Annotated in this window: 56 protein-coding genes and 2 pseudogenes (2 of these 58 only partly in view); 37 read left to right on the top strand and 21 right to left on the bottom strand. The window is 48.6% G+C overall.

Annotated features, from left to right (window positions below):
• On the top strand, nucleotides 1-583 hold the final stretch of the coding sequence (locus FJD32_RS02155; RefSeq protein WP_088586560.1) for a sodium-dependent transporter. 782 nt of this gene lie to the left of the window's left edge; the window shows 583 of its 1,365 coding nt (coding positions 783-1,365); its start codon lies beyond the left edge, outside the window; the stop codon is at nucleotides 581-583.
• Nucleotides 584-670: 87 nt separating this feature from the next.
• On the opposite strand, the gene FJD32_RS02150 is transcribed toward FJD32_RS02155, so the two are convergent.
• Nucleotides 671-1,546, bottom strand: a complete 876-nt coding sequence (locus tag FJD32_RS02150; RefSeq protein WP_069454093.1) for a Tim44-like domain-containing protein — start codon at nucleotides 1,544-1,546, stop codon at nucleotides 671-673.
• A 184-nt stretch (nucleotides 1,547-1,730) separates the two neighbouring features.
• Between FJD32_RS02150 and FJD32_RS02145 the strand changes: the two genes are divergently transcribed.
• Nucleotides 1,731-2,762 carry an IS630 family transposase gene (locus FJD32_RS02145; RefSeq protein WP_069453395.1) on the top strand — a complete coding sequence of 344 codons (1,032 nt, stop codon included), beginning with the start codon at nucleotides 1,731-1,733 and terminating at the stop codon, nucleotides 2,760-2,762.
• 269 nt (nucleotides 2,763-3,031) lie between these two features.
• Here FJD32_RS02145 and FJD32_RS02140 read toward each other — a convergent pair whose 3' ends face one another.
• The 3 genes from FJD32_RS02140 to FJD32_RS02130 all read right to left on the bottom strand — a co-directional run bounded on the left by FJD32_RS02140 (nucleotide 3,032) and on the right by FJD32_RS02130 (nucleotide 7,226).
• A complete protein-coding gene (locus FJD32_RS02140; protein WP_001206290.1) occupies nucleotides 3,032-4,240 on the bottom strand; it encodes an IS4-like element IS10A family transposase in 1,209 nt (402 codons plus the stop codon).
• 973 nt (nucleotides 4,241-5,213) lie between these two features.
• On the bottom strand, nucleotides 5,214-6,422 hold the full coding sequence (locus FJD32_RS02135; protein WP_088585542.1) for an IS4-like element IS10A family transposase: 1,209 nt from the start codon (nucleotides 6,420-6,422) through the stop codon (nucleotides 5,214-5,216).
• A gap of 528 nt (nucleotides 6,423-6,950) precedes the next feature.
• Nucleotides 6,951-7,226, bottom strand: coding sequence for a hypothetical protein (locus FJD32_RS02130; protein ID WP_226871845.1), 276 nt, complete (start codon nucleotides 7,224-7,226; stop codon nucleotides 6,951-6,953).
• 142 nt (nucleotides 7,227-7,368) lie between these two features.
• Between FJD32_RS02130 and FJD32_RS02125 the strand changes: the two genes are divergently transcribed.
• The gene (locus FJD32_RS02125; protein WP_088586559.1) at nucleotides 7,369-7,551 is read left to right on the top strand and encodes a hypothetical protein; all 183 of its coding nucleotides are present in this window, start codon (nucleotides 7,369-7,371) and stop codon (nucleotides 7,549-7,551) included.
• 1 nt (nucleotide 7,552) lies between these two features.
• Here the strand turns inward: FJD32_RS02125 and FJD32_RS02120 are convergent, their stop codons facing one another.
• The 7 genes from FJD32_RS02120 to ilvC all read right to left on the bottom strand — a co-directional run bounded on the left by FJD32_RS02120 (nucleotide 7,553) and on the right by ilvC (nucleotide 16,707).
• Nucleotides 7,553-7,813 (bottom strand): hypothetical protein, encoded by a 261-nt coding sequence (locus FJD32_RS02120; RefSeq protein ID WP_088587011.1) that lies wholly within the window; start codon nucleotides 7,811-7,813, stop codon nucleotides 7,553-7,555.
• Between the two features lie 34 nt (nucleotides 7,814-7,847).
• Entirely contained in the window at nucleotides 7,848-8,981 is a 1,134-nt protein-coding gene (locus FJD32_RS02115) for an alanine--glyoxylate aminotransferase family protein (RefSeq protein ID WP_088586558.1), read from the bottom strand.
• A 137-nt stretch (nucleotides 8,982-9,118) separates the two neighbouring features.
• Nucleotides 9,119-10,777 carry a threonine ammonia-lyase, biosynthetic gene (gene ilvA / locus FJD32_RS02110; RefSeq protein WP_140906532.1) on the bottom strand — a complete coding sequence of 553 codons (1,659 nt, stop codon included), beginning with the start codon at nucleotides 10,775-10,777 and terminating at the stop codon, nucleotides 9,119-9,121.
• Nucleotide 10,778: 1 nt separating this feature from the next.
• Entirely contained in the window at nucleotides 10,779-12,638 is a 1,860-nt protein-coding gene (gene ilvD / locus FJD32_RS02105; protein WP_055647567.1) for a dihydroxy-acid dehydratase, read from the bottom strand.
• 80 nt (nucleotides 12,639-12,718) lie between these two features.
• Entirely contained in the window at nucleotides 12,719-12,979 is a 261-nt protein-coding gene (gene ilvM, locus FJD32_RS02100; RefSeq protein WP_037423344.1) for an acetolactate synthase 2 small subunit, read from the bottom strand.
• Nucleotides 12,976-14,649, bottom strand: a complete 1,674-nt coding sequence (gene ilvG, locus FJD32_RS02095) for an acetolactate synthase 2 catalytic subunit (RefSeq protein WP_055647568.1) — start codon at nucleotides 14,647-14,649, stop codon at nucleotides 12,976-12,978. The genes ilvM and ilvG overlap by 4 nt, the downstream gene beginning before the upstream one ends.
• Before the next feature lie 579 nt (nucleotides 14,650-15,228).
• Nucleotides 15,229-16,707 (bottom strand): ketol-acid reductoisomerase, encoded by a 1,479-nt coding sequence (gene ilvC / locus FJD32_RS02090; RefSeq protein WP_047533967.1) that lies wholly within the window; start codon nucleotides 16,705-16,707, stop codon nucleotides 15,229-15,231.
• A 196-nt stretch (nucleotides 16,708-16,903) separates the two neighbouring features.
• On the opposite strand from ilvC, the gene ilvY reads away from it, so the two are divergent.
• A complete protein-coding gene (ilvY, locus tag FJD32_RS02085; RefSeq protein WP_069454085.1) occupies nucleotides 16,904-17,776 on the top strand; it encodes an HTH-type transcriptional activator IlvY in 873 nt (290 codons plus the stop codon).
• A 56-nt stretch (nucleotides 17,777-17,832) separates the two neighbouring features.
• On the opposite strand, the gene FJD32_RS02080 is transcribed toward ilvY, so the two are convergent.
• Nucleotides 17,833-19,149 carry a hemolysin family protein gene (locus FJD32_RS02080; protein ID WP_088586553.1) on the bottom strand — a complete coding sequence of 439 codons (1,317 nt, stop codon included), beginning with the start codon at nucleotides 19,147-19,149 and terminating at the stop codon, nucleotides 17,833-17,835.
• A gap of 167 nt (nucleotides 19,150-19,316) precedes the next feature.
• Between FJD32_RS02080 and FJD32_RS02075 the strand changes: the two genes are divergently transcribed.
• On the top strand, nucleotides 19,317-20,156 hold the full coding sequence (locus tag FJD32_RS02075) for a transporter substrate-binding domain-containing protein (protein WP_069454083.1): 840 nt from the start codon (nucleotides 19,317-19,319) through the stop codon (nucleotides 20,154-20,156).
• Here FJD32_RS02075 and FJD32_RS02070 read toward each other — a convergent pair.
• Together FJD32_RS02070 and FJD32_RS02065 are read right to left on the bottom strand one after the other, a co-directional pair.
• The gene (locus FJD32_RS02070; RefSeq protein WP_037423422.1) at nucleotides 20,119-20,532 is read right to left on the bottom strand and encodes a YkgJ family cysteine cluster protein; all 414 of its coding nucleotides are present in this window, start codon (nucleotides 20,530-20,532) and stop codon (nucleotides 20,119-20,121) included. The two genes, FJD32_RS02075 and FJD32_RS02070, sit on opposite strands and share 38 nt — an antisense overlap.
• A gap of 103 nt (nucleotides 20,533-20,635) precedes the next feature.
• Nucleotides 20,636-21,034 (bottom strand): annotated as a pseudogene (locus FJD32_RS02065) (GGDEF domain-containing protein); the annotation flags it as partial.
• A gap of 86 nt (nucleotides 21,035-21,120) precedes the next feature.
• On the opposite strand from FJD32_RS02065, the gene FJD32_RS02060 reads away from it, so the two are divergent.
• The 3 genes from FJD32_RS02060 to FJD32_RS02050 all read left to right on the top strand — a co-directional run bounded on the left by FJD32_RS02060 (nucleotide 21,121) and on the right by FJD32_RS02050 (nucleotide 23,416).
• The gene (locus tag FJD32_RS02060; protein ID WP_088585668.1) at nucleotides 21,121-21,405 is read left to right on the top strand and encodes a hypothetical protein; all 285 of its coding nucleotides are present in this window, start codon (nucleotides 21,121-21,123) and stop codon (nucleotides 21,403-21,405) included.
• 2 nt (nucleotides 21,406-21,407) lie between these two features.
• Nucleotides 21,408-21,764 (top strand): IS66 family insertion sequence element accessory protein TnpB, encoded by a 357-nt coding sequence (gene tnpB, locus FJD32_RS02055; RefSeq protein WP_057786146.1) that lies wholly within the window; start codon nucleotides 21,408-21,410, stop codon nucleotides 21,762-21,764.
• Between the two features lie 92 nt (nucleotides 21,765-21,856).
• Nucleotides 21,857-23,416 (top strand): IS66 family transposase, encoded by a 1,560-nt coding sequence (locus tag FJD32_RS02050; RefSeq protein ID WP_088585667.1) that lies wholly within the window; start codon nucleotides 21,857-21,859, stop codon nucleotides 23,414-23,416.
• A gap of 41 nt (nucleotides 23,417-23,457) precedes the next feature.
• Here FJD32_RS02050 and FJD32_RS02045 read toward each other — a convergent pair.
• Nucleotides 23,458-24,903: pseudogene (locus FJD32_RS02045) on the bottom strand (GGDEF domain-containing protein); the annotation flags it as partial.
• A gap of 13 nt (nucleotides 24,904-24,916) precedes the next feature.
• Entirely contained in the window at nucleotides 24,917-25,975 is a 1,059-nt protein-coding gene (locus FJD32_RS02040; protein ID WP_069454082.1) for an ABC transporter substrate-binding protein, read from the bottom strand.
• A gap of 355 nt (nucleotides 25,976-26,330) precedes the next feature.
• On the opposite strand from FJD32_RS02040, the gene recG reads away from it, so the two are divergent.
• The 23 genes from recG to FJD32_RS01925 all read left to right on the top strand — a co-directional run bounded on the left by recG (nucleotide 26,331) and on the right by FJD32_RS01925 (nucleotide 48,871).
• Nucleotides 26,331-28,406 carry an ATP-dependent DNA helicase RecG gene (gene recG / locus FJD32_RS02035; protein WP_069454081.1) on the top strand — a complete coding sequence of 692 codons (2,076 nt, stop codon included), beginning with the start codon at nucleotides 26,331-26,333 and terminating at the stop codon, nucleotides 28,404-28,406.
• Between the two features lie 175 nt (nucleotides 28,407-28,581).
• Nucleotides 28,582-29,475 (top strand): DUF3014 domain-containing protein, encoded by an 894-nt coding sequence (locus FJD32_RS02030; RefSeq protein WP_088586551.1) that lies wholly within the window; start codon nucleotides 28,582-28,584, stop codon nucleotides 29,473-29,475.
• A gap of 366 nt (nucleotides 29,476-29,841) precedes the next feature.
• Complete coding sequence (locus FJD32_RS02025) at nucleotides 29,842-30,582, top strand: beta-ketoacyl synthase chain length factor (RefSeq protein ID WP_088586550.1); 741 nt, start codon at nucleotides 29,842-29,844, stop codon at nucleotides 30,580-30,582.
• Complete coding sequence (locus tag FJD32_RS02020; protein ID WP_037427684.1) at nucleotides 30,575-31,432, top strand: lysophospholipid acyltransferase family protein; 858 nt, start codon at nucleotides 30,575-30,577, stop codon at nucleotides 31,430-31,432. Before FJD32_RS02025 ends, FJD32_RS02020 begins: the two co-directional genes overlap by 8 nt.
• On the top strand, nucleotides 31,410-31,664 hold the full coding sequence (locus tag FJD32_RS02015) for a phosphopantetheine-binding protein (protein WP_011074022.1): 255 nt from the start codon (nucleotides 31,410-31,412) through the stop codon (nucleotides 31,662-31,664). Before FJD32_RS02020 ends, FJD32_RS02015 begins: the two co-directional genes overlap by 23 nt.
• 9 nt (nucleotides 31,665-31,673) lie before the next feature.
• Nucleotides 31,674-31,922, top strand: coding sequence for an acyl carrier protein (locus tag FJD32_RS02010; protein WP_011074023.1), 249 nt, complete (start codon nucleotides 31,674-31,676; stop codon nucleotides 31,920-31,922).
• Nucleotides 31,922-32,470 carry a hypothetical protein gene (locus tag FJD32_RS02005; RefSeq protein ID WP_088586549.1) on the top strand — a complete coding sequence of 183 codons (549 nt, stop codon included), beginning with the start codon at nucleotides 31,922-31,924 and terminating at the stop codon, nucleotides 32,468-32,470. Before FJD32_RS02010 ends, FJD32_RS02005 begins: the two co-directional genes overlap by 1 nt.
• Nucleotides 32,467-33,831, top strand: a complete 1,365-nt coding sequence (locus tag FJD32_RS02000) for an AMP-binding protein (RefSeq protein WP_140906530.1) — start codon at nucleotides 32,467-32,469, stop codon at nucleotides 33,829-33,831. The genes FJD32_RS02005 and FJD32_RS02000 overlap by 4 nt, the downstream gene beginning before the upstream one ends.
• Nucleotides 33,824-34,198, top strand: a complete 375-nt coding sequence (locus tag FJD32_RS01995) for a thioester dehydrase (protein WP_088586548.1) — start codon at nucleotides 33,824-33,826, stop codon at nucleotides 34,196-34,198. The genes FJD32_RS02000 and FJD32_RS01995 overlap by 8 nt, the downstream gene beginning before the upstream one ends.
• A gap of 20 nt (nucleotides 34,199-34,218) precedes the next feature.
• Nucleotides 34,219-36,027, top strand: coding sequence for a glycosyltransferase family 2 protein (locus FJD32_RS01990; RefSeq protein ID WP_181159777.1), 1,809 nt, complete (start codon nucleotides 34,219-34,221; stop codon nucleotides 36,025-36,027).
• Nucleotides 36,024-37,589 carry an aromatic amino acid ammonia-lyase gene (locus tag FJD32_RS01985; protein WP_088586547.1) on the top strand — a complete coding sequence of 522 codons (1,566 nt, stop codon included), beginning with the start codon at nucleotides 36,024-36,026 and terminating at the stop codon, nucleotides 37,587-37,589. The genes FJD32_RS01990 and FJD32_RS01985 overlap by 4 nt, the downstream gene beginning before the upstream one ends.
• Complete coding sequence (locus FJD32_RS01980) at nucleotides 37,586-38,020, top strand: acyl-CoA thioesterase (RefSeq protein ID WP_088586546.1); 435 nt, start codon at nucleotides 37,586-37,588, stop codon at nucleotides 38,018-38,020. Before FJD32_RS01985 ends, FJD32_RS01980 begins: the two co-directional genes overlap by 4 nt.
• Complete coding sequence (locus FJD32_RS01975) at nucleotides 38,017-38,838, top strand: outer membrane lipoprotein carrier protein LolA (RefSeq protein ID WP_088586545.1); 822 nt, start codon at nucleotides 38,017-38,019, stop codon at nucleotides 38,836-38,838. The genes FJD32_RS01980 and FJD32_RS01975 overlap by 4 nt, the downstream gene beginning before the upstream one ends.
• Nucleotides 38,838-41,342: an MMPL family transporter gene (locus FJD32_RS01970; RefSeq protein ID WP_088586544.1), complete on the top strand. Its 2,505-nt coding sequence runs from the start codon at nucleotides 38,838-38,840 to the stop codon at nucleotides 41,340-41,342. The genes FJD32_RS01975 and FJD32_RS01970 overlap by 1 nt, the downstream gene beginning before the upstream one ends.
• Entirely contained in the window at nucleotides 41,343-42,668 is a 1,326-nt protein-coding gene (locus FJD32_RS01965) for an NAD(P)/FAD-dependent oxidoreductase (protein ID WP_088586543.1), read from the top strand.
• Between the two features lie 4 nt (nucleotides 42,669-42,672).
• On the top strand, nucleotides 42,673-43,434 hold the full coding sequence (locus FJD32_RS01960; protein ID WP_088586542.1) for a DUF3261 domain-containing protein: 762 nt from the start codon (nucleotides 42,673-42,675) through the stop codon (nucleotides 43,432-43,434).
• A 103-nt stretch (nucleotides 43,435-43,537) separates the two neighbouring features.
• Nucleotides 43,538-44,755 carry a beta-ketoacyl-[acyl-carrier-protein] synthase family protein gene (locus tag FJD32_RS01955; RefSeq protein ID WP_140906529.1) on the top strand — a complete coding sequence of 406 codons (1,218 nt, stop codon included), beginning with the start codon at nucleotides 43,538-43,540 and terminating at the stop codon, nucleotides 44,753-44,755.
• Between the two features lie 5 nt (nucleotides 44,756-44,760).
• Nucleotides 44,761-45,303, top strand: a complete 543-nt coding sequence (locus tag FJD32_RS01950) for a hotdog family protein (protein WP_099457321.1) — start codon at nucleotides 44,761-44,763, stop codon at nucleotides 45,301-45,303.
• Between the two features lie 100 nt (nucleotides 45,304-45,403).
• Nucleotides 45,404-46,129 (top strand): 3-ketoacyl-ACP reductase FabG2, encoded by a 726-nt coding sequence (locus FJD32_RS01945; RefSeq protein ID WP_037424987.1) that lies wholly within the window; start codon nucleotides 45,404-45,406, stop codon nucleotides 46,127-46,129.
• Complete coding sequence (locus FJD32_RS01940; protein WP_140906528.1) at nucleotides 46,130-47,392, top strand: beta-ketoacyl-ACP synthase; 1,263 nt, start codon at nucleotides 46,130-46,132, stop codon at nucleotides 47,390-47,392.
• Between the two features lie 10 nt (nucleotides 47,393-47,402).
• Nucleotides 47,403-48,146 (top strand): hypothetical protein, encoded by a 744-nt coding sequence (locus tag FJD32_RS01935; RefSeq protein ID WP_140906527.1) that lies wholly within the window; start codon nucleotides 47,403-47,405, stop codon nucleotides 48,144-48,146.
• Between the two features lie 174 nt (nucleotides 48,147-48,320).
• Nucleotides 48,321-48,563 (top strand): type II toxin-antitoxin system Phd/YefM family antitoxin, encoded by a 243-nt coding sequence (locus FJD32_RS01930; RefSeq protein WP_023266112.1) that lies wholly within the window; start codon nucleotides 48,321-48,323, stop codon nucleotides 48,561-48,563.
• An 8-nt stretch (nucleotides 48,564-48,571) separates the two neighbouring features.
• Entirely contained in the window at nucleotides 48,572-48,871 is a 300-nt protein-coding gene (locus FJD32_RS01925) for a type II toxin-antitoxin system RelE/ParE family toxin (protein ID WP_140906526.1), read from the top strand.
• An 11-nt stretch (nucleotides 48,872-48,882) separates the two neighbouring features.
• Here the strand turns inward: FJD32_RS01925 and FJD32_RS01920 are convergent, their stop codons facing one another.
• Nucleotides 48,883-49,113: a hypothetical protein gene (locus FJD32_RS01920; RefSeq protein ID WP_140906525.1), complete on the bottom strand. Its 231-nt coding sequence runs from the start codon at nucleotides 49,111-49,113 to the stop codon at nucleotides 48,883-48,885.
• A 449-nt stretch (nucleotides 49,114-49,562) separates the two neighbouring features.
• On the opposite strand from FJD32_RS01920, the gene FJD32_RS01915 reads away from it, so the two are divergent.
• Entirely contained in the window at nucleotides 49,563-49,904 is a 342-nt protein-coding gene (locus FJD32_RS01915; protein ID WP_140906524.1) for a hypothetical protein, read from the top strand.
• A 93-nt stretch (nucleotides 49,905-49,997) separates the two neighbouring features.
• Here FJD32_RS01915 and ltrA read toward each other — a convergent pair whose 3' ends face one another.
• A complete protein-coding gene (gene ltrA, locus FJD32_RS01910) occupies nucleotides 49,998-51,347 on the bottom strand; it encodes a group II intron reverse transcriptase/maturase (protein WP_037429356.1) in 1,350 nt (449 codons plus the stop codon).
• Between the two features lie 594 nt (nucleotides 51,348-51,941).
• Between ltrA and FJD32_RS01905 the strand changes: the two genes are divergently transcribed.
• A complete protein-coding gene (locus FJD32_RS01905) occupies nucleotides 51,942-53,057 on the top strand; it encodes a hypothetical protein (RefSeq protein WP_140916755.1) in 1,116 nt (371 codons plus the stop codon).
• 504 nt (nucleotides 53,058-53,561) lie between these two features.
• Entirely contained in the window at nucleotides 53,562-54,038 is a 477-nt protein-coding gene (locus tag FJD32_RS01900) for a GNAT family N-acetyltransferase (RefSeq protein ID WP_140907488.1), read from the top strand.
• A gap of 57 nt (nucleotides 54,039-54,095) precedes the next feature.
• On the opposite strand, the gene FJD32_RS01895 is transcribed toward FJD32_RS01900, so the two are convergent.
• Nucleotides 54,096-55,283 carry a benzoate/H(+) symporter BenE family transporter gene (locus FJD32_RS01895; RefSeq protein WP_055646894.1) on the bottom strand — a complete coding sequence of 396 codons (1,188 nt, stop codon included), beginning with the start codon at nucleotides 55,281-55,283 and terminating at the stop codon, nucleotides 54,096-54,098.
• 129 nt (nucleotides 55,284-55,412) lie between these two features.
• Between FJD32_RS01895 and FJD32_RS01890 the strand changes: the two genes are divergently transcribed.
• The 3 genes from FJD32_RS01890 to FJD32_RS01880 all read left to right on the top strand — a co-directional run bounded on the left by FJD32_RS01890 (nucleotide 55,413) and on the right by FJD32_RS01880 (nucleotide 56,608).
• Entirely contained in the window at nucleotides 55,413-55,988 is a 576-nt protein-coding gene (locus FJD32_RS01890; protein WP_037423247.1) for an XRE family transcriptional regulator, read from the top strand.
• Between the two features lie 95 nt (nucleotides 55,989-56,083).
• A complete protein-coding gene (locus FJD32_RS01885) occupies nucleotides 56,084-56,407 on the top strand; it encodes a rhodanese-like domain-containing protein (RefSeq protein WP_055646866.1) in 324 nt (107 codons plus the stop codon).
• A gap of 36 nt (nucleotides 56,408-56,443) precedes the next feature.
• Nucleotides 56,444-56,608 carry a hypothetical protein gene (locus FJD32_RS01880; protein ID WP_224021461.1) on the top strand — a complete coding sequence of 55 codons (165 nt, stop codon included), beginning with the start codon at nucleotides 56,444-56,446 and terminating at the stop codon, nucleotides 56,606-56,608.
• Nucleotides 56,609-56,669: 61 nt separating this feature from the next.
• Here FJD32_RS01880 and azoR read toward each other — a convergent pair whose 3' ends face one another.
• Together azoR and FJD32_RS01870 are read right to left on the bottom strand one after the other, a co-directional pair.
• Nucleotides 56,670-57,266: an FMN-dependent NADH-azoreductase gene (gene azoR / locus FJD32_RS01875; RefSeq protein WP_047539728.1), complete on the bottom strand. Its 597-nt coding sequence runs from the start codon at nucleotides 57,264-57,266 to the stop codon at nucleotides 56,670-56,672.
• 186 nt (nucleotides 57,267-57,452) lie between these two features.
• Nucleotides 57,453-57,671, bottom strand: the 3' portion of a protein-coding gene (locus tag FJD32_RS01870; protein ID WP_037423235.1) for a hypothetical protein. 315 nt of this gene lie beyond the right edge of the window; the window shows 219 of its 534 coding nt (coding positions 316-534); the start codon falls outside the window, past its right edge; its stop codon occupies nucleotides 57,453-57,455.

Below are 57,671 nucleotides of genomic sequence, written 5' to 3'. Positions count from 1 at the left end.
CGATAGCGGCATCGCCTTTCTCGCCGCCTTTTTAATCATCCCAGCCATGTATGTAGCCCAGCATAATGGCGTGCAGATTTTTAGCGCTGAAGGCAAGTTAATCGATTCGGATGCATTGGTCTTTACTGTTTTACCCGCCTTATTCTCAACCCTAGGCGACACGGCCAACCTCATTATTAGCGTGGTGTTCTTTATGCTGCTGATCATCGCCGGCCTGACATCAGCCATTTCCATCGCCGAGGTGCCAACGAGTTATGTGATGCAAAAATGTGGATTCAGCCGCCAACGTGCTACCTTGATCATCGGCCTATTGTTGACCTCATTATCCTTATTACTGGCGGTATTTTTTGAGACGCTATTTAGTTTCACTATCATGCTAACCACGCAAATGGCCCAACCGCTGGTCGCCCTCGGTATCGCGATTTACTTAGGTTGGATTTGGCGCCAAAGCCAGTTACTCAAGGCGATAAGTGGACAAGAGGGTGTCGATGCCACGGGGCTTTTCTGGCGCATTTGGCCAAGGTACGTGAAGTATGTTTGCCCAGTACTAATCATCGCGATCGCGATCAGGCAATTTGTGTAACTCTTTAAAAAAACAAAATCCCCGCTTAATGCGGGGATTTTTTATTGAACAATTAACAGATATAGGCTGCTTTTGAAGGTGGAAAGATTACTGCTCGATACCCACGATTAACCAAGGCGCGTTGGCTTGTGTAAGGTTACGCTCTAAATGCCAGATTTCCTTAATGTCTTCTTCGACACCTTCAACCGTATCACGGTAGCGGCCGCTAAACTTAACACTCACTTCCGCCAGATTAGCATTGTGTGTCGCGCGGACCAGTTCAGCATCTAAGAACATCACTTCTGTATGCTGTTCGCCAACGAGCTCACGGCGTTGGTTGCTGAGCTCATTAAAAAGCTCAATCGAAACATACTCTTGAATTTTGCTTAAATCGTTTTCGTTCCATGCTACTTGCAGGGTTTTGTAATGACTACGCGCGCCTTCTAAAAAGCTAGGTAAATCAAACCCCACAGGCAAATGGAAAGGCACTGTGCTCGCCGCTTGAGCAAAACCATTGCTGCCACTGTTTGCACTGCTGGCAAAACCGGTTTGTTCCGCTTGCTGGCGTTGCAGATTCGGATTAGGTTGACCCGCACCTGCGTAGGCAGGTCTTGGCTGGGTACTGGCTTTTGAAGCCATCAGAGTACGGACAATTTTAAACAGCACGAATGCCAACAGAGCGATAATCAAAATATCCATAAATTGAATATTTTCAAAACCTTCGCCCATAAATAGCGCAGCCAATAAGCCACCCGCTAATAAACCGCCTAACATGCCGCCCATCATACCTTTCTTGCCCGCAGCAGGTGCTGGCGCAGCGGTAGGCGGGGTTGTGGGAGTATTAGTTGCCGCAGGCTGAGCCGGCGCCGTTTGATGACTTTTGCCAATAGACTTATTACTGCCGAATTTTTTTGCTTCTGCGACGGGACTAGCAGCCAAGCTAACCGCAAAAATCATCGCCAGCATAATAAATAACTTTTTCATTTATAAGATCTTTGTATGTATAACCAGAGGTGCAGGCATCATAGCGGGATGACATTATATGTCAACTATCAAAAGAGGGGCCTAAATAGCTGTTCCAAATAGTAGATCAAAGGAAGGGAACTCAGTCCTGTTTGAGCGATCTGATCTATCGCCAAACAAACCCACCACTCGCCGAGGACTGAGAATGGCCATCTTACCACCACTTTGTCGCGCAGAGCGCAAACAACTACAGAAATTGATCCATAAAACCAAGGATAAACACTTCGCTCGACGTCTTATCGCTATGCTGATGCTGCATCAAGGGCTGTCGATTACTGACGTTCATCATGCTACTGGTGCAGCACGCTCCAGTATTGGTCGTTGGTTAGGCTGGTATACCGAAAGCGGCGTTGATGGGCTTAAATCTCTGCAGCTGGGACGGCCGGCAAGCTTGCCCATAGACCCCATATTGCTCTGTCTATCTTTGCTTATTCAGCTATGCCCACAGGACTTTGGTTACCAACGTAGCCGCTGGAGCAGTGAACTGCTTGCCATGGTGATTAATGCACAGCTTAAGCTCAGCATCGCTGCATCCACCGTCCGCCGATTACTACCCAAAGCAGGAATGGTCTGGCGCCGCTCGGCTCCGACATTGCGTATCAAAGACCCACACAAAGAGGAGAAAATGGCCGCGATAAATCAGGCACTTGAGCAGTGTTGCGTCGAGCATCCGGTTTTCTATGAAGATGAAGTAGACATCGACTTGAACCCAAAAATCGGGGCAGATTGGATGCCAAAAGGACAACAAAAACGCGTTGTCACCCCAGGCAACAACCGTAAGCATTACATAGCTGGAGCCCTGCATGCCAGCACCGGGAAAGTGCTTTATGTAAGCCACGATAGCAAAGCGTCAGAGCTGTTTATTGCCATGTTGGAGAAGCTTAAGCGTCATTACCGCAAAGCCAAAACCATCACGCTCATCCTGGACAATTACATTATTCATAAGAGCCGTAAGACCGTAGCTTGGCTCAAGCATAATCCCAAATTCAGATTACTATTTCAGCCGGTATACTCGCCGTGGGTCAACAAGATAGAACGCTTATGGCTCGCACTGCATGAAACGGTAACCCGCAATCACGCTTGCAGGAACATACGGGAACTGCTTGGCATGGTATGGCATTTTATGGGAACCGTTTCCCCATTTCCTGGCAGTGGGCATGGCACGGCGAAAATGTAGCAGTATTCGGATCAGCTATTTAGGCTTACAAACTTCGTTTGTTCTTCTAAATCAAAATCAAAGTCGTGTGGACTTCCTCACTGCTTGTTCAACTTGACTCAACTAAGAATGCTTCTAACGATATGATTATTCGGCTATGAATGACGTGAGAATCGATTAAGCACTGTCATTCCAGTGACACGCAGCAAGCACATCCCTGTGTGCTCGACCGTGACATCCCTGTCACGAACGGTCACTTACATGCCAGTGCTTAATCCTGAAGGATCCCCTCATAAATCAGCCATAGCATAGCCATATTTGAGCAACTGATTGGCGAATAATACCCAGGCCGCCAGCAATTCTTTCTCCGTGATTTGATAATCAGGCCGCCTGAGTACCTCCAATCCCAAGCGAATCGTTGAGAGTACCGTTCGATGCCCAATGGTATTGGCCTGAAAATGCTTATCCCAGCCCTGTTGCTGTGCGTGTAAACCAACTAGCCACAACAGGCATTGAACCATCAACGCTATCAGTAGGATGATGTCGAATCGCTCTGGACTGTTGGTACGACTTTGGCGTAAGCCAAAGCCGTATGCCGGGCTTTTGAGGTCACGAAAGGTTTCCTCTATTTGCATACGTTTGGCGTACAGGTTTACCAGCTGCTTTGGGCTCCGAGATTCTGGTGGTAAATTGCTGGCTAACACCCAAGGCTCTTTCGCCGATGTTGAGTACGTTTTTGCCGATGGATGGTGGCAATTAGTCCTCGTTGAACGCTGATTTGTACGCCCCTTAGGTTTGCTACGATAAAGCGTGAGATGGCAATTGATAGGGTTAGTTTTGGTCAAGGTCTTACAACCCAGGCTCTTCGCTTGACCGTTGGCCAAGTCATGTGTACTGCGAACTGCACGCCAATTTTCAGCGCCAATATCTGCAAATTGAACTGTACCGCGAATACGGCTTAGCCAAAACCAACCATGCGCCTCAACCTCTTTGTACCAAGGCACTTTGAACCCCGCGTCAGTCACGATGAGAGGGGTAACATGCAAAGGTAAAATCTTGGCTAAGTCCGCTAAAAAACCGTTGTGGGAGGCCTTAGAGCATTGTTCTGATAGGGGATAGGACTTCTCATACAGGGTAATAGAGCGGCCATTGAAGGCTATTGAGGCGCGCAGAGCCATGATGCGTTTATGCTCTCGGATGTCTGACCAATCGACGAGCACAATCGGCATAGGGTTACCAGAACAGATGAGGCTGGCATGCCATTGGTAGACAGCTAACCGTTCTTGATGCAGATGCGTGTTGCCGAGCAAACGATCAATGCGCTTGATGTTGTGCTTGGTTCGGGCCGTGGTTGGTAAATTTCGACCTAACTCAGTCAAGGTCAGTGTCTTACATTCAATCAGTGCCTTAGAGGCCAGCATCAAGCTGTTTAATCGTTTTAGGTGAAGTTCTGGGCAGTATTGGTGTAAAGAATGTTGTAGGATATTGGCTTCGCGCATCTTGTTGTCCAAGTGTAGTTTTTAGCGAAACCATTTGATCATGCAACAAGATGCGCTTCCACTCTAATTTGATGATTTATTTGTAAATCATCAGGGGATTCTTCAGTGCTTAATCCCGTTAACTTCCGTGTATCCTGATAGCCAGAACTCCGAAACCCGAAGCCAAGATCTAAGTACCATCTAAGCAGATATAGCTTTGGAAGAGCCATTAACACAGTCGCCATAGTGAAAAAAATGCATGTCCTATCTTTTAGGTCATTCCAGTAACTCACAGGCTTTAGTTATAAAAAGATTCGACGAAGAGTACCTAAAAAGATGTGTATGTTCTGACTCTGCGACGTAAGAAGTGATTAAGCACTGTCATTCCCAACAGTAATCTGTCCCCCCTCTTACAAATATACACTCTGTAAATTTAACAATGGTTAGCTCGTTAATTAAATTGTTAACTAACGGCCAGCGAATAAATAAAACAAGTGAAAATTACAAAAGTTGATAACGAGCAGGTTAATTTAAAGTTGTTCGATAACGTCTTCCAGTTATAACCAAGAATCAGAATGTATGGTATCCACACGACAGCTGAGTATAGCCACATTAATCCAATTACTAGATTTCCTTCATGGCTTCTTGTATTTGCTGTATTAAGAGTAACCCAAATACCTTGCAAGCAATAATATGTAGGGAAAAGCAGAATAAAGCTTAAAATTATCATCCATACTTTAGCACTAATCATCAGTATCAATCTCCATTTGCAACCTAATGCCCACTTAATATCCTTACTACTTACTAACAGTCAACCCACTTTATAGAAGCTTAACAAGGCACATATTGTAAATTTTTCACATATCAAAACTTAAAATATCCCAAAGCTAGATTTCCACTTAAACACATTGCGGGAATGAAGAAAAAATATCTTTCACCATAAAAACCTTATAAACCAAACCTTATCATAGAGGCAAAGCGCTGAAGGATCCCCTCATAAATCAGCCATAGCATAGCCATATTTGAGCAACTGATTGGCGAATAATACCCAGGCCGCCAGCAATTCTTTCTCCGTGATTTGATAATCAGGCCGCCTGAGTACCTCCAATCCCAAGCGAATCGTTGAGAGTACCGTTCGATGCCCAATGGTATTGGCCTGAAAATGCTTATCCCAGCCCTGTTGCTGTGCGTGTAAACCAACTAGCCACAACAGGCATTGAACCATCAACGCTATCAGTAGGATGATGTCGAATCGCTCTGGACTGTTGGTACGACTTTGGCGTAAGCCAAAGCCGTATGCCGGGCTTTTGAGGTCACGAAAGGTTTCCTCTATTTGCATACGTTTGGCGTACAGGTTTACCAGCTGCTTTGGGCTCCGAGATTCTGGTGGTAAATTGCTGGCTAACACCCAAGGCTCTTTCGCCGATGTTGAGTACGTTTTTGCCGATGGATGGTGGCAATTAGTCCTCGTTGAACGCTGATTTGTACGCCCCTTAGGTTTGCTACGATAAAGCGTGAGATGGCAATTGATAGGGTTAGTTTTGGTCAAGGTCTTACAACCCAGGCTCTTCGCTTGACCGTTGGCCAAGTCATGTGTACTGCGAACTGCACGCCAATTTTCAGCGCCAATATCTGCAAATTGAACTGTACCGCGAATACGGCTTAGCCAAAACCAACCATGCGCCTCAACCTCTTTGTACCAAGGCACTTTGAACCCCGCGTCAGTCACGATGAGAGGGGTAACATGCAAAGGTAAAATCTTGGCTAAGTCCGCTAAAAAACCGTTGTGGGAGGCCTTAGAGCATTGTTCTGATAGGGGATAGGACTTCTCATACAGGGTAATAGAGCGGCCGTTGAAGGCTATTGAGGCGCGCAGAGCCATGATGCGTTTATGCTCTCGGATGTCTGACCAATCGACGAGCACAATCGGCATAGGGTTACCAGAACAGATGAGGCTGGCATGCCATTGGTAGACAGCTAACCGTTCTTGATGCAGATGCGTGTTGCCGAGCAAACGATCAATGCGCTTGATGTTGTGCTTGGTTCGGGCCGTGGTTGGTAAATTTCGACCTAACTCAGTCAAGGTCAGTGTCTTACATTCAATCAGCGCCTTAGAGGCCAGCATCAAGCTGTTTAATCGTTTTAGGTGAAGTTCTGGGCAGTATTGGTGTAAAGAATGTAGTAGGATATTGGCTTCGCGCATCTTGTTGTCCAAGTGTAGTTTTTGGCGAAACCATTTGATCATGCAACAAGATGCGCTTCCACCCTAATTTGATGATTTATTTGTAAATCATCAGGGGATTCTTCAGGGCAAAGCGTTTGCGGTATGGTGTTCGTTCATATCTGATCCTCTAGCCTAAAAAATACCGCACATAGGAATATAGGGAGTGTCACTTTGATAGCAGAAGCATTATTGGCCATGCACTACATGATACAAATAAAAATTGCTATTGGTGTTATGCAACCAAGTACGTAAGTGATAATACTTACTCTAATACCCTCTAGGTCTTCATCATTTGGACCGTATAACGGGTATTTACCAATAGTTACAACTCTCAGTACAAACCACCCAATCCAATACCAAGGCCGTGTAATTATGCCCTGCTCAAGCAATAATACTAACAATCTAAATATCCATATGAAAGGCTTAACAATTAATTCAAAAATATCCATTTATTATTGGTAACCTTAGATTATAAGCAGTATTAAGCCACCCCAAATGAGCACATCATTAGACACGATACCAATCACTGCTTTTGTACTTTTCAGGAATATCTTGTTCAAACGGTTCGCTATAGCCAAGTTTACCTAGCTCATCAAACCATTGTTCACGTCTTGATGTAGGTAACCTAGAGCCACACCATGGGCAAAAATTTATCGTGATTGATGATGTGCCGCCGTCATGAATAATCAATCCGTACTCATCGAATTTATCAGAATAATTAATAAGATGAACGGCGCATTCCTCCACGTGGTGGTCGCATTTGTTGTTTATAAAACTTTTCATTTGTTCACAGCAGTGATTCATAAGGTACCTGCATAATAGTAAAAAATTTAACGAGCCGCCCATTGTTAAACTCTTGAAATGCCCTAGTTGTAAATAACAGACTATCAGGTATAGCAAAGCCTTAACCGGATTAAGCACTGTCATGAAAGTGACCGTTGGCGGCATGGATGCCGCCATCGAGCCTATAGGGACATATTCACGGCGTGTCACTGAAATGGCAGTGCTTAATCAATATACCCCCGCACTAAAGAACGGTACTGTCTCTATAAAAAATCCCCGCATTACGGGGATTTATAAACTATCAAAGACAGCTAAAACTAACTAAGTTACAAACACTTATTATCCGATTTATCATCGGAAGAAAGTGCTCGGCTAATACTGCCGAAGATTGCAGTTAAAATCCCGATGCCCACATCCATCTGCCGGGCATTGCTATCATCACCGCTAGCCTCACGTTGACTCTGATTGCCAGCAGTGCCTCGCACAAAATCACAACTGGCATTGCTCGTATTGGTGGAGGCACAACCACTTAAGAACAGAATCAAACCGCCAATCACTATACGTGAGCTAACTAAACGCAAACTCACTCTGCGTAACATCCCTATACGCGAAACAGACTTATTAATTCAGCACCTCTTCTAGGGCGCGCAAACAGAGCGCGACATTCTCACGACGGGCACCAAAGCCCATTAAACCGATGCGCCACGCTTTACCTGCAAGTGCACCAAGACCAGCACCTATTTCAAGGTTGTAATCTTTAAGGAGACGCGCACGCACAGAGGCATCGTCAACACCTTCGGGGATATAAATGGCATTAAGCTGTGGCAAGCGCGAATCTTCGGCAACCACAAATTTCAGGCCGAGTTTTTCAAGGCCGGCACGCAGCACTAAATGCATGTCTTGATGACGTTTCCATTCATTTTCTAAACCTTCGGCCGCCAATAAACGCAGCGATTCGTGCAGGGCATAAAGCGCATTAACGGGCGCGGTATGGTGATAGCTGCGCTTACCACCCGCGCTGGTCCAATAGGCCATTACTAGGCTTTGATCAAGGAACCAACTCTGCACCGGCGTTTTACGGTTTTTTAGCTTTTCTACCGCAGCAGGCGAGAAAGACACAGGCGATAAGCCCGGTACGCAGGAGAGACATTTCTGGCTGCCAGAATAAATGGCATCGATGCCCCATTCATCGACTCTTAATTCCACGCCGCCGAGGGATGTGACCGCATCGACAATCGATAAACAGCCGTATTGTTTAGCTAATGCGCATAGGGTTTTGGCGTCACTTAACGCGCCTGTTGAGGTTTCGGCGTGCACAAAAGCAAGGAATTTAGCATCGGGGTTGGCCTTAAGCGCCGCTTCAACGGCAGCAGGGTCGACCGGCGTACCCCATTCGTTATCCACCAGCACCGCAATCGCACCAACGCGCTCGACGTTTTGGCGCATACGCTCACCAAACACACCATTGCGGCACACAATCACCTTTTCGCCGGGTTCGACTAGGTTCACAAAGCAGGTTTCCATGCCCGCACTGCCGGGGGCCGACACTGCCATCGTCATTTCATTTTTGGTCTGAAACGCATATTGGATCAGGCTTTTAAGCTCATCCATCATAGCGACAAACAATGGGTCGAGGTGACCGACGGTCGGTCTTGCCTGTGCGGCTAACACTTCAGGATAAACATCCGATGGACCTGGGCCCATCAAAATGCGGCGAGGGGGATTAAAGGCAGAAAAATGCGGTGCAGGTAACATCATGTCTCCTTAATGCGTAGGGTCGAGGTCTGACTATTATTAGAGCATTCACTCTTGATTTGTTAAACCAAATTACCACAAAAAGGGGCGCCTGTGCGCCCTTCCTTTAGCCTAAGTTGTAACCTAACGCTAAGTGACTACACAGGCAGGTTGTTTTTCCCTTTTCCGGCATTCAAAAACAGCTGATAAGCAGGGCTTTGCGTCTCTTCTTGATAGACAAATCCCAGCTCAGTTAAAAACTGCTGAAACGGCAAGGCATCGCCCTCGGGCACTTCAAACCCCGCCAGCACTCGGCCAAAGGCTGCGCCGTGATTACGGTAATGGAATAAACTGATATTCCACTTGCTCTGCAAGGTGGTTAAAAACTTTAGCAGCGCACCGGGATGCTCGGGAAACTCGAAGCTAAATAGGCGCTCCTCTAATGGCTCTGGCGGATGACCACCGACCATATAACGCACATGCAATTTCGCGGTTTCATCACCGGATAAGTCCTGCACTTCAAAGCCATTGTCTTCTAAGGTATTGATAATTTGTTCTAGCTCACCCTGACCTTTGGTTAGGCGAATACCCGCAAATACCACCGCCATATCACGGCTGCTAAAACGGTAGTTAAATTCGGTCATCACCCGCTTTTCGAGCAACTCACAAAAACGCAGGAAGCTCCCTGGACGCTCGGGCACTTTAACCGCCAGCACCGCTTCTTTTTGCTCACCCAGCTCGCAGCGCTCCGACACATACCGCAGGCTGTGGAAGTTCACATTCGCGCCACTTAAAATCGCCGCCACCTTCTCGCCGCGACCACTCTCACCTGTAACATTGGTGCTGACATATTTTTTAAGCCCAGCTAAAGATAAGGCGCCCGCAGGTTCGGCAATGGCACGGGTATCTTCAAAAATATCTTTCACTGCTGCGCAGATTTCGTCGGACGTGACCGTCACCACGGCATCTACACACAGCTTGGCGACACGAAATGGCTCGGTGCCGATACGCTTAACCGCCACACCATCGGCAAATAAACCGACTTGCGCCAGCGTCACCGGCTCGCCCGCTTCCATCGCCGCCTTTAAGCAGGCCGCATCTTCAGGCTCAACGCCAACAATTTTGACCTGTGGCATCACCGCCTTGTAATAGGCAGCAATCCCAGCAATTAAACCGCCGCCGCCCACGGGCACAAATACCACTTCAAGGTCGCGCTGCTGTTGCAGCATTTCTTGGGCGATAGTGCCTTGGCCGGCGATCACCGCTTCATCATCAAAGGGCGCGATATAGACTCGGCCCTCTTCTTTGGCCAGCGCCATCGCAAAGCCATTGGCTTGATCGAAGGCTTGGCCGTGCAATACCACGTTGCCACCTAAACGGCGCACAGCATCGACTTTAATATCCGGCGTAGTTTCGGGCATCACAATCACTGCATCCACACCACGACTGGCCGCCGACATGGCCACGCCTTGGGCGTGGTTACCCGCCGAGGCGCACACCACGCCGCGTTGGCATTCGGCTTGGCTCAACTGGGCGATGCGGTTATAGGCGCCGCGCAGCTTGAAGGAATGCACTGGTTGCATATCTTCGCGCTTTAAAAACACTTGGCAGCCTAAACGCGCCGAGAGTTTATTGAGACTCGAGAGTGGTGTCACTTTCGCAACATCATAAACCGACGACAGCAGGATTTTTTGCAGGTAGCTTTGCGCAAGCTGACTCTTTTCTAAGGCAGAAGTGACCGATTGCGCCTTATCGGACTGAACTTGAGAGGCCTGCGTCTCAGCCTGCTCCGTTTGCGACGATGCGAGAGATAACATATCAGTCCTCCAACTTGCTGCGGTCGCGCACCGCGCCCTTGTCGGCACTGGTGGCAAGCATGGCGTAGGCTTTGAGCGCCATCGACACATAGCGCTGACGTGAAAGCGGTTTCCATGCCATTGGCCCACGGGCGAGCATGGTTTCACGGCGCGCCGCTAACTCGGCATCACTCACCGCAAGCTTGATACTGCGCTTAGGAATATCGATTTCGATGCGATCGCCGTTTTCAATCAAGGCAATCGTGCCGCCCGCAGCAGCCTCAGGCGACACATGGCCGATAGATAAACCAGAGGTTCCACCAGAGAAGCGGCCGTCGGTGATCAACGCGCAGGCCTTGCCTAAGCCGCGGGATTTTAAGTAACTGGTGGGGTACAACATTTCTTGCATGCCAGGGCCGCCTTTTGGTCCTTCGTAACGAATCACCACTACATCACCCGCCACCACTTCGCCACCTAAAATGCCAGCGACTGCATCGTCTTGGCTTTCGTACACCCGAGCGCTGCCGATAAAGGTCAGGTTAGACTCATCCACACCCGCCGTTTTAACGATACAGCCATTATCGGCCAGATTACCCGATAACACGGCCAGACCACCCTCTTGGCTGAAGGCAAATTCGCGGCTACGGATACAACCTTCACGCCTATCATCGTCCAGCGATGGCCAGCGGCAGTCTTGGCTAAAGGCTTTAGTGGTGGGAATGCCCGCAGGCCCCGCCATAAAGAATTGTTTTACGTTGTCATCTTGGGTTTGCATCACATCGTACTTGGCGAGTACCGACTTGAGATTGCCCCCCGCATCGGCGGCAACGTGTGGCACATCGGTATGCAGCAGTCCGGCACGGTCTAACTCGCCTAAGATGCCCATCACACCACCGGCGCGGTGCACATCTTCCATATGGTATTTAGCGGTCGACGGCGCCACCTTGCACAGATGCGGCACTTGGCGCGACATACGGTCGATATCGTCCATAGTGAATGCCACATCCGCCTCCTGCGCCGCAGCCAATAAGTGCAACACAGTATTAGACGAACCGCCCATGGCAATATCCAGCGCCATCGCATTCTCAAAAGCTTTAAAGCTGGCAATGTTGCGCGGCAGTGCCGAGACATCATCTTGTTCGTAGTAACGTTTGGTCAGCGCCATTACGCGGCGGCCTGCTTCTAAAAACAGTTCGCGGCGGTCGGCGTGGGTCGCGAGCATGGAGCCGTTGCCCGGTAGCGACAGACCTAAAGCTTCGGTTAAACAGTTCATCGAGTTAGCGGTAAACATGCCCGAACAGGAACCACATGTAGGGCAAGCGCTGCGTTCGATTTTAGCGCTATCTTCATCGCTCACACTCGAGTCGGCTGCCGCCACCATGGCATCGACTAAATCGAGCTTGATAAGCTTGTCCGACAGTTTAGTTTTACCCGCTTCCATCGGCCCGCCCGAAACAAATACTACGGGGATATTGAGGCGCAGCGCCGCCATCAACATACCGGGGGTGATTTTGTCGCAGTTAGAGATGCAGACCAAGGCATCGGCGCAGTGGGCGTTGACCATATATTCCACACTATCGGCGATAAGCTCCCGCGAAGGCAGACTGTAGAGCATGCCACCGTGCCCCATGGCGATACCATCATCGACGGCGATGGTATTGAATTCTTTCGCAATACCGCCCGCTTCTTCGATGGCGCCCGCCACCAGAGAACCCATATCTTTTAAATGCACATGGCCGGGAACAAACTGAGTAAAGGAGTTGGCAATCGCAATAATCGGCTTACCAAAATCATTGTCTTTCACCCCTGTGGCGCGCCATAGCGCACGGGCACCCGCCATATTGCGGCCTTCGGTACTGGTTGCTGAACGTAACTTTGGCATTGACTCTATCCCTTATCTCAAATCGAAAATCGTGCCCTTAGGGCCTTGCTACAGAGCTAATGCCCGCAGCCACTGGATGCTTATGCGTGTACTTTTTGTTGCTGCAAGTTTAGCGGTAACAAGACCTTGCATTGAGTTACATCAATCAATTTATTCAATTGATTGCTGAGCAGCTCAATGGCGCGCTCGCTATCTACTTCCATATCCAGTGACAGACTCGCATCGTCGTTCATCCGCATCTGCATTTGGGTGACAGTAAAACCACGATGGCGAGTCACGCGCAAAACACGCTCAAGCACTTCGGGGCGTTGTTGAACCGTTAATTCTAGTGAGTGGATCATGTTTGTTTCTCCATTTCGTCCATCATATCGCTGTTTGATGCGCCGGGGGGCACCAGTGGCCAAACGTTAAAAGCATCGTCAATTGCAACGTGTAACAAATACGGGCCCTTAGCCGCTAACATCTCGGTTAAGGCCTCTTCCACCTCGTCGGAAGAGAAAATCGTGCGGCCAGGAATATCAAATGCTGAGGCCAATAACACAAAATCAGGATTGTCAGATAAATCGGTTTCGCTGTAGCGTTCTTCAAAAAATAGCTGCTGCCACTGCTTCACCATCCCCAGTTTTTGGTTGTCGATCAGTAGGATCTTCACCGGTAATTTGCGGCGCTTGATGGTGGTCAGTTCCTGCACGTTCATCATAAAAGAGCCATCGCCAGACACAGTGACCACAGTTGCATCGGGGCGGGCGACTTGGGCACCGATAGCAGCGGGTAAACCAAAGCCCATAGTGCCTAAACCTGCGCTAGATAAATGATCTTCAGGGCGACGGAACCACATATGCTGGGCAACCCACATTTGATGCTGGCCCACATCGCAGCACACTACGCTGTCTTCGGGCAGTTTATTGGCTAAACGGCGCAGCATAGCAGGGGCATAGATTAAGCTGCCGGGATGTTGATAATCCCATTGATGTTTACGGGCAAGATGTTCCACTTCAGTCAGCCAAGGAGTGATATCCAGCGACATAGCAAGGGCGGGGAAAATCTGGCGTAAATCCCCGGCGATAGCCACATCCGGCTGGCGTAATTTACCCAGCTCGGCGGCGTCGATATCTAAATGAATGACTTTGGCCTTGTTGGCAAAAGTCGCTAAACGGCCTGTTACTCGGTCATCAAAGCGCGCACCGGCAACCACTAATAAATCACAATCCTGCACCGCGAGGTTGGCCGCCTTTCCGCCGTGCATACCTAACATGCCTAAATAACCGGGCGTACCATGGGCGATGCTGCCCAAGCCCTTTAACGTGGCGACCGATGGCATACCCGTGGCTTTTATAAAATCCCGCAACTGATCGACCGCGCCCGCCATACCCACACCGCCGCCCACGTACAGCATAGGTTGCTTTGCTTGCGCCAACAGCGCACGGGCAGCGTCGATATCGCTCATATCAGCTTGGGGTTCATTGGTCACGGCCAATAACGGTGTACGGTATTCAAGGTGAGCGATTTGGATATCCTTGGGAATATCCACTAGCACTGGGCCGGGGCGACCCGATGCTGCGATTTCAAAAGCTTGGTACAAGGTTGGGATAAGATCGTTGACATCCGTCACCATAAAACTGTGCTTGGTACAGCTTAGCGACATCCCCAACACATCAATCTCTTGAAACGCATCTGTGCCAATCACAGCAGTTGAGACCTGACCCGTAATCGCCACCACAGGCACAGAATCCAATAGCGCATCGGCAAGCGAAGTGATTAGGTTGGTCGCACCTGGACCAGAGGTGGCAAAGCACACGCCAGTTTTACCACTGGCTCTGGCGTAACCTACGGCGGCAAAGGCTGCGCCTTGTTCGTGGCGGCTTAAGAGATGTTCGACAGGGCTTCCATAGAGGGCATCGTAGATTGGCATAATGGCACCACCTGGGTAACCAAATACTGTGGTAACACCATGTGCTGCCAACACTTTTATGACTGCGTCTGCGCCTCTAATCATCTGCCCTGGTTCCATACTTTCTCTCGCTACCTTAATCCTGAAATGCCGAAAATCGACTCGTAATTTGTGCTATTTCGAAACCTCATTTCCAAAACCTAGGGCCTGAAAACGAAGAACCCCCCGGTCCTTTCGGAGCGGGGGGTTCTTTCGAAACTTTTAACCTTTTAGGTCTACCAGTTTGCCATGCGCCGCCCCCGCTGTGATTTAATAATCACTACGGTAATAATCACGAGAATGAGCTTGGCAGCTTGGTTAAACATCAATATGGGTTCCTAATCGGTATTCTATATGAGTATCGCGTTAATTCTTGCGTCCCTGACTGAGACGGCTTACGGCAGGAGGCTTACCCCGCCGCGAGCTATTAGCTTTACCATAAAGCGACAGCCAAACACAATAAAAAATTTTCTAATGTCAAAAAAATTCAGCTTCCCTGCCGAGACAATGCAAAACAACAAAGTAAAACGTTAACAAAATCGCGTTAGTGGCGAAAAACGCCGACTAACCCATGTCAGTTTTGCCCGCTCGACAACCAACGAAGCAGGAATCAATTTGTCACGCCAAGCCCCACATCCTTAGGGGCTCGGCTTTTATCCATTAAGCTCCAACAATACTTTTCATATCAGTCATATAGCCACGAAGTTCGGCACCAATATATTCCACAGGTGTGTGGCGAATCGCATCGTTAATCGCGATTAATTGCAGATTATCAACACTATTAGAACTGTCCTTCAGACCCGCACCTAAATACTCTGGCGACATGGCATTCACATAGTCACGCAGCAGTGGTACTGCGGCATGGTTGAACAGATAACAACCGTATTCTGCGGTATCGGAGATCACCACGTTCATCTCATACAGACGTTTGCGGGCAATGGTGTTAGCGATCAGCGGTGTTTCATGCAGTGACTCATAGTAAGCCGACTCTTCAACAATCCCCGCAGACACCATAGTGTCGAACGCCAGTTCCACACCCGCTTTGATCATCGCAACCAGGAAAATACCCTTATCGAAATAAGTTTGTTCGTCGATATGTTCGCTCGAAACAGGCGCATTTTCGAAGCCCGTTTCGGCGGTTTCGGCGCGCCAACGCAGTAGGTTCGCATCATCGTTAGCCCAGTCTTGCATCATAGTGCGAGAGAACTCACCGCTGATGATGTCATCCATGTGCTTTTCAAATAATGGTTGCAGGATTTCTTTTAAATCTTCTGCAATTTCAAACGCTTTAATCTTGGCAGGGTTAGACAGTCTGTCCATCATGTTGGTGATACCGCCGTGCTTAAGCGCCTCGGTCACGGTTTCCCAACCTTGTTGGATTAACTTAGCGGCATAGCCAGGCTCAACACCATCGGCCACCATTTTTTCATAACCTAGGATGGCACCCGTCTGCAACATACCGCAGAGGATCGTTTGCTCACCCATCAGATCCGATTTTACTTCAGCGATAAAAGAGGATTGCAACACGCCAGCACGGTCGCCGCCTGTGGCGCTCGCATAGGCTTTCGCGATGTCTAAACCATCGCCATTCGGGTCGTTTTCGGGGTGCACTGCAATCAAGGTCGGCACACCAAAACCGCGTTTGTATTCTTCACGCACTTCGGTGCCTGGGCACTTAGGCGCAACCATGATCACTGTAATATCGGGGCGGATCTGCATGCCTTCTTCAACGATATTGAAACCATGGGAGTAAGACAGAGTCGCGCCTTGCTTCATCAGCGGCATCACTGCACTCACTACATTGGAATGCTGCTTATCGGGTGTTAGGTTCAGCACTAAATCGGCGGTCGGGATTAGCTCTTCAAAGGTGCCGACTTTAAAGCCGTTGTCTGTGGCTTTTTGCCATGAGGCACGTTTTTGGGCAATGGCTTCAGGGCGCAGTGCGTAAGCGATATTCAGCCCAGAGTCACGCATGTTCAGACCTTGGTTAAGGCCCTGAGCACCACAGCCTAAAATCACAATATTCCAATCTTTGATGTAATTGCAGCCATCACTAAACTCAGAGCGGTCCATAAAACGGCACTGGCCAAGTTGTGCTAATTGTTGACGCAAATTCAGAGAGTTAAAATAGTTAGCCATCTGAGATACCACCTTTCAGTCGGGAATTGGGGACTCAACCAATATCAACCTATTGTTAACGATTGGTTGTGATTGAAATCACTATAACCTATGGCTATCGTTGCTTAAAATGATATATTCGAAACCTCATATTGCGTTTTTTGCAATGTCATTTTCAGTTTCAATACCCCAGATAAGCGGCCAATAGGACGAGGTTATGGACATACGCACCCTCAAATTGTACCTACACTTATGTGACAGTTTGCACTTTGCCAAGACGGCGGAGCAGATGCATGTCAGTCCCTCGACCTTAAGCCGCGCATTGCAGCGGCTCGAAGATGAAGTGAACGCAAAGCTGTTTGAGCGGGATAACCGCAGCGTGACCTTAACCCATGCGGGACGTGAGTTTAAATTGTTCGCCGAGCAGACGCTGCACCATTGGCGCGACCTGCGGCATAGTATTGATCTTAAGCAGGACGTACTGCGCGGCACCTTAAATCTCTATTGCTCAGTCACCGCAGCCTATAGCCATTTGCCGCAATTATTGGAACGTTTTCGCCAAGAGCATCCCTTTGTCGAAATTGCGCTTACCACGGGAGATGCGGCTAATGCACTGGCCGAGGTACAACAAAATCGTGCCGATATTGCCATTGCCGCGCTGCCGGATCCTTTTCCTGCCACACTGCATTTTGCCAAGATTGATGATGTGCCGCTTTCATTAATCGCTCCCACTATGCGCTGTGCGGTGCAGCAACAGATTAACCAAGCTCAGATAGACTGGTCACGAGTACCTTTTATCATTCCTGACCATGGACCGGGGCGGCGACGAGCCGATAATTGGTTCAAACAGATGGGGATTAGTCCGAATATTTATGCCCAAGTGTCGGGACAGGAAGCCATAGCATCTATGGTGGCACTCGGCTGCGGCGTGAGCATTAGCCCTGAGGTGGTGATCAATAACAGTCCAGTACGGGATCGTATTCAGTTGTTACCTTCGCCAGTCAGTATTGCTCCCTTCGAACTAGGCTGTTGCTGTAAGGTCAAACGCTTGGACGATCCGATTGTCAATGCGTTTTTAGAGGCGATTTAAGCTTACAGGAGATAAAACGGGACTGAGTCCCGTTTTCCCTACTTTATTACGCTAGATTAGGTATCTGGCGACTGTAATTTATCATTCGCCTCAATACGCGTCACCAGCAATTGGTCGACCTTGTAGGCGTCAATATCCACCACTTCAAACTTATAACCGCCGTAATTTACAAAGTCAGTTCGCTTAGGGATCTTACGCAGCATATACATCATAAACCCGGCAATGGTTTCGTAGTTTTGGCTGTGAGGAAACTCTTCAATACCAAAGGCGCGCATGACGTCGGTAATCGGTGTCACCCCATCCACTAACCAAGAATTACCATCGCGGGCAATAATTTGCTCTTCACTTTCGTGTAGCGACCAAGCGCCCATCACCGCACGTTGTAAATCGTTGGTGGTCACAATCCCAACCACAAGGGCGTATTCATTCATCACCACGGCGAAATCGGCGCGGCTATTTTTGAAGTATTCCATCGCCTCAGAAAGACTTAAAGTGTCGGGAATAATCAACGAAGTATGAACAAGGCTGGTGTCTTTTAAGGTAATTTTTTCGCCGTTAATCACACGGATCAACAGCTCCTTTGCGTCAACAAAACCTTTGACCATATCCAATTGGCCATCGCAGACCAAAAACTTAGTATGGGGATCTTCAGCAATTTTACGCTTGATATCCTCCTCGCTATCTTGCAGCAAGAAATACACTAAGCTCTCTCGAGCTGTCATGGCTGAAGTGACTGAAACGGTCTGCATTTCAAACACATTTTCCATCATTTGTTGCTCGCCCTTGTCGAGCACCCCCGCTTCAGCACCAGCGTTCATTACCGCATAAATATCATCGGAGGTGATTTCATCATTTCGAGCCGTTGGAATTTGTAGCAGCTTAAAAATCGCGCTGGCCATACCATTAAAAAACCAAACTAATGGTCTTAACACGGTAATACAAAAACTCATCGGGCCAACAACGGCCAAAGCAACCTGCTCTGGCATCGCCATCGCGATACGCTTAGGCATTAAATCCGCGACCAAAATAAAAGCACTGGTAACAAGTACAAATGACATCACAAAGCTCACCTGACTCAGCCAAGGATCTGCCAACCAAGGTGAAAGGAATTGATAAAAATAGGGGCGAAATGCTGACTCACCCACAATACCACCCATGATTGCAACAGCATTCAAGCCTATTTGAACCACAGTAAAAAAGCTGCCGGGATACGACTGTAAATGCAGCACTTTTTCAGCTCTGGCATCGCCTTCATCGGCTAACTGACGTAAACGGATTTTCCGTGATGCGGCCAAAGCAATTTCCGACATGGAAAAGAAACAACTTGCACCAATTAAACACAATATAATCATCACGTTATCTAAGAGACTCATGTAACACCTTTTATTTCACACTTGACTTACTTGCACCAACCCGCGCAGTGATTTTCGCGTGCCAGTTAAATATTACCCAGATACAGGGTTGGAATATCGCGATAAAGAGCCAGTACAGCAAATAACCCTTTGCTACACTTTAATAATCGCCATTGAGCTTAAAGAGTATGATGCGTTCATTATATCCGCTAATCGCTTTACTATGCGTGATTCTGCTCTCGCCTGTTACCTATGGCGCCGATGAGCTTTCCCCATTTAGGTTACGCTTTTGTGTCGAAGAGACTGAATATCCACCATTTAATTACTTTGTTCGACAAGATGGTATTAAGACTTCCACGCTTAGCGGCTACGACATTGACCTGCTAGAGCGCACCTTTAAACCGATTGGAATTGATTATGAAGTACTGGCTTTGCCTTGGCTCCGCTGTTTAAAAGACGTCCAAAATGGCAGCATAGATGCTGCGATGAGCGCATCGCTCAACCGACAAAGAGCGACTGATTATATCCCATCTATCGCTTATTATTACCTCACTCCAAGTTATTTTTATTTAAAAGCTGAATTGGACCCGCAGTTTCATATCCATGATATCAATCAATTAGCTCACTTTGGCAAGGTTTGCGGCATTAAAGGATTTAACTACGATAATTTTGGCTGGCGTAAAGAGACTCCGCTTAGCGAAATACATTCCCTAGGACATTTACCGGAAATGCTACTAAAACAAAGATGTAAGTTCTTTCTCGCCCGCAAAGAAATACTGGCGGGCACGCTAGCTTTGGCGCATGCAGCACAACTCCCTCAAGCACTAGCATCAAAGATTTCTCCTAATGCTCAGCAAGAAGCGTTTTACATGCTGATTTCTAAACATTCAGCACATAAGGAGCTCATTGCTCATGAGTTTAATCGGCAGGTGAAAACGATGCAGGAGAGTCATCAACTCGAAACCCTCTATCAGTTTCATATTCAAAAACTTACTCACGGGGACGATAAGGGCAGTAATTCGCTTTAGGGCCGATTTGTGGGTGGTTACGACAGGTTTCAGGGCGTTGGTGATATATAGTACAGCGGCGAGTTTTACCATCTAGATACAGGCAATCATCATTCGCCATACGGGCAAGGGTAAAAATCGCCGTTTTATGGTTATAGTTGTCAATAATACGCGCTTTTTGCAGGCGCTTGGCAATCGCCTTAAGATCGCCTTCAGCTTCAAAGTCATCCACCAAACCCATGCGCACTAAGTCACTTACGGTCACTTCAACGGGCAAAGTACAACAGGTTGCATGGCAGGTATCACACAGGCCTTTGCGATATTTTTGCCAAGTTGATAAATCATCAATATTAAAAATCGATACCGAATTTACCGTATTTTTGCTCCGTTTTGACACACCAAAACCTTCAGATAAACAATAAAGGGCGGCAATTATAACAGGCCCCAAATAGAAATAAATCTGTGGTCACAGACGGAACCAAGGCTTGACTAATACAAGCTCAAGAATGAGCTAGCGCTGTTTGAGGCGACTCCATCACCACTGTATTGCGACCACGCTCTTTAGCGCGATACAGGCAGATATCGGCACGGCGTAATACATTCGAAATGGTGAGTTCATTTAATGCATCCGGCGGTAAATACACTCCACCAATACTAAGAGTAATCTTACCGGTAGGTGCACCCAAGTGTGGAATATTCAATGCAGCGACTTGATTGCACAGTTGGGTAGCAATGGCTTCCAATTGGATTGGTGTGATTTTCGCTAAAACAACTGCAAACTCTTCGCCACCAATGCGCGCCAGCAGCGCATTGGGTGGTAAAATTTCACAGCCTTTTAAATCCTGAGCCACTCGCCTAAGTACAGCATCGCCTTCAATATGCCCGTAGTTGTCGTTGTAACGTAAGCGTAACGCCAACCACACATTCCAATCCTAACTGATCAACTTTACCCTGTCTGCCATTATCAACTGCCAGGGTAATCATCATGCACCGTACCAAAGAACAATGGCTGGCCTTGTTTGCCGAGCAAGCCCAAAGTGGTCTCACCCAAACTGAATTTGCAAAACGTCAGGGCATCATTCCTACATATTTTAGTTATCGCAAGCGTCAGTTGTTGGCGTTTCAGGATGATGACGGTGGCTTTGTTGAGCTGACGCCACAGGGTTTGCAGCTGAATCAATCCATTTTGCTACGCAAGCGCGATATCGAATTGCAGTTTCCAGCCGGCACCGATGCACAGTGGTTAGCAGCCTTGCTAAGAGCGCTCTGACCATGAAAATGTTCCTCGATGTGCCTAAGGTCTATTTGCATAAACAGCCGGTCGACTTTCGTAAATCCATTAATGGCTTATCGTTGCTGGTCGAGCAAGAGATGCAGCTCTCGCCATTTAGCGGCGCACTGTTTGTGTTTTGTAATCAGCAGCGTACCCGGTTAAAAGTACTGTACTGGGATAGCACCGGGTTTTGCCTGTGGTACAAACGGCTTGAAAAAGACAAGTTCCGCTGGCCACGGCAGATGCCTGGCAAAATACTGTCTATTAGCGAGCAGCAATGGCATTGGCTGTTGCAAGGTGTCGATATCCAAAAAATCACCGCCCATCAGCCACTGCATTACCAGAGTGTGGGCTGATATGACGATCGGCTATAAATCCTTATGATCGCATCCAAAACAATCTAAATTTTACCAAGCACTTAGCTAAATTGGCCGTTACAATAGCGGCCATGAAAAAGACACCTCAATCCTTACCTGATGACGTTGCACTGCTCAAGAAAATGCTGCTTGAGCAGACGCAAAAGCTTGAGCGCAAACTGGCGCAAAAAGATAAACGCATCGCCAAATTAGAGCGGGTTAACCAGCAACTGTCGGACAAGTTGCAGCAGTTGCTGGAGCGTTACAACCTGAAGAAGTACCAGAAATTTAGCCCCAGCAGTGAAACCTATGAAGGTGAAGGCGAGGTGTTAAATGAGGCCGAACAGCTTATTGAAGACGAGTCAGTAGCGACAGAGCCAGATACTCAGACGACCGAGAGCGCTAAGAAAGCTGCTAAGCCACGCCGCCCACGGATTGCCCCTGAGCTGCCGCGCGTTGATGTTATCCATGACATTGACGATAAAACCTGTGCTTGCTGTGGCCATGCGCTACATCAAATGGGTGAGGAAGTCAGTGAGCAAATCGAGTTCGTACCGGCACAAATCCGGGTGCTCAGAAACGTGCGGCTGAAATACAGCTGCCGGCAGTGTGAAACCACGGACACCAAGGTCGACATTAAAATTGCCGATGTGCCACCGGCGGTTATCCCTAAGAGCATGACCACACCGAGTCTGCTTGCCCAAATCATCAGCAGCAAAATGCACTATGGCTTACCGCTTTATCGTCAGGAGCAGTTGTTTAATCAGGCCGGTATTGAGCTTAGCCGTCAAACGATGAGCCGCTGGCTGATAAGCTGTGCAGAGAAACTGAAACCGTTACTGGCGTTAATGAAAGCTGAGCTTCTGAAACAGCCCGTGCTGTGGGCAGATGAAACCACGGTTAATGTGCTGGATGTTGAGAAAAGCACCTGTTATATGTGGGTATATGGCTGTGGCTTAGAAAAAAGTACCGGCCCCAAGCTCGTGCTGTTTGATTATCAGGATAGTCGCAGCAGTAAACATCCCACCGACTTCCTGGCGGGGTTTAACGGTTATCTGCAGGTCGACGGTTATGCCGGATATGAGAAAACCCACGCAACCTTAGTCGGCTGCTGGGCGCATGCCAGACGCAAGTTCGTCGAAGCCCAAAAAGCGCAGGGCAAAGGCAAAACGGGTAAGGCCGATGTGGCCCTTAACCATATCCAGAAACTCTATGCGCTGGAGAGTAAATTAAAAACTGCGCCGCCTGATAAGAAATATGAAGCCAGGCAAACGCTAGCCAAGCCGTTGCTCGCGCAATTCAAAAGCTGGTTGGATAAATCAAGCGAGAGTGTCACGAAAGAAAGTTTACTGGGAGCGGCTATTACGTATAGCCTGAATCAGTGGCCCAAGCTTGTCCGCTATCTGGATGATGGCTGTCTGAATATCGACAACAATCGTGCGGAGCGCGCCATCAAACCGTTCGTGATTGGTCGCAAGGCGTGGTTGTTCGCTAATACCAAGACGGGAGCACAAGCCAGTGCGGCACTGTACAGCCTGGTCGAGACCTCAAAAATCAACGGACTGGAGCCGTATGATTACCTATGCCGCTTATTAACCGAGCTACCCAAAGCCAACACCCAAGAGAAACTACAGCAACTCCTGCCTTACTGATCACCAGCCACACCGCAAGGTGTGGTTGGCGTTACGCTTACGTTGTAACTCTTAAAATAATCAATATCCAACATCAACACACCGACTGCTGTGTTGCCATGGAGTAATGTGTCGAGTGTTTGTGTAAAGGGGCGTCGATTGCTCAGCCCAGTTAATTCATCGGTTTCAGCCATGACTCTGAGTTGCGTATTCACCGTTACCAGTGCTTGCTGTAAGTTAAGCATCTGTCGCTCTTTTTCTTCACGCAGCAATAACTCGTTCAGCGCTGCGGAAAACTGAGTCAACATCACTTTTTTTTGTTTAGTCCAATTTAGTGGTCGAGAAACCATTGAGAGCGATAATAGCCCGACAATTTCATCGGCATTTTTCATGGCAAATGCGGCAATAGAGCAAATACCAATACCTCGAAGTAACCCGTATTCTTCAGGCGATGTTTGCTTCAATGAGTCGACATTCTCGATAACTAATGTCGATTCCTGCTCAAATTTTTGTGCCAGCAAAGTAACAATATCCGCAGAAATGCTAATAATTTCAGATACATTAGGTTCACTAGACCAAACGCAACGGTAGTTTACCTGTCGTTGGTTAAACTCTATTAGGCTTACCCTTTCGACATCAAATAATCGCCCGATTTTACGGCAAACCTCAGTAAGGTTGTTGTCTAAGTTAAGGGTCTCCACTGTTAAAAATTGCAATGATATTTCAGCTAACAGTTGGCTAGCTTGGGACTGCCAATTGAGCGCTTGAGTCCGCTCATCAACTAAACGTGCTAACTGACTTTGCTGTTGCTGCAATGCACGCTTTTGGCGTTTATTAACCGCGAGATCGTTGCGAATTCTTTGATACATAGCCTGAAGCGATTGAGCAACATGACCAATTTCATCAGGATTTCTCACCACACTATCGGGTACGGTTAACTTAGGTAATGCATTCAAATTTATCTGGTTAGCAAACCGCTCCAATTCCGATAAACGATTGGTCACCAATAAACGCACCAGCGTAAGGATAAGATAAATCATCAGTAAGGTTTTAAGCCCATTGCCTAAGACAATAATGATCAATTGTTGCCATAATTCGTAATAGAGTTTGTCCGTATCCAGCCCGACGGTCAGCATACCAATCTGTTGTTCCTGATACATAATCGGGTAACGAAACAGGGTTTGTCGGTAATCCTTAGCGTGAATCGCCTTGCCCAACTGCATGGCTACGCCATCGATACTCTCTAAATTGACACTCGACACCATCGGCATCATGCCCAAGCCTGAAAGCAAATCAGATAACAGACCATGGTCCACATCCCAAAGTGACTTAGCAATAGTGGGTAAGATCGATTCGGAATATTCACGAATATCGGCAGTTGTATTATCAATGCTTTCTTGATAATTCCAGACTAACTGCACCAGCATGGTCAGGACAGCAAAAAACGAGCTCACCCCAATAATAGTGAGCGTCATTCTATGACTGATGGAATGATTACGATGCTTCATGAATACCTATTAATTACTGTTGTGATAACTTATCCACTATTTGTGTCTTAAAAATCCCAGCCCAATCCCTTGCAACTAACTTCTGATAAAAAGCTGAATCGGGATTAAGTACCCTAAAGAGTTCTATATCCTCATAGGAGGAATAACGTTGGGTCTCTTGGTATTGTTTGAGCTGAATTAACCCTAAAGCACCCGCTAAAAAATGCCCACCTCCCAGAGCACTCACTTTACGTTCTTGGCAGAGCGACAAAATCTCAGGGGAAGTATTAATCGAACTGACCAGTACATCACGTCCAGGTTCAAGGCCCTTTTCGCGGAGTGCTTTTACCACTCCGATAGCCATTTTATCGTTCGCCGTCCAGATTAAGGTTAAATCCGGATAACGGCTGAGCAAGGTTAATGTTTGATCATAAGCAATATCTTCACGCCATTGACCATATACCGTTTGAGTAACAATAACATTGGGTTGCATAAAGAAATAATCATTAGCGCCTTGAGTTCTTAACACTGATGCGGGCGTAGATTTATCGCCCGAGATTAATAAAACCTTAGCCTTTTTATTTTCTAAACGACTTAGCAAATTTTTAGCGGTATCAGCACCAATAGCATAGTTATCTGGGATAAGCGCTGGTAATAAATAAGTTTGCCAATGTGGATCTGCCAATAAGTGTTCTCGCTCGGCGACAGAAATATCATTTAAAATCAATTGAACATATATGGGATATTGATAAAGCATCTGCAACATTTTTATCGCAGACTGCTTCTCATTCACTAAAATAATATGAGTAGGAAGTGATGGCTGAGATTTTAGTAACGTTTCTAATTGAGCAATCATTTTAAAGTGATTGCGATCTGAATGTATGATTTGCAAATTAATATCAAGCTTTGATGAAGCCACCTGCATTAATTTATCGACATCACCCCAAAAGCTATCCGTAACCGCGCCTGGATTAAAAAAAACCACATCCAATTTAGCCCACGCAGGCAAAGCAAAACACAGTATGCCTATCCATAAACAACGTAAACATAATAGATGCAAAGGCGAGTACTCCTCGACCGTGTTTCCCCGCATGTGATCCATCACAGAGGTCACTTTATTATTATCGATTCACAACCTTGTTACCGCATAATTACCAAAACAACCCAATGGCAACCAACACTTCGATTAAACCACAAAATAACAAAAAGTGTACTTTATAATAAAGAATATTAATTTTTGCTCCTGTTTTAGGCTCGAAATTGTAGAATATTCATTTAATATTAATAAGATAACTCGACGTATAAGATAAGAGGCTATTTTTAATTCCAATATTGCTCATTCAGCCTCTTTACATAGCGCACTTAACCGCAGTCGATCCCCCAAGATTGCCTTACGTTTATTCTCTGTTAGTATATGTATAAATTCACAGTGATTGAGTGCTAACGACTTGCAGCAATTGGATCTTGTTCCGATCACCGAACTCAAGGGCGTCGCCAAAAGAGTCGCGGAAAAACTCGCCAAACTCGGCATCACAACAGTACAAGATCTGCTGTTTCACTTGCCCCTGCGCTACGAAGACCGCACTCAAATCTATCCCATCGCCGCACTCATGCCCGGAAATTACGGCACCATTGAGGCCGAAATCCAGTCGACTCAAATCCTTCAGGGCCGTAAACGCATGCTCGTCTGCAATGTGCGTGACAATACTGGCAGCATGAGCCTGCGCTTTTTTAACTTTTCAATGGCGCAGCGCAATGCGATGCAAAATGGATTAATGATCCGTGCCTATGGCGAAATTCGTCGCGGAAGCCATCAAGCGGAAATCGTGCATCCCGAATATAAAATCGTCTATCCGGGTGAGGATATTCACCTAAGCGATACACTTACGCCGATTTATCCCACCACCGAGGGCTTAAAACAGGCGAGTTGGATTAAGCTCACCGAACAGGCACTTGAATTATTAGAAGATGGCGGCTTGACCGAGTTATTACCCGCCCATTTGCAGCCAAACAACATGAGCCTAAAACAGGCGCTGCAAACCCTGCATCGCCCCCATGCGGGGATTTCACAATTTGATTTAGAGCTTGGTCAACACCCCGCGCAGCAGCGACTGGTGCAGGAAGAATTACTCGCCCACAACCTGAGTATGCTACGCCTTAGACAACGCAGTAACCTCGACGCCGCCGTAACCATGCATGCCACGGGGCAATTACTAAACCCTTTTCTCGCCTCACTGCCCTTTAAACCCACAGGCGCGCAGCAACGTGTCGTTGCCGAGATAGGTAAAGATTTAGCACAACCGCACCCCATGATGCGCTTAGTGCAAGGGGATGTCGGCTCAGGCAAAACCTTAGTCGCCGCCCTCGCCGCCCTTCAAGCGATTGAAAACGGCTATCAAGTGGCCATGATGGCGCCCACTGAATTACTCGCCGAGCAGCATGCAGCTAACTTTGCCGCGTGGTTTGAACCACTAGGATTAAAAGTCGGTTGGCTTGCGGGTAAGCTTAAAGGCAAGGCGCGGGCGCAATCTTTAGCCGATATTGAATCTGGCGCATCGCAAATGGTGATCGGTACCCACGCCATTTTTCAGCAACAGGTTATCTTCCATAGGCTCGCTTTAATTATCATCGACGAGCAGCACCGATTTGGTGTCCACCAGCGGATGGGACTCAGGGAAAAAGGTATCAATCAAGGGTTTCATCCCCATCAGTTGATTATGACGGCAACCCCGATCCCACGGACGTTAGCCATGACAGCCTACGCCGATCTCGACACCTCGATTATCGATGAGTTACCCCCAGGGCGCACACCCGTCACCACAGTCGCCATACCCGATTCGCGCCGTAATGAAGTACTCGAGCGCGTCCGCAACAGCGTGATCACGGACAAACGCCAAGCCTATTGGGTCTGTACCTTGATTGAAGAGTCCGAAGTCCTCGAGTGCCAGGCCGCCGAAGATACCGCTGAAGAATTGCGCCAAGCACTGCCGGAGCTGACCATAGGTTTAGTACACGGCAGGATGAAAAGTGCTGAAAAGCAACAAATTATGACGGACTTTAAAGCGGGAACCATCAACTTATTGGTGGCAACCACAGTAATTGAGGTCGGCGTCGATGTCCCTAACTCTAGCCTGATGATAATCGAAAACCCCGAACGATTGGGACTTGCACAGTTGCATCAACTGCGAGGACGAGTAGGGCGCGGTGCCGTAGCCAGTCATTGTGTGTTACTCTACAAGGCGCCACTGAGTCAAACCGCAAGTCAGCGGTTGAATGTCCTACGGCAGAGTAATGATGGTTTTGTTATCGCACAGAAAGACCTAGAGATACGTGGTCCCGGTGAAGTGTTAGGCACTAAACAGACAGGGCTAGCCGAACTTAAGATAGCTGATTTAGTTAGAGATCAAGCGCTTATACCACATATCCAAAAGCTTGCGAATCATGTGATGTCGCAAGCACCCGATGCGGTTGATGCCATTATTCATCGTTGGCTTGGGCATAGGCAACAATATGTCCAAGCGTAAACCTTAAGCTAACCCCTTCAAGGTAAAATAAATTCAACCTGTTCAGCTAACCGCTATGGACAAGCGCGTGTAAACTTGCAAAATGAACTTGCAACCTAAAAGGCGGCACTTGCACTTTAATGTTAGCTGCATGATATTCACCACATTACCTTGACACTGAAGCGAAGGATGTAAAATGCAAGTTAATCAAGATGATAGAATTACACCTCAAGAGACCTCGTCTAGCAGCAATCGCTTTGCATTGATTGCGATTGTGCTCGTCATCCTGCTCTCTGCGGCAGGTTATTACTACTATAGTAAAGATGACTCACCCAAACTCATTCCTAATGCACCGATAGTACTACCAGAGCCACCATCGTCAGAACCGCTTACTCTGGAAACAAACCCGGAGCCTGAAACCACTCCAGTGGAAAACGTAACACCACAAACGACCACGACGGAAACTGACTCAACCACTACCGTTGAGCCTCAAGCGCCCGTAGAAACGGTGCCAAACTTGCCTGAGAGTGATGCTTTTGTGCATCAAAAAGCACTGGCACTTATCAGCAATAATGTCGTAGGTTCATCCTTAGTCAGACAAGATTTGATCCGTCAGTTTGTAGTCTTCGTGGATAACTTGGCGCAGGGCGAATTGACCCGCAAAGTCAGCCCAATTAAGGGCCCTGAAAAACTCTTTACCGTGGCGGAAATCACTAACAAAGTGTATTTAAATCCAGAGAGTTACCACAGATATGATGCCTACGCGACCGTCATTGCCAATATGGATGAGCAAAGCTTAATGCACACCTACAAGCAACTCACGCCGCTATTTGATGAAGCCTTCGCTGAACTGGGTTATAGCAACGCCAAATTCAATGACAGAATGCTACAAGCAATTAAGGTAATGCTCGCAGCGCCAATTATTGAAGAGCCCATTGAGCTGAGTTCAATTAGCGTCAACTATCGCTTCGTTGATCCCAATTTGGAAGCCTTACCCAGTGCCCAAAAACTGCTTGTTCGTATGGGACCAGAGAACACTCGTAAAGTGAAAACTGCACTGCGTAAAATGGAAAGCCAACTCGCACAATAGATTGATATTCAATCAATAGTGGCATTATTAATAATAAACAGGCGCCTCGAGCGTCTGTTTACTATTGATATCAGAGCCTGTTCAACTGAGGTTAAGCCACTTAGTCTACACTCCCTGTCTTTATCCCGTTCTGAAAACTATGTTAGCCAACAGTGACAAAGCAAAATCTCATTGCATTTTATTAACCTTGCATATGCAAATGACTTCATTAAAACTAAGGACTTAGTGTAGAATGTGCCGTTCAATAAATGGGGGAATTGTGTTCGTTCATCCAACGAGCAAATAGCGATAAGCCAGTCAATTCATTAATGTTTTCGCTTAGTTAGGGATAACTAAGACAGCTTTAAATAGTGTCGAGGCAAAGTAGTGCAACTCAGATTCAGCATCCTCTCTTGGGGGGCGTGGGCTCCAAACTATCAGCAGCATGATGACTGGCAAACTTGGTGCAAGCACTCGGCTGAAACGACCAAAGAGGCTTCACCCACTGACAGCATATCTCCGGCACTTCCCCAAGTGCCAGCCATGCAGCGTAGACGCTTTAGCCGTTTAACAAAAATGATGCTGGATGTCAGTTTTCAATGTGATACGCCACCAAACTGCCGTTCGATATTTGCTTCCCGCCACGGCGAACTGCATCGCACAATTGGCTTACTCGAAGATATTATCGCTAAGCAACCGCTTTCTCCCTTAGGTTTTAGTCAATCCGTGCATAACACCGGCAGTGGTATTTTGGGCATTTTACACAATAACACCGCCCCTTCTACCTCAATTGCCGCAGGCACTGAAACCCTTTCCCAAGCCATGGTGGAAGCTTTCGCCCAGCTACATCAATCAGCAGAGCCGTTATTACTGATCTTTGGCGATGATCCTGTGCCACCGGTATACGATGAGTTTACCCAAGAGTATGAACTCCCCTTAGCCTTAGGTTTTACCCTCGCGCCTGCTTGTCATCGCTCGTCCGTAAAGCTCACGCTAAGCCAACTGACTCAAGCACAGCAACAAGTCACTCCTGCGCTGTCCTACGGCATGTTGATCCATGCTCTAGCGACCTCACAAAACATTGCTGGCTGTTTATCCCATTGGCACTGGAGCGTAGAACATGGCTAATCCCGCTCCACAGGGGGCACAGTTCAATGTCGCTTATACGCTGCCCGAAAAACGCCGCACGGGAATCAACTATATTCCCCGTTGGCTCGGTGGCGTCAGTTGCTATATTGCCTTTGGTTTAGGTGGACTGTTAAGTTCGCTCACTATATTGCCGTTACTGCGTTTTTGGCCCGGCACACCTGAGGCGAGGATTATCCGCGTGCAAAAAGCCGTGCACACTATGTTTAAAGGCTTTGTCGCTATGTTGACGTGGGCTGGGGTGATCAACGTTAGCACCCATAATGCCGAGCAGTTACATAGCGCCAAAGGGGTGATCGTCATCGCCAATCACCCGAGTCTCGTCGATGTGGTGGTGTTGATCAGCCTCATGCCCAATGCGGGTTGTATCGTTAAACAAGGCCTTTGGCGTAATCCGTTTTTACGTGGTGTGGTTTCCTGCGCAGGTTATATCCCGAATCGCGGCGCAGAGTTGATGCTCGAAGATTGCCGCGAAGTGCTCGCTAGAGGCACTAATTTAATTATCTTCCCTGAAGGTACGCGCACAGTATTTGGCTCAATAATTAATGAATTTGCCCGGGGCGCCGCCAATATTGCCATTCGTACCCAAGCCGATATTTTACCTGTGGTTTTGCGCACTAATGTGCGAGGTTTGACAAAGGAACAGCCTTGGTATGAGATCCCAAGGCAGACCATGGGGATGGCCGTCGAAATCGGCAATCCAATTCCTCACCAAGCCTATCAAGCCCCTTTGGGTGAGCATGCGAAAATGGCCCGACAATTAACTCGGGACCTTGAACAATATTATCAACAACAACTCGAAAATAATTATGACTTTACACAACGAAATTAAACAGTTAATTATCGACTGCCTCGACCTAGAAGATGTCAGTATTGATGATATTGAAACCGATGCGCCCCTATTTGGTGACGGACTCGGACTCGATTCTATCGACGCCCTCGAGTTAGGTTTAGCCATCAAGAAAAAGTTTGATGTCAAAATCGAAGCCAACTCGGATAGCACTAAGGCGCATTTTTACAGTGTGGCCAGCCTCGCTAAATTTATCGAATCACAGCGCCCATAGGAGAGGAAAATGCAAAACCGTGAACAAATCCTCGCTATGCTGACCACGATTTTAGTGGATGAGTTTGAAATCGATGCCGATGCGATTACCCCCGACGCCAATCTTTACGAAGAGTTAGATCTGGACAGTATTGATGCCGTCGATCTGGTGATTAAGCTGCAACAACTGACAGGCAAAAAAATTCAACCCGATGAATTTAAATCAGTTCGTACCGTCAATGATGTGGTCAACGCCATTGAAGGCCTAGTAAAAGACTAATGCGCGTCCTGCTACAGGTGCTCACCGCACTCGCGCTGATCGCCTACCCAGTTGCCGTGTATTTGGGGCTAAACTATCTACCCGCAGGCACAATCGCCCTAGTGCTTTGCCTGTTGTTAGTAGTGCGTTTAATGCTGCAAAAGCAAAAGGTTAAAACCTTAGTCTTGCCTTTGATTGTGGGGATTGCCCTCACTGCTGGCAGTTTTGTGGCAAAACGCAGCGACTGGCTGTTGTATTACCCCGTGGTGATTAATCTCACCATGTTAGCCCTGTTTAGCTACTCGCTATACCAAGCCCCAAGCATGATAGAGCGGCTCGCGCGGTTAAAAGAACCCGACTTGCCGGATGAAGCCATAGGCTACCTTAAAAAAGTCACCCTACTTTGGTGCGGCTTATTTATCCTTAATGGCTCAATGGCGGCCTATACCGCCGCATTTACCAGCCTAGCAACTTGGACCTTGTACAACGGTTTGATTGCATACGTACTCATGGGACTGCTCCTCGGTGGGGAATGGTTATATCGCAGCTTTTGGTTGAAGAAGACATGACACAACTACTCAAAAACTGGTTAACCCAAGGGCCATTCGCCCAACAACTGATCAGCTTTAATCACCATGACATAGTCACAGGTGCCCTGTTTACCAATCAGGTGGCCCATTTTTACGAGCAGCTGCGCCAAGCGCCTGAGCAAAAATGGCTACTGGCGAGTGATACCAGCGATCTGTTTGCCGTTGGCCTGTGTGCCGCACTCTTGGCGGGTAAAGAAATTATTTTGCCGCCCAACACCCAAACCGGCACCTTGAGCGAATTAACACACCAATTTGAAGGCATATTGTCTGACAAACCATTGTGCGAGAGTCATGCCTTTATCCTTTTGAATAAAGAGTTGAGCCTGCCCAGCAAACCTTGGCCCAAGAGCGACAGCTTTGGTGAACTGGTGCTGTTTACCTCGGGCAGCAGTGGCGAGCCTAAGGCCATTCGCAAGAGCTTAAGGCAGCTCGATGCCGAAGTGACTGTGCTCGAGCATACCTTCGCCGAACATTTACCCCATTGCAGTGTGGTCTCAACCGTTTCCCATCAGCATATCTATGGCTTGCTGTTTAAAATCCTCTGGCCCTTAGCCGCCAGTCGCCCCTTTTTAAGCGAGCAAATTGAATACCCAGAGACCTTAAGCTACTACACCGCACTGTTGCCGAATTTGTGCCTCATCAGTAGCCCAGCGCAATTATCCCGTTTGCCTAAGGCGCTAGAGCACGAACGCCAACTGCGCTCACCCAGCTTAGTCTTCAGCTCCGGTGGCCCCTTAAGTTTCACCGCCGCCCAAGGGGTTGCCCAGTGCTATGGCCATTTACCCATAGAGATATTCGGCAGCACCGAAACCGGCGGTATCGCCTATCGTCGCCAACAAGAGGCCGACGAACCATGGCAAGTGTTTGAACAAATTACCATAGACCAAGACGCTGACGATGGTGCCCTGCTGCTGAAGTCACCCTACTTGGCCGACGATCAATGGTTACGTTGCGAAGATAAAATAGAACCGACAGCCAATGGCCAATTTAGACTCAAAGGCAGGCTCGATCGCATCGTTAAGATTGAAGAAAAACGCCTGTCGCTGGCGCAAATGGAGACCTTGCTCTGTAGCCACGCCTATGTCGAACAGGCCGCCTTGGTCGTATTGCCCCAGTTTAAATCCCAGTTAGGAGCCGTCATTACCCTGTCACCATTGGGCCGTAGCGTGCATCAAGAGCAGGGAAAACTCAGTATCAACAATGCCTTAAAAGCGCATCTGCTGACCCAGTTTGAACGAGTAACCCTACCGCGCCGCTGGCGTTACCCCGACACCCTACCGTTAAACACTCAGGGTAAGCGTGTCGCCGCCCAGCTAGTTGAGTTATTTGACCATGATTAAGTCGAGTTTACCGCCGATACTCACGTCGCAGATCGGCCCTGATAGCATCGAATTGCGCCTGCTGGTCGCCGCCGATCTCGAATATTTTAACGGCCACTTCCCTGAGCAAGCCGTACTCCCCGGCGTGACCCAACTCGATTGGGCCGTGCGCTTAGGTTGCGAGCATTTTGGTTACAACGCTGCGGTCGCTAATTTAGAAGTACTAAAGTTTCAACAGCTTATTCTGCCAGGGCAAGAAGTGACCTTAGTTATTAGTCACAATGCCGCCAAGGAAAAACTCACCTTTGCCTACAGCGACGGCGACCACCGCTATGCCTCAGGCCGTATCAGCTTTGCCAGCAAGCAAGGTGATGGAGCGGCGCAGTGAGCGACGGTATGAACGACATAATGTTAGCCCCGCCAAGTGATTTAATGGGCCCAATCCCAATCAAGCTGGCACTGGTGATCCCCAATTACAATCACAGCGCCGCGATCGCCCAGACCTTGGACGAGCTCGCCACTCTTAATCTGCCCTGCTATTTGATTGACGATGGCAGTAATGATGAGACCCGCTATCTGCTGCAATCCTTGGCGGAGCAACACGATTGGGTGACCTTGCTGCAACACCCCTACAACCGAGGTAAAGGTGCGGCAGTGATGACAGGGCTTCGCCGCGCCTATCGCGATGGCTTTACCCATGCGCTACAGGTCGATGCCGACGGCCAGCATAATTTAAGTGATATCCCCGCGATGCTCGCCAAAGCCCAGGCTAAGCCGGATACGCTGATCTCGGGTAAGCCCGAGTACGACGAGTCCGTCCCAAAGGGGCGACTCTATGGCCGTTACCTCACCCACTTTTGGGTATGGGTCGAAACCTTAAGCTTTGATATTCAAGATTCTATGTGCGGATTTAGGGTGTATCCATTAGCCGCCACTGAGCGCCTCTTCAGCCAACAAGCACTAACAGAGCGGATGGATTTCGATATCGAAATCCTAGTAAAACTCTACTGGCAAGGGGTAGAAATTCTGTTTCACCCCACCAAGGTCATTTATCCCGAAAACGGCGTCAGCCACTTTCAAGGTGTGGCCGACAATGTGCGTATCACTAAACTGCACACGCGGCTATTTTTTGGCATGTTAAAACGTCTGCCGCAGTTGCTGCGCCGTAAACAAGCGGCGAAATCGACGTCGTCTGCTCATACTGCGACCCATTGGTCAGCCATGAAGGAGCGCGGCAGTTATTGGGGCATCAAACTGTTAGTCGAAAGCTACCGCTTTGGTGGCCATTGGCTGTGCCGCGCCATTATGTATCCCGTGATTTGCTACTTCTTCCTGACTGGCAAAGTCAGCCGCGAAGCCTCATTAGATTTTCTGCGCCGCGTACAGCACCTCGAGCCACGGCATCCCCAGTTAAATCAGCCCGTTGGCTGGCGCGACAGCTTAAGCCACTTTATCGCCTTTGGTAATGCGGCGCTCGATAGAATCGATGCTTGGTGCGATCGCATTCAATTAAGCCAAGTGGATTTTCCCGACCGCCAAGTGCTCGCCGATCAGCTAGAAAGCGGCCAAGGTGCCGTGCTGCTGGTGTCCCACTTAGGCAATCTCGAGCTGTGCCGCGCGATTTCAATCCACCAGCGTAAGGTCAAAGTCAATGTCATGGTGTTAACCAGCCATGCCGAAAACTTTAATAATGTACTCAAACAGTTAAATCCCGATAGCACGCTGAATTTGATCCAAGTGACCGAGCTAAATCCCGCCACATCCATGCTATTACAACAAAAAATTGAAGACGGCGAGTTAGTGGTGATTGCAGGAGATAGAACCTCATCCCACGCCCAAGGGCGAGTCGTGTACGCGCCATTTATGGGCCAAGAAGCCGCCTTCCCACAGGGGCCATTTATTTTGGCCGGACTCTTAGATTGCCCTGTGTATCTGATGTTTTGCCTGCGCGAGCAAGGGCGTTATCGAGTGCATTTAGAACGCTTCGCCGAGACACTTAAAGGCCCACGAGCGGGCAGAATGGAACGACTCCAACAGGCCGTTTCTCGCTACAGCGAACGCCTCGAACACTACGCAAGGCGTGAGCCCTTGCAATGGTTTAACTTCTTTGATTTTTGGCGGGACGATAGCAAGGTTAACCGCGCGACATCCGCCCACAAAACGACAGCAGCACTCCCGGAGCAGGAGCGCACTACAGACAGGACAGAGCATTTATGATCCACGCAGTTACTCACACGACAACCGTTGAGTCGCCAATCAAATTTGGCCGTCAGTTACTCACATTAGAGCAAGTCGTTGCCGTGGCAAAGGGCGCCAAGGTCAAACTCTGTGATGATGGCGATTATCAGGAATATATCCAAAAAGGCGCCCGCTTTATCGATAGTTTGCTGCACGAAGAAGGCGTGGTCTATGGCGTCACCACCGGCTATGGCGACTCTTGCACAGTCAACGTGAGTCTCGATTTAGTCCACGAACTGCCGCTGCACTTATCCCGTTTTCATGGTTGTGGCCTTGGCGAAGTCTTAAGCGTAATGCAGGCGCGCGCCGTGATGGCTTGCCGTTTAAACTCCCTCGCCATTGGCAAATCCGGCGTGACATATGAGCTATTAAAGCGCATCGAAACTTTGCTTAATCTCAATATCGTGCCAGTGATCCCAGAGGAAGGTTCAGTCGGTGCCAGTGGCGATTTAACGCCACTGTCTTACCTTGCCGCTGTACTGGTTGGTGAGCGTGAGGTGATTTACCAAGGCGAGCGCAGAGCCACCCAAGAGGTTTACCGCGAGCTGAACATCACGCCCCATGTGCTGCGCCCCAAAGAAGGCTTAGCCCTGATGAATGGCACGGCAGTGATGACAGCGTTAGCCTGTTTGGCCTTTGATCGCGCACAATATTTAGCGCGTTTAGCCAGCCGCATTACCGCCATGGCGTCGTTAACCCTCAAAGGCAACTCGAACCATTTCGACGATATTTTGTTTGCTGCCAAACCCCATCCAGGGCAAAACCAAATCGCCACTTGGATACGGGAAGATTTGAACCACCATGTTCACCCGCGCAATTCCGACAGATTGCAGGACAGATATTCCATCCGCTGCGCGCCGCACATTATTGGCGTGTTGCAGGATGCGCTGCCCTTTATGCGCCAATTTATCGAGACCGAAGTCAACAGCGCCAACGACAACCCGATTGTCGATGCTGAAGGCGAGCATATTCTCCATGGCGGCCATTTTTACGGCGGGCATATCGCCTTTGCGATGGACTCCTTAAAAAATACTGTGGCCAATATCGCCGATCTGATCGATCGCCAAATGGCATTAGTGATGGACCCTAAATTTAACAACGGTTTACCCGCTAACCTTTCGGGTTCGACTGGTGCACGTCGCGCCATCAACCATGGCTTTAAGGCGGTGCAAATCGGCGTTTCCGCTTGGACGGCGGAAGCACTGAAACACACTATGCCCGCGAGCGTTTTCTCACGCTCAACCGAATGCCATAACCAAGATAAAGTCAGCATGGGCACTATCGCCGCCCGTGACTGTATGCGCGTATTACAGCTGACAGAACAAGTCGCCGCCGCAGCCCTGCTCGCCATGACCCAAGGCATTGGTCTGCGTATCAACCAAAACGAGTTAGACGAAGCCTCACTGACGCCATCGCTTGCGACCACGCTCGCCCAAGTGCGCGCTGACTTTGAGCCATTAGTCGAAGACCGACCACTGGAAGCCGTGCTGCGCCAAACCGTTGCAAAAATCCAAGCGGGCGAATGGGAAGTGTGCCGATGAAAGCCTTGCTCTGCATAGAAATGGACATGCAGGTCCCCTTCCACGATGTGGATTCGATGGGGATCACTTGGCATGGTAATTACCTGCGTTATTTCGAAATTGCCCGTTGCAAATTGCTCGACGAATTAGGCTACAACTATCGCCAAATGCAGGCCTCGAACTACGCTTGGCCGATTATTGATGTGCAGATCAAATACGTTAAGGCCAGCACCTTCGAGCAACACATTACCGTGCACGCCGAGTTGGTCGAGTGGGAAAATCGCCTAAAAATCAATTATCAAATCCGTGATACAGCAACGGGTGAGCGCATTACCAAGGGTTATACCATTCAGGCTGCGGTGGATATGACGAGCCAAGAAATGTGCTTTGTGACACCAGAGATATTTCGCAGCAAAATCGCCCCGCTGCTTGTAAAGGCGGATAGCGAATGAATGTCCTCCTCAAAACCTGGTCGCGAGCTAAGTGGGTGCAATGGTTCTGCCAAGGCGCACTGTTAAGCTGGATGCTGCTTGGCTCTGTGCAGGCGCAAGACCTTGCTACTCCTAACCTTACAGAAGCGAGCCAATATCAGCCCCTATTTAACCAAGGAGCCGATAACGCCGCATTACTCGCCCTCAGCCAAAAGCTTAACCTTGGCGAGACAGTACGCGGCCACTTTGTGCAATCCCGCCAACTTAAAGTGTTAAAAAAGCCCCTCATTAGCCAAGGTCAGTTTGTATTCGACAAAGACCAAGGGCTGATTTGGCAGCAGCTTACGCCCTTTGAGTCCTTGCTCATTTTAAAAGATAAGCAACTTATTCAGCGAGATAGCCAAGGACGAGTGCAAGTCAGCAGCGCCGATGCTTCGGCAAATGCAGCAGCCATGGGGGATTTATTACCAAGTCTGGTGAGTGCCATGCTGGGCGGTGATATTTCAGGATTAAGCAATCATTTTGAACTGCACGTCTTAGCTCAAAAAACCTTAACGAACGAATTAGCTAAGGAAAACTGGCAGCTCGGATTAACCCCTAAAGATCCACTGATGAAAAAAGCCATCGCTAACATGGTGCTCGAAGGCAGCGATACTCTTCATGCCTTAGTGTTGCTCAGCGCCGCACCCAGCGTGAGTCCGCAGGATATCACCCGTATCGATTTTCGCGAGCTGCGCCAAGGTAAACTGAGCGACGCCGAATTAGCCCAGTTCTCTATCGCGCTAACTCAAAAAGTTTCTCCACGGGAGACTGACCCTCAAGAGAGCAAGGCAAAATAATGGCGACCAAGATTGCCACGCGCATAGGTCACAGGCTGATGCACACCTCAAGCAAATTACGCCTTGCGATTTGGCTGTGTCTGATGCTGGCGGCGAGCCTATGGACGCTGCAACTGTGGCAAAATGGGGCAAAGGTTCAAAGCGATATTCTCGCCATGTTGCCACATCTGCAGCAGGATGCGCTCACAGCCCGCGCCCTCGAGCAAGTGGAGTCAACACTCGCCGATCAAGTGTATCTTGCCCTGATTGCCAAGGATGAAACGCAAGCAATTGCGGCGGCGACGCTCCTGATGGAGCAGCTTAAGACTCAAAATACCGCCTTTACCGATATTCGCAGTGCCGACATGCAAATGGGTGAAGCCCTAGGCCAATATTATTTTCCCCATCGATTTAAGCTATTAACCTCAGAGCAAGCCGATGCGTTAACCCATAATGGCCTCGATAGCTTAGTTGCCTCGGCCACACAACAGCTCTACAACGCCTTTAGTTACGCCAATAGCCAACTGCTCACTCAAGATCCTTTGCTGTTATTTCCCGCCAATTTGCTCGCCCTCGCACCCAGCTCGAAACTGAGCGCCAAGCAAGGGATTTTACTTGCTCACCCCAACCAAGGTGTTGATAACAGTGAAGGCGTGGCCGCTATTGTGATGGCAAAGGGTAAAGACAGCGCCTTTAATCCTAATGCCCAACTCATTCAGCAAGCAGCGTTAACACAAGCACTTACCACAGTGACTGGGCAATATGCCAGCATACAAGTATTACAGGCGGGCGCACTGTTTCATGCTTTAGAGGCAACTAATACCGCTAAGAGCGAAATCTCTATCCTTGGCCTCGCCTCTCTGCTTGGGGTGGTGTTATTAGTCTGGCTGGCGTTTCGCTCCGTGATGCCGCTATTGCTGGCGATAATGACAATATCCAGTGGCTTACTGCTGGCGGTGACCTTTACCCTAAGCGTGTTCGGGGAGCTGCATTTGCTCACCCTCGTCTTTGGCACCAGCCTAATTGGGATAGCCATCGACTACAGTTTCCACTTTTACTGCGAGCGGTTAAGCAATCATCAGCGTAGCGCGCAGGCGACCGTGGCCTATATCTTCCCCACTGTGTCTCTCGCCTTTATCACCAGCGCCTTGGCCTATGTCGGCATTGGCCTCGCGCCGTTTCCCGGCATGCAGCAGGTGGCGATTTTCTGCGCCTCTGGCTTACTCGGCGCCTACCTGACGTTAGTGCTGGCTTACCCACTCTTAGCGGGCAGCAAGTTACCTTCGGGAGAGCGTCCGCTGAATCTTGCACAAGCTTATCTTGCGAAACTCACCGGATTCTCAAACAAACTGGTGTCGCCATGGGGATTGAGTCTATTCACCTTACTGCTCGTAGGCGTTTGTCTGCTGGGTATCAGCCAACTTAAGGTGGATGATGATATTCGCCATTTACAACAAAGCCCTGCGAGCGTGACAGAGCCTGAAGATAAGCTCAGAAAACTCCTCAGTGGCGGTACCGATAACCAGTTTTTATTGGTGCGCGCATCGAGTGAAGAAACCTTATTGCAACGGCTCGAAGCCCTAGGCCCACAACTCGATACAGCCATAAAACAGCAAGAGCTGGGCAATTATGTCAGCCTCAGCCGTTACCTACCGAGCAAGCAAAAGCAAGATGCGGCGTATCAATTACAGGGCGAGATTTATCAATCGCAACTCTCCGCAGTGCTCAGTAGCATAGGGCTAGATGACAGCCTAGCGCCAAGCCTTTCTGCCGCCTATCTTGGCGCCAAGGATAGCTATATCACCCCGGCGGATTTTTTCGAACTGGGCTTTGGTAAACAGCTAGCGACACTTTGGCTTGCACCACTGGGATTAGCGCCGCTTGAACACTCAACGGAGCCAACGGCCAATCCAGATAATACACAGCGAGGAAGCGACAGCCATGGCGCCATAGTGTTGCTCGGTGGTATTGAAGATATTGCGGCTCTCAAAGCGCGCTTTGCCAAAGATCCGCAAGTGCAACTTATCGATAAAGTCGCGGATATCTCCACCGTGATGGGGCATTATCGCCTGCTCACCCTTAAATTATTGGGGCTAGCACTGGTTATCGCACTCTTGCTATTTAGCCTAAGTTTTGGACTCAAAAAGGCCACTGTGGTTGTCGCCGTGCCGGCATTGGCCGCGGTACTTACCTTAGCCATTTTAGGCTTAGTCGGCTCCCCCTTAAGCTTATTCCATGCGCTGGCGCTGATTTTAGTCTTCGGGATTGGGATAGATTACAGCTTGTTTTTTGCCTCCGCAGAGCAACATGGCAAGGCGGTGATGATGGCGGTGTTTATGTCTGCCTGCTCGACTCTATTGGCCTTTGGCTTACTCGCCTTTAGCCAAACCCAAGCCATTCATTACTTTGGATTAACCCTATCCCTCGGCATAGGCTTTACCTTTGTACTTTCGCCATTGATTTTGACCACAAGTCAGGTTTTAACCACCAACAAGGTCTCGATACCTACAAGGAATGTTATTTAAATGTCTACCTCTACTGCGGCTAGCGCCACACAGTCTCACACCCTTTGCGTCGATGTCGCCATTATTGGTGCGGGCCCATCCGGCTCGATTGCCGCCAGCTTGTTACATAAGCAAGGTAAACGTGTCGTCGTGCTTGAAAGACAACACTTTCCGCGCTTTTCGATCGGTGAGAGCTTGCTGCCCTGCTGTATGCAATTTATTGAAGAAGCGGGCATGTTAGAGGCGCTGAATGCCGCGGGATTCCAATATAAAAATGGCGCGGCCTTCCGCCGTAACGGGGTGTATACCACCTTCGACTTTACCGACAAATTTACCCCAGGGCCGGGGACAACCTTCCAAGTGCAACGGGGAAACTTCGATAAATTACTCGCCGATACTGCGGCAAGCTTTGGGGTGGAGATCCGTTACGGTGAAACCGTTGAGGCGATAGATTTAACTGCCGCACCTCGTTTAACTGTGCGTAACGAGCAGGGTGAACTTTATCAAGTCGAGGCCAAATATGTGCTCGATGCCAGCGGTTTTGGCCGCGTATTACCACGACTGCTCGACCTCGAAACGCCGTCCTCACTGCCGACCCGCAGCGCCATCTTCACCCATGTGGAAGATAACATCAGCGATCCCAACTTCGACCGGAATAAGATTTTAATTAGCGTGCACCCGCAGCATCAGGATATTTGGTACTGGTTAATTCCCTTCAGCAATGGCCGTTGCTCGCTCGGCGTCGTGGCAGAGCCGCAATTGCTCGCGCGCCTCAAAGGCGATTTAGAGCAGCAGTTAATGACCATAGTCAAGGAAGAGCCCGGCCTTAACGCACTGCTTGCCAATGCCAAAGTCGCCCAGCCCTGTGCGACACTCAAGGGCTATTCCGCCAACGTGTCGCGCCTCGCCACCGATAAGTTTGCGTTGCTGGGCAATGCCGGCGAGTTCCTCGACCCGGTGTTTTCATCAGGCGTAACTATCGCCATGCAGTCGGCATCTATGGCAGCAAAATGCGTGACCAAACAACTTAATGGTGACACAGTGGATTGGCCTACCGAGTACTCAGCGCCGTTAATGCAAGGGGTGAACTCCTTCCGCACCTACGTGCAAGCTTGGTACGATGGCCGCTTCCAAGATGTGATTTTTTATGAAGATCCGAATCCTAAAATCAAGCAAATGATTTGCTCGATTTTGGCGGGCTATGCTTGGGATGTGCAAAATCCCTTTGTTAAAGAATCCGAGCGACGTCTAAACATGGTGGTCGAGCTATGTCGGCAGGATGCTGAACTCATAACAGGCAAACCCGCAATCAGCGAACTCACAATCAACGAATTAGCCGAGGTGTAATTCGATGCGCCTAAGCCCTAACGCCAAAGGTCGCACAAAAGCGATAGTGACAGTAACCCTAATGCTCTCAAGCCTCGGCTTGATGGGCTGCAGTGAGCTGCTCTATCGGCAAACCTGCGTCGGATTCACAAAAGATATGCGTTATTGCTTAGCGCCACTGCCACAGCATTTTGGCCCTGCAACGGCTAAACCGCCCGCTAAACCAAGCAGCAATCAGCCAGCCGCAACCCCAGCTGGCACAGACTCTTCTAACCAGAGTCAAAGTCAGCAAAACGACAGCAAAACTAGGGTATCTTCGCCCCAGTCCTTTAGTCAGAAGGTGAGCATAAAAGTGGGCGATAACACCCATGAGCTGCTCACCCAGCTTGAACTTGAAGGGGAACGCATGACGCTGGTTGGGCTCGCTCCGCTAGGGCAAGCGTTGTTTACCTTGGTTTACGATGGGAATACACTCAGCAGTGAGCAGAGTCAGCTACTCGGGAATGAGTTTAAAGCCGAATATCTGATGGCGATGATGCAACTTATCTATTGGCCAGAACAGAGTATTCGTAGTCATTTAGAAGGTGGAAGTTTAGTGACAGGGCTATGTGACGCCATCCCCTGCCGCCAGTTTTATAGCCAAGACACGCTTATCAGTTACAACGATAACCAAACCCAAGTGATACAAATTCGTTATCAGCACCAAACCGACGATACCCTTTGGCAGGCACATATTAATTTAACCATGCCGCAGGCAAAGTTTGAGTTAGAGATACAACCCATTTAAGCGTCACGTTATAGGCAGCCAATCAAAGATAAAACTTTAAAACTAATCATATTAGCCACTTATATTTACCACCCAGATTCGGTAATAGGTATAGCAAGCAACAATGAATAACAGAGTCGCCATTACACAGATTGGATTGTGTACCCCGTTAGGGCAAACGCCCGAGCAGGTGTTAGCCCGCTTGATTGCAGGCGATACCAGCGCCATGCAAATTAGCGATACCCTATTATTTGGGCAGTCGACACTGGTCGCGCCCGTCACTGAGCCATTACCGACGATACCTGCCGCACTGGCGCAATTCGATTGTCGCAATAATCAGTTACTCCTTGCTGCCGCACAGCAAATTACCGACACGGTCGAACAGGCGAAACAGACATATGGCGCCGACCGCATCGGCGTGGTGTTAGGCACTAGCACCTCGGGGATTTCGAAGGGCGAAGCTGCCTTGGCCTATCGCAATCAACACGGCCACTTCCCCGCCGATTACCATTACTTCCAGCAGGAACTTGGCAGCACCAGCGATTTTTTACGCCAATTATTTACGCTTCAAGGTCCCTGCTACACCATTTCGACCGCCTGCTCCTCTAGCGCTAAAGTGTTTGCCAGCGCCAAACGCCTACTTGAGGCCAAGCTGTGCGATATGGTGATTGTCGGCGGTATCGACAGCCTGTGCCAACTCACAGTTAACGGGTTTCACGCCTTAGAGTCGGTTTCCAAAGGACATTGCAATCCCTTCAGCGCCAATCGTGATGGCATCAATATCGGTGAAGGCGCCGCGCTATTTACCCTAACCTTAGCGACAGACAACACAGCAAATGAAGCCTGCGTATTGCTCGCAGGTATTGGCGAGTCGAGCGATGCGCACCATATGTCAGCACCGCATCCTGAAGGCGCAGGGGCGATTGCCGCCATGCAGGCCGCGCTTGATGATGCACAAATATCTGCGCAAGATATTGATTATATAAACTTACATGGCACAGCAACGCCTAAAAATGATGCAATGGAAAGCCGCGCCGTACTCTCGGTATTTGGCGACACGCCGCCCCCTGCAAGCTCAACCAAACCGCTGGTCGGCCATACCTTAGGCGCTGCGGGCGCGATTGAAGCCGCATTTTGTTACCTCTTGCTGTCACCGCATAATCACAGCTTTGCCCTGCCGCCCCATAGGTTTGATGGGCAGCAAGATCCGCAGGACCCCAGCATTGCGCTAGTCGCGCCCATGCAATCTGCCGAGCATGGCAAGCTTAACTATGTAATGAGCAACTCCTTCGCCTTTGGTGGCAGCAATGCCAGCCTGATTTTTTGCCGTAAAGGGGCTTAAGATTGATGTCCAGTTCTATCAATACCGCAATTTCAGCCGCCGAGCCGATTTGGCTGCAACACTTAGCCGAGCAGAATATTGCCGATTTTATTCCGCATCGTGCGCCAATGATCTTGATTGATAAGATTATTAGCCATCAGCCGGATGTGCTCGAAACTGAAGTGCTGATCACTCCGCAGAGCGCTTATTTTGACGAGCATCGTCAGGCCGTCCCCAATTATGTGGGTATCGAATATATGGCGCAGAGCATTGCCGCTTTAGCGGGCGTTGAGGCTAAACTGCGTCACGATAAAATCCGCGTGGGATTTTTATTGGGATCGCGTAAATTAGCCTTACACACGGCGCAATACGAACTCAATCGCTGCTACCGCACTCAGGTTAAACGCCTCTATCAGGAAGAGTCGGGACTGGCGGTATTCGATTGCCAGATTTATCTATTGCCAGAGGCGCAAGCGCAGCAAACACCACTGTTAGTGGCCGAGGCGAATGTGAATGTGTTCCAGCCACAGGACACCCAAGCGTATATCGCCTCAAGCCAACAGGCTTAATGCCAAGAGGCATGCTTGGCAGCAACAAGTCTTATCACAAAAGGATTTAGCCCTTTGATGCACAAACAACTCATCGAGCATCAAGGGTGGAGAAATAAAGATGAATAACAGAGTATTAGTCACAGGTTCGAGCCGCGGTATTGGCAAAGCCATCGCCCTTAAACTGGCTGCGGCAGGTTATGATATCGCGCTGCATTATCACAGCAATCAGGCCGCAGCCGATGCCAGCGCCGCAGAGCTTCGCGCCCTTGGGGTTAACGTCAGCCTACTAAAGTTTGATGTTGCCGACCGCGTTGCCGTCAAAGCCGCCCTTGAGGCCGATATCGAGGCTAATGGCGCCTACTATGGCGTGATACTCAATGCGGGCATCAACCGTGACAATGCTTTTCCGGCGATGAGCGAAGCCGAATGGGATAGCGTAATCCACACTAACCTCGATGGTTTTTATAATGTGATTCATCCCTGCGTTATGCCTATGGTACAAGCGCGCAAGGGTGGACGAATTATCACCTTGGCTTCCGTTTCCGGTATCGCGGGTAACCGTGGACAGGTCAATTACAGCGCCTCTAAGGCCGGATTGATTGGCGCGACTAAGGCGCTGTCCTTAGAGCTGGCCAAACGTAAGATCACCGTAAACTGTATCGCCCCAGGCTTAATCGAAACCGATATGGTGGCGGATATTCCTAAGGATATGGTCGAGCAGTTAGTGCCGATGCGCCGCATGGGCAAACCCAATGAAATCGCCGCCTTAGCAGCCTTTTTAATGTCGGACGATGCTGCTTATATCACGCGCCAAGTAATTTCGGTGAATGGAGGCATGATCTAAATGACTGAGCCGACAAACCCGCCCCGCTTGGGTAGACGAGTTGTTGTCACCGGCATTGGTGGCATTACCGCCTTAGGTCAGGACTGGCCGAGTATCGCAAACCGCCTTAAGGCACAAAAAAACTGTGTAGTGACGATGGCGGAATGGGACAAATATGACGGGCTAAACACTCGCCTTGCCGCCCCCGTGACCGACTTTGAAGTGCCAAGCCATTATTCGCGCAAAAAAATCCGCTCCATGGGACGCGTCTCGATTATGGCGACTCGTGCCAGCGAACTTGCACTTATCGATGCGGGACTCTTGGACGACCCTATCGTCACTTCGGGAGAGATGGGCATTGCCTATGGATCTTCCACGGGCAGTACCGATCCCATTACCGCCTTTGGCGATATGCTGAAAACTGGCGATATGTCAGGCGTTACCGCTACCAGTTATATCCGCATGATGGCCCACACCACAGCGGTAAACGTGGGGGTTTTCTTTGGCCTTAAAGGGCGCATTCACACCACCAGCAGCGCCTGCACCTCAGGCAGCCAAGGCATAGGTTACGCCTATGAAGCGATTAAATATGGCCAGCAAACCTTAATGCTCGCGGGCGGCGGAGAAGAACTCTGCCCTACCGAGGCCGTAGTCTTTGATACGTTGTTTGCCACCAGTACCAAAAACACGACGCCAGAATTATCGCCACGCCCTTTTGATGCCCAGCGTGATGGCTTAGTGATTGGCGAAGGCGCTTGTACGCTAGTACTTGAAGAGTTAGAACACGCCAAAGCGCGCGGCGCGAAGATTTACGCCGAGATCGTCGGCTTTGGCACTAACTCCGATGGTCAGCATGTGACACAGCCCAATAGCGAGACCATGGAAATCGCCATTCGTTTAGCCCTTAAGGATGCGGCGCTCACGCCCGACGCCATTGGTTATGTGAATGCCCACGGCACCGCCACCGACCGCGGTGATATTGCCGAAAGCCATGCGACCCACGCGGTATTCGGTGCGGATATGCCGATTTCATCCCTTAAAAGCTACACAGGCCATACCTTAGGCGCCTGCGGCGCGTTAGAAGCTTGGGTGAGTATTGAGATGATGAATGCGGGTTGGTTTGCCCCGACGCTCAATCTCGACAATATCGACCCAGAATGTGCCGCTCTCGATTACATTCGCGACGAGCCACGTGCGCTCGACACCGACTATGTGATGAGCAATAACTTCGCCTTTGGTGGTATCAACACCTCACTGATTTTTAAACGCTGGAAAACGACATAAGGACATATCAATGAAACCATTAGTTGCAAGCATTTTACTCGGTATCAGTTTACTGGCCTCGCCGGTGTGGGCGCAGGATTATACGGTTGAAACCTATCAAGAAATTTTTAAAGGCGACAACCAATTTAAGCAAAAACAAGCCATCGAAGCCCTGACGCTTGCCGGATTATCCGATCCCGCCATTTACGATGTGTTAGAGGCCAAACTTATCGCATCGCTGCCACAAGCCACCGAGAAAAATGCTATCGACTATAGCGCCTGGTTAGTCAAAGGCTTAGCTTACTCAGGGAACGATAAATACAGCGGCACCATCAACAATATTATCAATGGCAACTACCATAAGAAGCTGAAAAAGTACGCTACCCAAGCCCTTGAAAATCTTGACCAGTATAAAAAATGGAATGCTATTTTAGGCGATAAAAGCCAATATGTAGCCGAGCAAAGTACTAAAAATAACGCCTATGCCAACGCTTTTAAAAGCAATGATTTAGAGTTAATGCGCCTCGCAGCTAAACGCATGATGGACGATCAAAACTACGATGACTTTTTGCTAGAACGCCTGAGCGTTGAGCTGAAAAATCCACGTTTAATGAGTAACGACAAGTTAGCCATCGATACTTACGCCAATATGGCCAAGGCCCTCGCCGCATCGGGCAATACGCAATACCGCGAAGTCATTGAAAATATTGCCAACAACAACCCAAACAAAAAGCTGAAAAGCTACGCCGAGAGCTATTTGAAGAAGTACTACTAATCGCTTTTGAGCTAGCAAAAGCGTTAACAACAAGCCGAGAATCATCTCGGCTTGTTGATTTCATTGTGTAGGCAAGCCAATCAATTTTTAGCACAAATCGCACGATTTAATCATTTTGACCATTTCGCCCAATAAACTATACTGCCACTGTCTTTCCAAAACGGGGCTTAACTCATGCAAACCTTAACCGCCAATGACGCCAAACGAAATTTCGGTGAGTTGCTGCTAAACGCTCAACGTGAACCCATCAAGATCAGCAAAAACAGTAAAGATGCGGTTGTGGTCATGTCTATCCACGATTACGAACAGCTTGAGGCGATGAAAGCCGACTATCTGAAGCACTGTTTCAACGCTGCTAAAGAAGACTTAGCGCAAGGTAATGTTGTTGATGGCGAAGATTTTCTTAACGCCCTGTAGCAGCTCACATGAATAATAAACGCTATAAACTGAGTAGGTTAGCTCAGGCTCACTTACTAAAGATTAAAGACTACACCCTTCAACACGTTTCTGAGTCGCAGTGGCAAAAATATAAAGAAAGCCTTATATCAGGTTTGCAAATGTTAGCCGATAACCCCGGATTAGGCAGAAGCTGCAACGATATTTACCCCAACGGTTTCTACTTTCCTATCGGTAAACACACCGCCTACTTCACCAAAGAAGACGACTTCATCCTTATCGTTGCCCTGTTAGGTCAACCACAACTACCCCAAAATCATCTGAAATAGCCTCACCTCTTTCATAGATATGATGAATTTGCAGTAGGCGTGAGGCCAACTACTGTGCTGGCACGACGATATGCCGCGGAGTGAGGCAAACCATGATGCAGGCCAGATAACACACCAAGGAGTGAGGCAAACCATGGTAGTGACTCGACGACACGCAGCCAGTCCATCCTTGGATGCTCGACCGCCCCGTCCATGGGGCGGACGGTCGTCTCGCCAATCACCATGGTTTGCCTTTCGAGCATCAGCGTAACCTGCTGGCTTGAAAGACTAGAGTCAGATTAACACTATGAAAAATTTCTATTTACAACTGAACGTTTAGGAAATTTAACAATGGGTGGCTTGTTAAATTTGGTGCCGCTTATGACTGTATAAGTACAGGTATAATAGAAAAGTGACAGCCCTCGGGGAAAACGAGCCAAAGGAGTATCGTTTTTTATTTTCAAAAAAACATTAAGCAACTGAAAATATATGTCTTTTCACATTTTCTGATTTACATACCGCGCCCAAATACTTCTTGGTATGTAAAGTCTCGCTTTTTCTGCATGGAAAAAGATTGGAAACTCACCGTAATGGATGCTAAGTTACTGGCACATTTGAATTATTTACTCTTATTTCTCAAACTTCGAGTCCATTATGGTTTGGGTTTCATTAGAAGTGCGGGTAATACACTGTTAAGTGTCGGGGAGAGAATGTGCGCATTGTCCTAATAATATGCTTGTTGTTTTCGTTAGCTGTGAGTGCTGCAGAAATTGATGATATCGATACTATCTCTGCACAAATTGAACAAGCTTTAGAGATCGGCGATAACAAACAACAGGTAGAGAATTTTATCAGCAAAACTGGCTGGCTCTATACGTATGATGATTATTCCAATAGGTATCAAGCCAGGCCTAAAGACGATACTGCGAAGTGTAAAGGCCGCAATTTTCTTTTATGGCTACTTTATGACTGCGGTATTCAAATCTACCTGAATTTTGATCAATCTGGGAGCTACAGTGGCTTTAGTGTCGAGCAAACATATTCGGGTCTATAGCAACACACTTAATCGGGTAGCCGGAGGTATTTAGCCTCCAGCCCCCACACCACCCTGCATGCGGCTCCGCACAGGGCGGTTCATTTAGAACGCCTAACCTGTTTTCTGGTTCGGATAGTGAACCGCGATCCATCCATCTCTCAGTGAATACAATCCTGCTTTCTTAAGATACTCATTACTCAGCGCTTGCTGTATCCCTGGTGTTTTCGAGCTTCGCCACGGCCCTTTGCTTGTAATTCCACAAGCAACGGCCGCTTGGATCCTGACGCCACGTTTGAGTAAGTTTTGTACCTTAGTCCGTGGCTTTCGCCATTGACGCCAGTAGCACATACGTACTCGACGACGGATCCAGTGGTCTAACTCGACACATCCTTGGTAAGCGTTGGCTATGCCAAAGTAGTTGATCCAGCCTTGCATGTATTGCCGCACTTTAAACAATTGATAGCTCATGCTCACGCCCCAATTGCGGTTTGTCAGTCGTCTTATCTTTTGTTTGAAGATGTGCAGTGTTTTGACATGCCACTGGATCTTTCCGCGGTTAAAGGTAAACCCTAGGAACTTGCTTTGGCCTACCTTAACCACTTGGCTTTTCTGTTCGTTAACAACCAGTTTTAGCTTAGTGGCAAGATAGCGAGTAATACTCTTGAGGACACGTTCGCCCGCTCGTTGAGACTTGACCAAAATGATAAAGTCGTCCGCGTAGCGGGCGAATTTGTGCCCTCGGCTTTCCAGCTCTTTATCAAGACTGTCCAACATAATGTTAGAGAGTAATGGCGAGAGTGGGCCGCCTTGAGGCACGCCTTCGAAGCTTGCTTCAAATTGGTCGTTGACCATCACACCAGCTCGCAGGTATTTACCAATAAGCGCCAGCAGACGCTTATCCTGTACCTTGATCCTCAATTGAGTCATCAACAGGTCGTGATTTACTCGATCAAAGAACTTGGACAGATCAACATCGACGGCAAATTTGCGCTTCTGTTTGATGATATCTCTGACTTGCAAGACCGCTTGTTTGGCATTCCTATTCGGTCTAAAGCCGAAGCTATTAGCCGAGAAGAAAGGGTCAAACAACGGCGTGAGAATTTGAGCAATAGCTTGCTGTATCACACGATCAATGACGTTAGGGATACCCAGTTTGCGTTTACCGCCATCGGGTTTGTCGATCTCTACGCGTCTGACTGCTGAAGGGTTATATTCACCTCGTTCCAGTAGAGATTTACACCGTTGCCAACCGCCTTGTTGCATCCAAAGCGGGAAGGCTTCGATAGTCATGCCATCGATGCCAGCCGCGCCTTTATTGGCTTTAACTTGACGCCAAGCTCGGTGTAGATTTTCAGGTTCGAGTAGTTGTTGGAATAAATCGCTGTTGAAGGCCGGTTGCATATCAATACGCTGCCGATAGTAATCGTCTGGCGACGTAGTGGGTATCGACAAGTTTGACAAGACTCCTCCTTCTTCTAAATGTTCAGGCCTTCACCATGTACCCACAACGCTAACGCGGGGTATGCTATCCCATCCATTACGATGGGCGTTGGGCTACTATGCCGTCTGCTGACTTCTGCTTAATCACATGCCGAGTTGCCCCGTCATGCGCTATCGGTTTTCATCTGGTTCGCTCTTTTCAGTCGATGAGATTGAAAAGCCAAGGCACTTAATAGACCAGAGCCTGACTGGTTATTGACCGATCGCGTGTTAAGCAGATCTCCCCAGATAAGAACATGAACTTTCTTTGCACTGCTGCATCATTTACGGTGGCCATTAGATCACGTGGTTTCGTCGTCTTGTGCCAACTCACCTCTAGCCTACGCCTCATATGATGTTCTTGTTCATCAGCTCGCAAATTTGCTAGCGGCTTCCTTCAGACCAATCCTCGCGGATAAGCCCTTGCCATTCACTAGTAGTTAGCGTTTAATAACAGCATGTTATTGAACGGTGACCTTCCTACAGAGGACTTTCACCTCATTAGTTCATGCCCATGCTGGGCGTACACAAGTCAATGCAGCCGACCGCTAACGCGTCGGCTGATTGATGCGTTATGTGAAAAAGGAAGTAGCTAGTTTGGACGTAATTCTCAACCCTCCGCTGCCAATAGCGATTGATGAGTTCTATAAAACACTATTGTCCGTTTCTGGTGTTCTATTCGGTATAGCTTTTGCTGCGATGCTGTTTGTCCTGCAAAGCGGATTTTCGTCGTTCAAATTCTCGCGAAGGATGTTTTTAGAACTGTATTTGCACTTTGGACGTCAATTACTCTACTCATTGGCGTATCTTACCGCTGCTCCATTTTTAGTATTGTTCTTCCCAGATAGTACGGCGGCTGTCTCCTGGCTATACGGCCTATACTTCGTATTTTTCTTGAATGCCACATTGGATTACGCAAAAGAGGAAGGGTATATATTAACCATACACTCTACAAAATACGTGCCTGGGCACTACGGTAGAAGACGCACGTATTTCCGATATATAGCTAATCGCGGCGTATTAAGAAACATATTGTTCTTGCTTCCCGCTGTTCTGCTTATAACGTACCCATATGTTGTGTCTTTAATTAATGCGGGCTCTCTGTATCTTACAAAGGTGGCGGTCTTTTACAGCTGCCTGATACCGCTGCTATATACTCTTTATAAGATCACAAAATTTATTCCGGAATTTTTTGTGTACACCGGAATGGAAATGTCTGCAAGCCCACAGGAACCGTCAGAAGAACGATCTGAAGAGAAAAAGCAACAGAATATCTTAGAAAAACGCGCGTTAAGAGAATACCTCGTTAACCATGGCCTTGCCGAGTTAAACCCGACAACCCCGCGCAAGTTCATTGATGGCGACATTTCTGTGAACTTTCTCGATAAAAATGACAATGACGAGGCGTGGTTTAATATTGATGTAGAAATCTCTAATGTCACCCCACAACAAGTTAGAAGTAACGTATTGAGTTATGCGCATGCTCTGGCAAAGCGATTACATGAATCGAAAGTGTCAATTAACACATTTGTTCTGTCATTCCATATCAGAATTGGAAAGCAGTCATCAAGAAATATGTTTTTTCGGATGTCTCGCAACGAATTAGAAAAGGTGTTCTCGCCTGGACGTGATCAGCCAGAAGATATAGCTGGATTGAAAAACGTGTTGTTCGATGAATTGTTTAGAGAATAATCACATCAAAAGATCGGACAGGCATAACTTTTTTCATTCAACATTTGACCAATAACACCTGAGCCTAAGGAATACACCATCCCCTCGGAGTTGCCGCAGGGCGAATAGACAAATTGCGTGAGTCTTGCCATGGATGGCAAGCTAGCTTTCGCAGGGGCGAATGAAAATCGATGATTTTCGCGCTTATGAGCGAGAGGCAAGGATTGCCGAACTGGGGGGCTTTACATGGATGTAAAGCGGTAACTTCGGAAGCGATAGCAAATTTTGCTATGAGCACAAGGGGCTTTCAACTCCGTTAGGGGCGTCTTGGAGCATCCAAGGAGGATAGGACGAGCAGTCCTCCTTGGTCGGGTGTGGGGTGAAGCCCCACGACTTTGATTTTTGCTTTGATAAAAAGTTGGTGGCCTAGCATTTGCTTATCCACTGCAGCGCATTGGCAAACAGATTACAAAGCGATGACGCCATTATGGATAAGCCACAATAATAGGGAGTACCCGATCCGCCATGAAATCCACCATAAGAACCATGAAAATCACCTTAGATGACCTTAAAGGGCCAGAGATAGCGGCTTTGCTGCAGGAACACCTTGAAGATATGCGGGCAACCTCGCCGCCGGAAAGTGTGCACGCATTAGACCTTGATGGCCTGCGCCAACCCAATATTCGCTTTTGGACACTGTGGGATGGCCATAATCTGGCGGGCTGCGGTGCACTAAAATGGTTAGATTCCGAGCATGCGGAGATCAAATCGATGCGCACCGCAGCGACTTACAAACAACAAGGCGTGGCATCCCAGATTCTGCAGCACTTGATCAATGACGCCAAAGCCGCAGGCGTTCAGCGCCTCAGTTTAGAAACCGGCTCGATGGCCTTTTTCCAGCCAGCTCGCAACCTGTATGCCAAATTTGGCTTCGAGCTGTGCGGCCCTTTTGCCGATTACACGCTCGACCCCAATAGCCTGTTTATGACCAAAAAGCTCTAGGCCTCTTCACACATCAATCCACTAAGGTAGCAAACCTCAGTCTAGACCTAACCACAGCTAAGCTTTTGCCTGTTTAGTTGTGGTTAAGGCGCGATGCTTGTGCCAGTAATGCATTAAAAATCCGAGTAATAATCCCCAGAATGCACTGCCGATCCCCAATATACTCACACCCGAGGCGGTGACGAGAAACGTAATCACCGCCACTTCTCGCTCGTCGTTATCCGCGAGCGCTGCGGTTAGACTGTTACCTATGGTGCCAAGCAGCGCTAATCCTGCAATCGCGAGCACTAATTCCTTCGGAAATGCAGCGAAGAGCCCCACCACAGTGGCGCCGAGTAGGCCTGTGATAAAGTAAAACACACCGCCCCACACCGCCGCCCAATAACGAGTTGCGGGGTTAGGGTCCGCCTCTTTACCCATGCAAATCGCCGCCGTAATGGCCGAGAGATTAAAAGCAAAGCCGCCAAAGGGGGCAAACAATACGCCCATCAGCCCCGTCACAGTAATTAATGGCGAGATAGGCGGGCGATAACCATGGCCGTGCAGCGCTGCTATCCCAGGCATATTTTGTGAGGCCATAGTCACCGCAAATAAGGGCAGCGCCACGCCCACTACGCTGGTGACAGAAAACGCAGGCGCTATCCATACAGGAGCGGCGAATTGCAGCTCAAGCTTATCGAGTTGCAGTAGATCCAATTGATAACTCATCCCTATTCCCGCTACGAGGGTGAGTAACATAATGTAGCGCGGCGCCCAGGGCTTAAGCACAACAAACACCAATAACATCAATAGAATTAAACTCAGTTGAGTCTGCATGGCTTGAAACAGCCCTAAACCAAACTGCAGTAAAACCCCTGCTAACATGGCCGCAGCGACCGAAGGCGGCATGATACGAATAAGCTTATCCATCCAACCCGCCAAGCCGCATAGAGTGATCAACAAAGAGCTAATCAGGAAGGCACCAACGGCTTCGTGGATACTTAATCCCGCAAGGCTGGTGACCATCAGCGCCGCCCCGGGGGTCGACCATGCCGTAAGCACCGGATTTTTATAGTAGAGAGACAGGCCAATACTGGTGAGCCCCATGCCAACACCTAAGGCCCATAGCCATGAACTCATCTGTGCCGATGTCGCACCCACGGCATCCGCCGCCTGCAGGATAATCACCGCCGAACTGCTGTAGCCCACCAGCACGGCAATAAAGCCCGCCGATATTTTTGATAGTCCCAAAGCCTCGCGCCACATCATCCCTACTCCTAATCCTACCTTTGCCTCGAGCATCGCACCATTGACTGTGCGCTATAACGCACAAGATGGACAAGATAGCACCTGTGCGTTATAACGTACAAATAATTTTTTAAGTATCAGACCATAATGCAGACCATCAACAGCTATCTTGCCGCGACCCTAAAACAACTGCGCAGCCAAAAGGGTTGGAGTTTAGATAAAGCGGCACTCGAGACAGGCGTAAGCAAGGCCATGATAGGCCAGATTGAGCGCGGCGAATCTAGCCCCACTATTGCTACCTTGTGGAAAATCGCTAGCGGTTTTAATACCTCACTCTCAACTTTTCTAGAGCCGACACCCGAGAGCCAAGGCGCGGTCTTTCGTAACGCTGATGCATTACGCCAAAAGCCTGCAACCGACGGCATGTTAGTGGCGTCGCTATTTCCCTTTGAGCCACGCTTTGGTTTTGAGATGTTTGAACTCACCCTATTACCGCACTATGAGCGCCTCTCCGAGCCCCATGAGGCGGGTGTGACCGAGCATGTGATCGTGCTCAGCGGCACCATGGAAGTGTTAGTCGATGGCCAGTGGCAGCCATTACAGCAGGGCGAGGCCGTGCGCTTTGCCGCCGATAAACCCCACGGTTACCGCAACTTGAGCGATCAACCCGTGGTGTTTCATGATCTTATCCACTATCACAGGGAAGCGCCTGCCACCGAGTAACGCCGACAAGCCAAGCACCCAACAGATTGCCGCTTGCGCTCACTAATCCATTAGAATAAACTTATTGAAAATTTTCTAATCATAGAGGCAAAGCTATGTTTCAATCTTTACTGGCTAAATTATCTGGTAGTAGCAACGGTGAAAAATGTTGGCAATTGATTGAGCAGGGTGCGCGCGTTATCGATGTGCGCTCACCGGAGGAGTTTGCCTCGGGTCATTTGCCTCAGGCCATCAATGTGCCACTGCCAACGCTCGACCAATGGTTACATCAGGTTGAAAATAAACAGCATCCCTTTGTACTTTACTGCGGCGCAGGCATTCGTGCCCAAAAGGGCTGTGATATTTTAAGGGCCAATGGTTTTGAATGTGTGGTCAACGGTGGTTCGCTAAAAGATTTAGTCTGCTGCCAGCCAAGCTAAAACCTAAGCCAAGCAACCATGCGTGAGGAGGTGCAGATGACAACAAAGTGCCCGCGCCCAACGAGCGGCGAACAACCGCCGCAGCCCAAAGTGGTTCGCGAAACCTGCTACAGCGTGAGCCGTAACCGTGGCCAAGCAAGCACTAAGGTTCGCTATATCGAAACCAGCGCCATGTCCCTTGGCTGCAAACTGTGCGAATAATTGTGTTCTGCGTAAACAAAAATGCCAGCATTTACGCTGGCATTTTTTATTATCTTTACGATTAAACCGCTAACTTATCGATACTGGCTTTAGCTTCGCTGATACCTTTTTGGTTGGCTTCTGGGCCCATGTTCAGCGCTTCAGCATATACCACTTCCACATCAGTGATACCGATAAAGCCGAGGAAGGTTTTTAAGAAAGGCACAATGTGATCGGTTGGGCCATCTTTATGGGCGCCACCACGGGTGGTGATCAACACAGCACGTTTGCCTTCCACTAAGCCTTTAGGACCGTTTTCGGTATAAGTGAAAGTCACACCGGCACGGGCCACAAAATCAATCCAGTTTTTCAGCTGGGTTGGAATGTTGAAGTTGTACATCGGCGCGGTGATCACGATAGTGTCGTTCGCTTTTAACTCTTCAACTAAGGCGTTCGACAGGTCGAGCATCTCTTGCTGACGTGCGGTTAACTCAGCGCCGCCACGTAGGCCAGAGGCGATTTCGCCATCAACCATTGGCAACACATCTTTACCCGCTAAATCGCGAACTGTGATGGCCGCGCCTTGGTCTTCCCATTTACCGATCAGGTGGTCAACTAACAAGGCAGATTGTGAATAACCGCCAAGAATACTGGATTTTAACACTAGGACTTTAGACATAATCTGCTCCGAAAATTGAAATTCTTGAGAGTCTTTCAGCTTGCTCTCGACTCTATGGGCTTAGTTTATTAGCCCATAAAAAAGAAAAAAAGCGGATAAAATTTGAGATTACTTTCTAAAAAATAGAATGGTTAAATGAAGGGCTAGCAAAGCTAGCCCTTCATTTATGGAGATGCATCACTCGAACTATTGAGCAAAATAATAGTTGTATTCACTGATTAGCTGGGAAAGCTCAGGCGAGTTTTGAATATCAACCATAAACTTATCAGTCGTGGTCATCGCCCATGCCAAACTCTCTTTATCTAGGCTATACATTCCCTCATTGGAGTACATGTTGTGAGCCTTGGTAAAATTTTCACGGTAACTGACGCTGGCAATCACCTCATTGTGAACCCTAAACTCATA

This window comes from Shewanella sp. LC6, from assembly GCF_006385735.2.
Taxonomy (GTDB): Bacteria; Pseudomonadota; Gammaproteobacteria; order Enterobacterales; family Shewanellaceae; genus Shewanella; species Shewanella xiamenensis.
Note: the sequence above shows the minus strand (reverse complement) of the source record. Positions and strands in the feature narration are given on the sequence as shown.

Bases quoted from the DNA above. Each gene is read 5' to 3' on its own strand.
- ilvG (WP_055647568.1), bottom strand. From the start codon at position 14,649: ATGGAACCAGGGCAGATGATTAGAGGCGCAGACGCAGTCATAAAAGTG.
- FJD32_RS02125 (WP_088586559.1), top strand. From the start codon at position 7,369: ATGAAAGTGACCGTTGGCGGCATGGATGCCGCCATCGAGCCTATAGGG.
- FJD32_RS02010 (WP_011074023.1), top strand. From the start codon at position 31,674: ATGCAAAACCGTGAACAAATCCTCGCTATGCTGACCACGATTTTAGTG.
- FJD32_RS01885 (WP_055646866.1), top strand. From the start codon at position 56,084: ATGTTTCAATCTTTACTGGCTAAATTATCTGGTAGTAGCAACGGTGAA.
- FJD32_RS02020 (WP_037427684.1), top strand. From the start codon at position 30,575: ATGGCTAATCCCGCTCCACAGGGGGCACAGTTCAATGTCGCTTATACG.
- FJD32_RS02005 (WP_088586549.1), top strand. From the start codon at position 31,922: ATGCGCGTCCTGCTACAGGTGCTCACCGCACTCGCGCTGATCGCCTAC.
- FJD32_RS01995 (WP_088586548.1), top strand. From the start codon at position 33,824: ATGATTAAGTCGAGTTTACCGCCGATACTCACGTCGCAGATCGGCCCT.
- FJD32_RS02135 (WP_088585542.1), bottom strand. From the start codon at position 6,422: ATGCGCGAAGCCAATATCCTACTACATTCTTTACACCAATACTGCCCA.
- FJD32_RS01960 (WP_088586542.1), top strand. From the start codon at position 42,673: ATGCGCCTAAGCCCTAACGCCAAAGGTCGCACAAAAGCGATAGTGACA.
- azoR (WP_047539728.1), bottom strand. From the start codon at position 57,266: ATGTCTAAAGTCCTAGTGTTAAAATCCAGTATTCTTGGCGGTTATTCA.
- FJD32_RS02030 (WP_088586551.1), top strand. From the start codon at position 28,582: ATGCAAGTTAATCAAGATGATAGAATTACACCTCAAGAGACCTCGTCT.
- FJD32_RS01925 (WP_140906526.1), top strand. From the start codon at position 48,572: ATGAATAATAAACGCTATAAACTGAGTAGGTTAGCTCAGGCTCACTTA.
- FJD32_RS01935 (WP_140906527.1), top strand. From the start codon at position 47,403: ATGAAACCATTAGTTGCAAGCATTTTACTCGGTATCAGTTTACTGGCC.
- FJD32_RS02040 (WP_069454082.1), bottom strand. From the start codon at position 25,975: ATGCGGGGAAACACGGTCGAGGAGTACTCGCCTTTGCATCTATTATGT.
- FJD32_RS01970 (WP_088586544.1), top strand. From the start codon at position 38,838: ATGGCGACCAAGATTGCCACGCGCATAGGTCACAGGCTGATGCACACC.
- ilvC (WP_047533967.1), bottom strand. From the start codon at position 16,707: ATGGCTAACTATTTTAACTCTCTGAATTTGCGTCAACAATTAGCACAA.
- FJD32_RS02140 (WP_001206290.1), bottom strand. From the start codon at position 4,240: ATGCGCGAAGCCAATATCCTACAACATTCTTTACACCAATACTGCCCA.
- FJD32_RS01950 (WP_099457321.1), top strand. From the start codon at position 44,761: ATGTCCAGTTCTATCAATACCGCAATTTCAGCCGCCGAGCCGATTTGG.
- tnpB (WP_057786146.1), top strand. From the start codon at position 21,408: ATGAAAATGTTCCTCGATGTGCCTAAGGTCTATTTGCATAAACAGCCG.
- FJD32_RS02015 (WP_011074022.1), top strand. From the start codon at position 31,410: ATGACTTTACACAACGAAATTAAACAGTTAATTATCGACTGCCTCGAC.
- ilvM (WP_037423344.1), bottom strand. From the start codon at position 12,979: ATGATCCACTCACTAGAATTAACGGTTCAACAACGCCCCGAAGTGCTT.
- FJD32_RS01920 (WP_140906525.1), bottom strand. From the start codon at position 49,113: ATGCTCGAAAGGCAAACCATGGTGATTGGCGAGACGACCGTCCGCCCC.
- FJD32_RS02115 (WP_088586558.1), bottom strand. From the start codon at position 8,981: ATGTTACCTGCACCGCATTTTTCTGCCTTTAATCCCCCTCGCCGCATT.
- FJD32_RS01900 (WP_140907488.1), top strand. From the start codon at position 53,562: ATGAAATCCACCATAAGAACCATGAAAATCACCTTAGATGACCTTAAA.
- FJD32_RS01880 (WP_224021461.1), top strand. From the start codon at position 56,444: ATGACAACAAAGTGCCCGCGCCCAACGAGCGGCGAACAACCGCCGCAG.
- ilvA (WP_140906532.1), bottom strand. From the start codon at position 10,777: ATGTTATCTCTCGCATCGTCGCAAACGGAGCAGGCTGAGACGCAGGCC.
- FJD32_RS02150 (WP_069454093.1), bottom strand. From the start codon at position 1,546: ATGAAAAAGTTATTTATTATGCTGGCGATGATTTTTGCGGTTAGCTTG.
- ilvD (WP_055647567.1), bottom strand. From the start codon at position 12,638: ATGCCAAAGTTACGTTCAGCAACCAGTACCGAAGGCCGCAATATGGCG.
- FJD32_RS01980 (WP_088586546.1), top strand. From the start codon at position 37,586: ATGAAAGCCTTGCTCTGCATAGAAATGGACATGCAGGTCCCCTTCCAC.
- FJD32_RS01890 (WP_037423247.1), top strand. From the start codon at position 55,413: ATGCAGACCATCAACAGCTATCTTGCCGCGACCCTAAAACAACTGCGC.
- FJD32_RS01985 (WP_088586547.1), top strand. From the start codon at position 36,024: ATGATCCACGCAGTTACTCACACGACAACCGTTGAGTCGCCAATCAAA.
- FJD32_RS02080 (WP_088586553.1), bottom strand. From the start codon at position 19,149: ATGAGTCTCTTAGATAACGTGATGATTATATTGTGTTTAATTGGTGCA.
- FJD32_RS02060 (WP_088585668.1), top strand. From the start codon at position 21,121: ATGCACCGTACCAAAGAACAATGGCTGGCCTTGTTTGCCGAGCAAGCC.
- FJD32_RS02145 (WP_069453395.1), top strand. From the start codon at position 1,731: ATGGCCATCTTACCACCACTTTGTCGCGCAGAGCGCAAACAACTACAG.
- FJD32_RS01990 (WP_181159777.1), top strand. From the start codon at position 34,219: ATGTTAGCCCCGCCAAGTGATTTAATGGGCCCAATCCCAATCAAGCTG.
- FJD32_RS01955 (WP_140906529.1), top strand. From the start codon at position 43,538: ATGAATAACAGAGTCGCCATTACACAGATTGGATTGTGTACCCCGTTA.
- FJD32_RS01975 (WP_088586545.1), top strand. From the start codon at position 38,017: ATGAATGTCCTCCTCAAAACCTGGTCGCGAGCTAAGTGGGTGCAATGG.
- FJD32_RS01940 (WP_140906528.1), top strand. From the start codon at position 46,130: ATGACTGAGCCGACAAACCCGCCCCGCTTGGGTAGACGAGTTGTTGTC.
- FJD32_RS01945 (WP_037424987.1), top strand. From the start codon at position 45,404: ATGAATAACAGAGTATTAGTCACAGGTTCGAGCCGCGGTATTGGCAAA.
- FJD32_RS02075 (WP_069454083.1), top strand. From the start codon at position 19,317: ATGATGCGTTCATTATATCCGCTAATCGCTTTACTATGCGTGATTCTG.
- FJD32_RS01895 (WP_055646894.1), bottom strand. From the start codon at position 55,283: ATGTGGCGCGAGGCTTTGGGACTATCAAAAATATCGGCGGGCTTTATT.
- FJD32_RS02050 (WP_088585667.1), top strand. From the start codon at position 21,857: ATGAAAAAGACACCTCAATCCTTACCTGATGACGTTGCACTGCTCAAG.
- FJD32_RS01965 (WP_088586543.1), top strand. From the start codon at position 41,343: ATGTCTACCTCTACTGCGGCTAGCGCCACACAGTCTCACACCCTTTGC.
- ilvY (WP_069454085.1), top strand. From the start codon at position 16,904: ATGGACATACGCACCCTCAAATTGTACCTACACTTATGTGACAGTTTG.
- FJD32_RS02130 (WP_226871845.1), bottom strand. From the start codon at position 7,226: ATGAAAAGTTTTATAAACAACAAATGCGACCACCACGTGGAGGAATGC.
- FJD32_RS02000 (WP_140906530.1), top strand. From the start codon at position 32,467: ATGACACAACTACTCAAAAACTGGTTAACCCAAGGGCCATTCGCCCAA.
- FJD32_RS01930 (WP_023266112.1), top strand. From the start codon at position 48,321: ATGCAAACCTTAACCGCCAATGACGCCAAACGAAATTTCGGTGAGTTG.